The sequence below is a fragment of the Nocardia grenadensis genome (assembly GCF_050942415.1).
In the GTDB taxonomy this organism is placed as follows: domain Bacteria; phylum Actinomycetota; class Actinomycetes; order Mycobacteriales; family Mycobacteriaceae; genus Nocardia; species Nocardia grenadensis.
On record NZ_CP192054.1, the window covers coordinates 1,544,629 to 1,601,153 of the forward strand.

51 protein-coding genes and 1 tRNA gene (1 of these 52 running past the window's edge) are annotated in these 56,525 nt (G+C 68.7%); 21 read left to right on the forward strand and 31 right to left on the reverse strand.

From position 1 onward, the window contains the following. Nucleotides 1-348 carry the 3' portion of a GntR family transcriptional regulator gene (locus ACQPYS_RS06905; protein WP_433492023.1) on the forward strand. The gene continues 309 nt to the left of window position 1, outside the view, so the window shows 348 of its 657 coding nt (coding positions 310-657); its start codon lies off the left edge, out of view; it ends in the stop codon at nt 346-348. Further along, nucleotides 345-1,544, forward strand: coding sequence for an MFS transporter (locus ACQPYS_RS06910; RefSeq protein ID WP_433492024.1), 1,200 nt, complete (start codon nt 345-347; stop codon nt 1,542-1,544). The genes ACQPYS_RS06905 and ACQPYS_RS06910 overlap by 4 nt, the downstream gene beginning before the upstream one ends. Before the next feature lie 195 nt (nt 1,545-1,739). Here the strand turns inward: ACQPYS_RS06910 and ACQPYS_RS06915 are convergent, their stop codons facing one another. From ACQPYS_RS06915 to ACQPYS_RS06925, 3 genes are all read right to left on the reverse strand, one after another. Beyond that, on the reverse strand, nt 1,740-2,948 hold the full coding sequence (locus ACQPYS_RS06915; protein WP_433492025.1) for an NAD(P)/FAD-dependent oxidoreductase: 1,209 nt from the start codon (nt 2,946-2,948) through the stop codon (nt 1,740-1,742). Nucleotides 2,949-3,044: 96 nt separating this feature from the next. Further along, complete coding sequence (locus ACQPYS_RS06920; protein ID WP_433492026.1) at nt 3,045-3,518, reverse strand: RrF2 family transcriptional regulator; 474 nt, start codon at nt 3,516-3,518, stop codon at nt 3,045-3,047. 198 nt (nt 3,519-3,716) lie between these two features. Then, nucleotides 3,717-4,634, reverse strand: a complete 918-nt coding sequence (locus ACQPYS_RS06925) for a LysR substrate-binding domain-containing protein (RefSeq protein WP_433492027.1) — start codon at nt 4,632-4,634, stop codon at nt 3,717-3,719. A gap of 105 nt (nt 4,635-4,739) precedes the next feature. Between ACQPYS_RS06925 and kdgD the strand changes: the two genes are divergently transcribed. Both kdgD and ACQPYS_RS06935 read left to right on the forward strand, forming a co-directional pair. Beyond that, a complete protein-coding gene (gene kdgD, locus ACQPYS_RS06930; protein WP_063037724.1) occupies nt 4,740-5,654 on the forward strand; it encodes a 5-dehydro-4-deoxyglucarate dehydratase in 915 nt (304 codons plus the stop codon). Continuing rightward, nucleotides 5,654-7,249, forward strand: a complete 1,596-nt coding sequence (locus tag ACQPYS_RS06935; RefSeq protein WP_433492028.1) for an aldehyde dehydrogenase (NADP(+)) — start codon at nt 5,654-5,656, stop codon at nt 7,247-7,249. Before kdgD ends, ACQPYS_RS06935 begins: the two co-directional genes overlap by 1 nt. Before the next feature lie 190 nt (nt 7,250-7,439). On the opposite strand, the gene ACQPYS_RS06940 is transcribed toward ACQPYS_RS06935, so the two are convergent. Then, on the reverse strand, nt 7,440-8,636 hold the full coding sequence (locus ACQPYS_RS06940; protein ID WP_433492029.1) for a cytochrome P450: 1,197 nt from the start codon (nt 8,634-8,636) through the stop codon (nt 7,440-7,442). Nucleotides 8,637-9,242: 606 nt separating this feature from the next. Here ACQPYS_RS06940 and ACQPYS_RS06945 point away from each other — a divergent pair. Then, nucleotides 9,243-9,467, forward strand: a complete 225-nt coding sequence (locus ACQPYS_RS06945) for a hypothetical protein (RefSeq protein ID WP_433492030.1) — start codon at nt 9,243-9,245, stop codon at nt 9,465-9,467. 151 nt (nt 9,468-9,618) lie between these two features. Then, on the forward strand, nt 9,619-11,208 hold the full coding sequence (locus ACQPYS_RS06950) for an AMP-binding protein (protein ID WP_433492031.1): 1,590 nt from the start codon (nt 9,619-9,621) through the stop codon (nt 11,206-11,208). Between the two features lie 13 nt (nt 11,209-11,221). Here ACQPYS_RS06950 and ACQPYS_RS06955 read toward each other — a convergent pair whose 3' ends face one another. The 8 genes from ACQPYS_RS06955 to ACQPYS_RS06990 form a co-directional block, all read right to left on the reverse strand. Next, entirely contained in the window at nt 11,222-11,446 is a 225-nt protein-coding gene (locus tag ACQPYS_RS06955) for a type II toxin-antitoxin system RelE family toxin (RefSeq protein WP_433492032.1), read from the reverse strand. Nucleotides 11,447-11,483: 37 nt separating this feature from the next. Beyond that, complete coding sequence (locus ACQPYS_RS06960; protein ID WP_433492033.1) at nt 11,484-11,762, reverse strand: type II toxin-antitoxin system Phd/YefM family antitoxin; 279 nt, start codon at nt 11,760-11,762, stop codon at nt 11,484-11,486. Nucleotides 11,763-11,853: 91 nt separating this feature from the next. Continuing rightward, nucleotides 11,854-12,588 (reverse strand): TetR/AcrR family transcriptional regulator, encoded by a 735-nt coding sequence (locus ACQPYS_RS06965; RefSeq protein WP_433492034.1) that lies wholly within the window; start codon nt 12,586-12,588, stop codon nt 11,854-11,856. Nucleotides 12,589-12,598: 10 nt separating this feature from the next. Next, the gene (locus tag ACQPYS_RS06970; RefSeq protein ID WP_433492035.1) at nt 12,599-13,798 is read right to left on the reverse strand and encodes a thiolase C-terminal domain-containing protein; all 1,200 of its coding nucleotides are present in this window, start codon (nt 13,796-13,798) and stop codon (nt 12,599-12,601) included. Nucleotides 13,799-14,036: 238 nt separating this feature from the next. Further along, nucleotides 14,037-15,191 carry a thiolase domain-containing protein gene (locus ACQPYS_RS06975; RefSeq protein ID WP_431938665.1) on the reverse strand — a complete coding sequence of 385 codons (1,155 nt, stop codon included), beginning with the start codon at nt 15,189-15,191 and terminating at the stop codon, nt 14,037-14,039. Further along, entirely contained in the window at nt 15,188-16,258 is a 1,071-nt protein-coding gene (locus ACQPYS_RS06980) for a lipid-transfer protein (RefSeq protein WP_433492036.1), read from the reverse strand. The genes ACQPYS_RS06975 and ACQPYS_RS06980 overlap by 4 nt, the downstream gene beginning before the upstream one ends. Beyond that, nucleotides 16,251-16,724 carry a Zn-ribbon domain-containing OB-fold protein gene (locus ACQPYS_RS06985; RefSeq protein WP_433492037.1) on the reverse strand — a complete coding sequence of 158 codons (474 nt, stop codon included), beginning with the start codon at nt 16,722-16,724 and terminating at the stop codon, nt 16,251-16,253. The genes ACQPYS_RS06980 and ACQPYS_RS06985 overlap by 8 nt, the downstream gene beginning before the upstream one ends. After that, nucleotides 16,721-17,182, reverse strand: coding sequence for a DNA-binding protein (locus ACQPYS_RS06990; RefSeq protein ID WP_433492038.1), 462 nt, complete (start codon nt 17,180-17,182; stop codon nt 16,721-16,723). Before ACQPYS_RS06990 ends, ACQPYS_RS06985 begins: the two co-directional genes overlap by 4 nt. Before the next feature lie 221 nt (nt 17,183-17,403). Here ACQPYS_RS06990 and ACQPYS_RS06995 point away from each other — a divergent pair, with 221 nt between their 5' ends. After that, nucleotides 17,404-18,939 (forward strand): aldehyde dehydrogenase family protein, encoded by a 1,536-nt coding sequence (locus ACQPYS_RS06995; protein ID WP_433492039.1) that lies wholly within the window; start codon nt 17,404-17,406, stop codon nt 18,937-18,939. Between the two features lie 24 nt (nt 18,940-18,963). Here the strand turns inward: ACQPYS_RS06995 and ACQPYS_RS07000 are convergent, their stop codons facing one another. From ACQPYS_RS07000 to ACQPYS_RS07010, 3 genes are all read right to left on the reverse strand, one after another. After that, entirely contained in the window at nt 18,964-19,710 is a 747-nt protein-coding gene (locus ACQPYS_RS07000) for a VTT domain-containing protein (protein WP_433492040.1), read from the reverse strand. Nucleotides 19,711-19,763: 53 nt separating this feature from the next. After that, nucleotides 19,764-20,273, reverse strand: a complete 510-nt coding sequence (locus ACQPYS_RS07005; protein WP_433492041.1) for a hypothetical protein — start codon at nt 20,271-20,273, stop codon at nt 19,764-19,766. Nucleotides 20,274-20,868: 595 nt separating this feature from the next. After that, the gene (locus tag ACQPYS_RS07010; protein WP_063037696.1) at nt 20,869-21,318 is read right to left on the reverse strand and encodes a nitroreductase family deazaflavin-dependent oxidoreductase; all 450 of its coding nucleotides are present in this window, start codon (nt 21,316-21,318) and stop codon (nt 20,869-20,871) included. A gap of 135 nt (nt 21,319-21,453) precedes the next feature. Between ACQPYS_RS07010 and ACQPYS_RS07015 the strand changes: the two genes are divergently transcribed. After that, nucleotides 21,454-21,527 (forward strand) — tRNA-Ile (locus ACQPYS_RS07015). Between the two features lie 222 nt (nt 21,528-21,749). Here ACQPYS_RS07015 and ACQPYS_RS07020 read toward each other — a convergent pair. Further along, on the reverse strand, nt 21,750-22,940 hold the full coding sequence (locus tag ACQPYS_RS07020) for a helix-turn-helix domain-containing protein (RefSeq protein WP_433492042.1): 1,191 nt from the start codon (nt 22,938-22,940) through the stop codon (nt 21,750-21,752). A gap of 191 nt (nt 22,941-23,131) precedes the next feature. On the opposite strand from ACQPYS_RS07020, the gene ACQPYS_RS07025 reads away from it, so the two are divergent. Continuing rightward, on the forward strand, nt 23,132-23,437 hold the full coding sequence (locus ACQPYS_RS07025; RefSeq protein ID WP_433492043.1) for a hypothetical protein: 306 nt from the start codon (nt 23,132-23,134) through the stop codon (nt 23,435-23,437). Between the two features lie 62 nt (nt 23,438-23,499). Here ACQPYS_RS07025 and ACQPYS_RS07030 read toward each other — a convergent pair whose 3' ends face one another. From ACQPYS_RS07030 to ACQPYS_RS07045, 4 genes are all read right to left on the reverse strand, one after another. Next, nucleotides 23,500-24,114: a hypothetical protein gene (locus ACQPYS_RS07030; RefSeq protein ID WP_433492044.1), complete on the reverse strand. Its 615-nt coding sequence runs from the start codon at nt 24,112-24,114 to the stop codon at nt 23,500-23,502. Nucleotides 24,115-24,191: 77 nt separating this feature from the next. Beyond that, the gene (locus tag ACQPYS_RS07035) at nt 24,192-24,461 is read right to left on the reverse strand and encodes a hypothetical protein (protein ID WP_433492045.1); all 270 of its coding nucleotides are present in this window, start codon (nt 24,459-24,461) and stop codon (nt 24,192-24,194) included. Between the two features lie 432 nt (nt 24,462-24,893). Next, entirely contained in the window at nt 24,894-25,379 is a 486-nt protein-coding gene (locus tag ACQPYS_RS07040) for a GNAT family N-acetyltransferase (protein ID WP_433492046.1), read from the reverse strand. A gap of 91 nt (nt 25,380-25,470) precedes the next feature. Continuing rightward, entirely contained in the window at nt 25,471-26,721 is a 1,251-nt protein-coding gene (locus ACQPYS_RS07045; protein ID WP_433492047.1) for an amidohydrolase, read from the reverse strand. A gap of 405 nt (nt 26,722-27,126) precedes the next feature. Here ACQPYS_RS07045 and ACQPYS_RS07050 point away from each other — a divergent pair, with 405 nt between their 5' ends. Together ACQPYS_RS07050 and ACQPYS_RS07055 are read left to right on the forward strand one after the other, a co-directional pair. Next, complete coding sequence (locus tag ACQPYS_RS07050) at nt 27,127-28,413, forward strand: lipase family protein (protein WP_431938637.1); 1,287 nt, start codon at nt 27,127-27,129, stop codon at nt 28,411-28,413. A 245-nt stretch (nt 28,414-28,658) separates the two neighbouring features. Beyond that, complete coding sequence (locus ACQPYS_RS07055; protein ID WP_433492048.1) at nt 28,659-29,819, forward strand: alkane 1-monooxygenase; 1,161 nt, start codon at nt 28,659-28,661, stop codon at nt 29,817-29,819. 77 nt (nt 29,820-29,896) lie between these two features. On the opposite strand, the gene pip is transcribed toward ACQPYS_RS07055, so the two are convergent. The 3 genes from pip to ACQPYS_RS07070 all read right to left on the reverse strand — a co-directional run bounded on the left by pip (nt 29,897) and on the right by ACQPYS_RS07070 (nt 32,484). Further along, on the reverse strand, nt 29,897-30,868 hold the full coding sequence (gene pip, locus ACQPYS_RS07060) for a prolyl aminopeptidase (RefSeq protein WP_433492049.1): 972 nt from the start codon (nt 30,866-30,868) through the stop codon (nt 29,897-29,899). Nucleotides 30,869-30,960: 92 nt separating this feature from the next. Then, nucleotides 30,961-31,356, reverse strand: a complete 396-nt coding sequence (locus ACQPYS_RS07065; protein WP_431938634.1) for a nitroreductase family deazaflavin-dependent oxidoreductase — start codon at nt 31,354-31,356, stop codon at nt 30,961-30,963. 183 nt (nt 31,357-31,539) lie between these two features. Beyond that, a complete protein-coding gene (locus ACQPYS_RS07070) occupies nt 31,540-32,484 on the reverse strand; it encodes a TIGR03564 family F420-dependent LLM class oxidoreductase (protein WP_433492050.1) in 945 nt (314 codons plus the stop codon). Between the two features lie 620 nt (nt 32,485-33,104). Here ACQPYS_RS07070 and ACQPYS_RS07075 point away from each other — a divergent pair. Next, on the forward strand, nt 33,105-34,430 hold the full coding sequence (locus tag ACQPYS_RS07075) for an NtaA/DmoA family FMN-dependent monooxygenase (protein ID WP_433492051.1): 1,326 nt from the start codon (nt 33,105-33,107) through the stop codon (nt 34,428-34,430). A gap of 27 nt (nt 34,431-34,457) precedes the next feature. Here ACQPYS_RS07075 and ACQPYS_RS07080 read toward each other — a convergent pair whose 3' ends face one another. The 3 genes from ACQPYS_RS07080 to ACQPYS_RS07090 are packed head-to-tail and all read right to left on the reverse strand — an operon-like array spanning nt 34,458 to nt 36,538. Continuing rightward, complete coding sequence (locus ACQPYS_RS07080) at nt 34,458-35,741, reverse strand: SLC13 family permease (RefSeq protein WP_433492052.1); 1,284 nt, start codon at nt 35,739-35,741, stop codon at nt 34,458-34,460. 27 nt (nt 35,742-35,768) lie between these two features. Further along, nucleotides 35,769-36,266, reverse strand: coding sequence for a CBS domain-containing protein (locus ACQPYS_RS07085; protein WP_431938631.1), 498 nt, complete (start codon nt 36,264-36,266; stop codon nt 35,769-35,771). Next, nucleotides 36,263-36,538 carry a hypothetical protein gene (locus ACQPYS_RS07090; RefSeq protein ID WP_063037969.1) on the reverse strand — a complete coding sequence of 92 codons (276 nt, stop codon included), beginning with the start codon at nt 36,536-36,538 and terminating at the stop codon, nt 36,263-36,265. Before ACQPYS_RS07090 ends, ACQPYS_RS07085 begins: the two co-directional genes overlap by 4 nt. Before the next feature lie 175 nt (nt 36,539-36,713). Between ACQPYS_RS07090 and ACQPYS_RS07095 the strand changes: the two genes are divergently transcribed. Together ACQPYS_RS07095 and ACQPYS_RS07100 are read left to right on the forward strand one after the other, a co-directional pair. Then, nucleotides 36,714-37,727 carry a histidine kinase gene (locus ACQPYS_RS07095; protein WP_433492053.1) on the forward strand — a complete coding sequence of 338 codons (1,014 nt, stop codon included), beginning with the start codon at nt 36,714-36,716 and terminating at the stop codon, nt 37,725-37,727. Continuing rightward, nucleotides 37,724-38,383, forward strand: coding sequence for a response regulator (locus ACQPYS_RS07100; protein WP_084481161.1), 660 nt, complete (start codon nt 37,724-37,726; stop codon nt 38,381-38,383). Before ACQPYS_RS07095 ends, ACQPYS_RS07100 begins: the two co-directional genes overlap by 4 nt. Here ACQPYS_RS07100 and ACQPYS_RS07105 read toward each other — a convergent pair. The 5 genes from ACQPYS_RS07105 to ACQPYS_RS07125 form a co-directional block, all read right to left on the reverse strand. After that, complete coding sequence (locus tag ACQPYS_RS07105) at nt 38,324-39,646, reverse strand: MFS transporter (protein ID WP_433492054.1); 1,323 nt, start codon at nt 39,644-39,646, stop codon at nt 38,324-38,326. The two genes, ACQPYS_RS07100 and ACQPYS_RS07105, sit on opposite strands and share 60 nt — an antisense overlap. 45 nt (nt 39,647-39,691) lie before the next feature. Further along, complete coding sequence (locus ACQPYS_RS07110; protein ID WP_433492055.1) at nt 39,692-40,138, reverse strand: SgcJ/EcaC family oxidoreductase; 447 nt, start codon at nt 40,136-40,138, stop codon at nt 39,692-39,694. A 67-nt stretch (nt 40,139-40,205) separates the two neighbouring features. Continuing rightward, nucleotides 40,206-40,748 carry a YaeQ family protein gene (locus ACQPYS_RS07115; RefSeq protein WP_433492056.1) on the reverse strand — a complete coding sequence of 181 codons (543 nt, stop codon included), beginning with the start codon at nt 40,746-40,748 and terminating at the stop codon, nt 40,206-40,208. Nucleotides 40,749-41,089: 341 nt separating this feature from the next. Next, the gene (locus tag ACQPYS_RS07120; RefSeq protein WP_431938627.1) at nt 41,090-41,752 is read right to left on the reverse strand and encodes an MspA family porin; all 663 of its coding nucleotides are present in this window, start codon (nt 41,750-41,752) and stop codon (nt 41,090-41,092) included. A 66-nt stretch (nt 41,753-41,818) separates the two neighbouring features. Next, entirely contained in the window at nt 41,819-42,463 is a 645-nt protein-coding gene (locus ACQPYS_RS07125) for an MspA family porin (RefSeq protein ID WP_063037665.1), read from the reverse strand. Between the two features lie 575 nt (nt 42,464-43,038). Between ACQPYS_RS07125 and ACQPYS_RS07130 the strand changes: the two genes are divergently transcribed. The 7 genes from ACQPYS_RS07130 to ACQPYS_RS07160 all read left to right on the forward strand — a co-directional run bounded on the left by ACQPYS_RS07130 (nt 43,039) and on the right by ACQPYS_RS07160 (nt 56,520). After that, nucleotides 43,039-44,070 (forward strand): iron chelate uptake ABC transporter family permease subunit, encoded by a 1,032-nt coding sequence (locus ACQPYS_RS07130; protein WP_433492057.1) that lies wholly within the window; start codon nt 43,039-43,041, stop codon nt 44,068-44,070. Further along, on the forward strand, nt 44,067-45,146 hold the full coding sequence (locus tag ACQPYS_RS07135; RefSeq protein WP_433492058.1) for a FecCD family ABC transporter permease: 1,080 nt from the start codon (nt 44,067-44,069) through the stop codon (nt 45,144-45,146). The genes ACQPYS_RS07130 and ACQPYS_RS07135 overlap by 4 nt, the downstream gene beginning before the upstream one ends. Before the next feature lie 7 nt (nt 45,147-45,153). Continuing rightward, the gene (locus tag ACQPYS_RS07140) at nt 45,154-45,999 is read left to right on the forward strand and encodes an ABC transporter ATP-binding protein (RefSeq protein ID WP_433492059.1); all 846 of its coding nucleotides are present in this window, start codon (nt 45,154-45,156) and stop codon (nt 45,997-45,999) included. Between the two features lie 152 nt (nt 46,000-46,151). Next, the gene (locus ACQPYS_RS07145) at nt 46,152-53,270 is read left to right on the forward strand and encodes an amino acid adenylation domain-containing protein (protein WP_433492060.1); all 7,119 of its coding nucleotides are present in this window, start codon (nt 46,152-46,154) and stop codon (nt 53,268-53,270) included. Nucleotides 53,271-53,348: 78 nt separating this feature from the next. Continuing rightward, complete coding sequence (locus ACQPYS_RS07150; protein ID WP_433492061.1) at nt 53,349-54,347, forward strand: ABC transporter substrate-binding protein; 999 nt, start codon at nt 53,349-53,351, stop codon at nt 54,345-54,347. Then, nucleotides 54,344-55,681 carry an enterobactin transporter EntS gene (gene entS, locus ACQPYS_RS07155; protein WP_433492062.1) on the forward strand — a complete coding sequence of 446 codons (1,338 nt, stop codon included), beginning with the start codon at nt 54,344-54,346 and terminating at the stop codon, nt 55,679-55,681. The genes ACQPYS_RS07150 and entS overlap by 4 nt, the downstream gene beginning before the upstream one ends. Next, nucleotides 55,681-56,520, forward strand: a complete 840-nt coding sequence (locus ACQPYS_RS07160; RefSeq protein ID WP_433492063.1) for a siderophore-interacting protein — start codon at nt 55,681-55,683, stop codon at nt 56,518-56,520. Before entS ends, ACQPYS_RS07160 begins: the two co-directional genes overlap by 1 nt. Nucleotides 56,521-56,525 lie beyond the last annotated feature (5 nt).

The window sequence follows — 56,525 nt, forward strand, 5'->3', positions numbered from 1 at the left end:
CTCCGCACGCCCGAGCAGGTTCCCGCCGCTGTGGACCGGCTGCGCGCCGCCCTCGAGGTGCAGCGCGGATACGCCGAAGCCGGTGATATCGATGCCTTCGCCGAAGCGGACGAACTCTTCCACCGCGCCCTGGTCGCGGCGGGCGGCAACGCCCTGCTGATCCGCTTCTACACCGGGCTGGCCGACCGGCAGCGCCGGATGAATGTGGCCGCGCTCGGTCCGGTGCCCGATCTCGTCCCCGTCGTGCTGCGGCAGCACGACGAACTGGTCGCCATCATCGAATCCGGTGACGAGGCGGCCTTCGCCACCGCCCTACGCGCGCATCTGGACGGGACCCATCGGCGGTGAGGCGGGGTTCGTGGCATGCGGCGGTGGCGGCGATCTTCGTCTGCGCCTGGGGCGGTAACCAGTTCACGCCCTTGCTGGTGATGTACCGGGACCAGGGTTATTCCGCGCTGCTGGTGAACGCGCTGCTCGGCGCCTACGTGCTCGGGCTGGTGCCGGGCCTGCTGCTCAGCGGCGGTCTCTCCGCGCGGTTCGGGCGGCGCCCGGTGGTGGTCGCGGGAGTCGTGGCCTCCCTGGTGGCGAGTCCGCTTCTGGCGGCCGGGGTGTTCGGCGTCGGCTGGATCGCGATCGGCCGGTTGATCACCGGTTTCGGGGTGGCCGTGGCCATGGCGGTGGGCACCACCTGGACCACCGAACTCGCCGTCCGGGCCGGGCACGGTCCGGCGGCCGGTGCCCGGCGGGCCGCGCTGTGGCTGACGCTGGGTTTCGGCGTCGGCGCGGGCGTCGCGGGAGTGCTCGCCCAGTGGGGCCCGGCACCGATGGTGCTGCCCTATGTCGTGCACGCGCTGCTCGCCGCCGCGGTACTGCCCGCGGTGGTGCGGGCGCCGGAGACACTGCCGGCCGGGACGAGTACGCCCGGGCGGTTCTCCGGTGTGCGGCATCCGCGATTCCGGCGAGTGGTCGTGCCGATGGCGCCGTGGATCTTCGGCTCCGCCGGCGTGGCCTACGCGGTGATGCCGCAGCTCGTCGGCGACCGGGTCGGGCAATGGGGGCTGTTGTACTCGACCACCATCACCGTCGCCACCCTCACGGTCGGCGTCCTGGTCCAGCCGCTCGCCAAACGGCTGGACCGCACCACCAGTGCGCGGGCGGTGGCGGTGGCCATGTCGGTCATGTCGGGCGGACTGATGGTGAGCGCGCTGGCCGCGATCGTCCGCTCGCCGGTCCTGGCCCTGGTCGCCGCGCTCGCCCTGGGGTGCGCGTACGGGATCGCGCTGGTCTCCGGCCTGCTCGAGGTACAGCGGCTGGCCGCGCCGGAGGAACTGGCTGCGCTCACCGGCGCCTACTACGCCCTGGCCTACCTGGGCTTTCTGCTGCCGTCCCTGCTGAGCCTGCTCAGCCCGGCGGCCGACTACCCGGTGCTGCTCGGTGGGCTGGTGCTGGTGGCGCTGTCGGGAACCGCGGTGACCGTCCGGCACTCCCGAGCGCATCTGCCCATTGCGGCGGCCGTCGAGCACGAGCTGGTAACCGCCCGCTGAGCAGGTGCGCTCGGTCCGGTAGCCACAGGATCGGAATCCGGGTCCGCACGGTGCTGTACAGCGCGAACGAGGTGCGGGGCATGGTGGTCGGCCCGGCTCGAACGGCCACCACGACACCGAACAGTGGCGCAACGCTGAATCACGGTGCGCCACTGTGGCGCGGTGCCACAGCGTGGCGCGGTGCGACGGCGCGGATCAGGAGTACGGGGTGGGGATATCGCGGACCGAGAAGCGGTGGTCGGCCTGCCGGAGCAGTTCGCCGGGGTCGTCGGTGGGTGGGTAGATCCACCACTCGTTCACCTTGCGTTTGCGTACCTTGGCGGCCTCGCCCGTCGCGGCCACCTGCCTCTCCCAGCCGTTGGTGAAAACCGCTCCGGCGGATCCGAGGTCCAGGCAGGTGACGTAGGGCGCCGGTGTGAAGGGGACGGCCGGCAGCCCGAACAGCTCCGCGGCGGCATTGTGGCCCGCGAACTTCCCGAGTTGCAGTGCATGCTGGCAACACTGCAGTACCGGGTGTCCCGGCTCGGCCTGTGCCGCCGCGGTATCACCGGCCGCGTACACGCCGGGTACTCCGAGCACCCGGAGCTGCTCGTCCACCGGCAACCGGCCCAGCCCGTCGCGGTCGGCGGGGATATCGGCGGTGAGCCGGCTCGCCCGCACCCCGGCAGTCCAGACCACCGTGCGGGCCGCGATGCGTGTGCCGTCGGACAGGGTGACCCCGTCCGGTTGTACCGCGCCCGGGCTCACACCCAGGCGTTGTTCCACGCCGAGGGTCGTGAGGGCTTGGTGGATCTGCGGCCGGGGCCCGGGTCCGAGCTCGGGCCCGACCGTATCGGCCCGCTCCACCAGAACGACCCGGACCTGTTCGTTCCCGGCGACCGCGCGGAGCCGGTCGACAAGTTCGGTCGCTATCTCGAGCCCGGTGAAGCCCGCCCCGACGACCACGGCGGTGAAGCGACCCGCGCCGGACGGCATTTCCGGGAGCCGGCGCAGATGCGCGTCCAGCGCGGCGGCGGCCGGAAGGGTGTCCACATTGTGGAGCAGTTCGGCACCCGGCAGATCGGGCCGGACGAGCCGGCTGCCGGTCGCGAGAATCAGCCGTTCCCACGGGACCTCATCCGTTTCGCCGTCTCGTCCGACGACGGTCACGGTTCGGTCGGCGGTATGCACCGCGGTCGCGGTGCCCGCGATCCGGCGCACTCCGACCGGTCCGAGGATCCGGTCCAGCGAGACCCGCATGCGATCGGGATCGGCCTGGTAGAGGCGTGGCCGGATCACGAGATCGTCGCCGGGGTCGATCAGGGTGACCGGTAGGTCGCGTCCCGCCGCGCGGGCGAGCCGGACCGCGGCCGCGGCGCTCCACACTCCGGCGAAACCACCGCCCAATACCACGATTCCGGACATGGCATCCTCCTCGGATCGGTAATCGGGATATCAAGTATCTCTATTCAGAAGATGTGGCAGGTCCGATGCCGGGGCGGGACCGGACCTGCCGCGTGATCAGGGGTTCGCGAATCCGCGCCGAGTGCGCTCCGCCGAGGATGCCGGGGCCGCGGCGGCGAGGTCGGCGACGGTCTGGGCGGCGAGTTCCCGCCGCCACGCCAGTTCCGCGCGGCGCATGGCCAGCGAGATTCCGCACGGGCGGGCGAACTCCGCACCCGGGCCGCGCCCGCTGCCGCCGCGCTGCCGGATCTCGGTGCAGCGGAATGGGTCCACTCCGCCCTCGACGGCGGTGACCACATCGAGCAGGGTGATCCGTTCCGGGGGCAGGGCCAGGCCGAAGCCGCCGCGCACGCCCGGGGTGGAGGTGAGGATCCCGGCGCGGACCAGCGCCTGCAGCCGTTTCTTCAGATACTCCACCGGCAGGTCGAACCAGGCGGCCAGCCGGGCGATCGGCACCGGCCACCGGTCGTCCAGCCACGCCAGAGTGACGCAGCAGTGCAGGCTCCACTCCACGCCCTCACCCATCTTCATAATGAGGATGCTAACTATCCCCTTTTGCCGGCCGCAAGCATTCGGCCCGAACACGAGCGGAAGTCGGAGCGCGACGACGGATTCGGTGGCCTGCCGGGTCCGGCACCCTCTCCCTCGGGGGCCGGTGACGCGCCATGCCGCGCCAGGAACTTCCGGATGCTGCCCGAACAGATCGGGCACTGCCGATTCGAACCGCGTTCACCGTGCCCCTGGGCTCGGAAGCCCGGTCTCCCCGCCCGGCACCGTCAATTCCGTCATCAGTCGGGTGAAGGCCGGGTTCTCGTTACCGTGGCGCCATACCAGATCCAGCTCCACCTGGGTCCGCACTCCCTCCAGCGGGCGGTAGACCACCTGGTCGAACCGCATACCGGTGGCCGATTCGGGCACCAGCGCCACGCCCCAGCCCAGGTTCACCAGCGCCAGAATGCTGTGGATCTGGGTCATGTACTGCGTGATCACCGGGATCACGGCCGCCGCGTGCAGCACCGTGGTGATCAGATCGTGGAAATACCGCGCTTCGACCGGTGCGTGCATGACCATATCCGCGCCGTGCAGCGCGGTCACCGGGAGCGGTCCCGTGTCGGTCGCCAGCGCGTGGTCCGCGGGCAGCGCCGCGATCAGCCCCTCGCGGACGAAAGTGCGGGTGGACAGGTCCGGCCGGGTGATCGGCGGGCGCACCATGCCCAGATCGAGCGCTCCCTCCGAGAGCGCCTCCACCTGGTCCATGGTCACCATTTCACGCAGCTCCACATCGACATCGGGTAGTGCCGTCCGGGCCGCGGCGAGTACGCGCGGCAACCCGGAGTGCACGCTCGCTCCGGTGAATCCCAGTCGCAGGACGCCCCCGGTGCCGGCCGAGACCCGGCGTACCGCGAGGGTGGCCCGCTCGGCCTGCTGGAGCAGCCGCCGGGCGTCGAGCAGGAAGGCGCGACCGGCGCGGGTGAGTTTCACGGTGCGGTTGGATCGGTCGAACAGCTCCGCGCCCACCTCCTTCTCGAGGAGCTGGATCTGCCGGCTCAGTGGCGGCTGCGTCATCCGCAGGCGTTCCGCCGCCCGGCCGAAGTGCAACTCCTCGGCCACGGCGACGAAATGGGTGAGCTGGACAAAAGTGAACATCCGATACCGACCTTGTATTGATAGATATGTAATCAGTGTTGGACGTGAATCATAGGGCTTCCTAGGGTGAGGGCAGCAGGTCACCCTCGAACAGGAGCGCACCCCATGACCACAGCCCCTCCCCAGGAAATCGCCCGGAAGCTGGGCTCCGGCCTTCTGTCCTTCCCGGTCACGCACCTGCGCGCCGACGGGTCGTTCGACGAGGCCGCCTACCGGGACAACATCTCCTGGCTCGGCCAGTACGGCGCGTCCGGCTTGTTCGCCGCGGGCGGCACCGGTGAATTCTTCTCCCTCACTCCGGCCGAGGTCGAACAGGTGGTCATCGCCGCCGTGCGGGAGGCGCCGGACGGACTGCCGGTCATCGCCCCCGCCGGTTACGGCACCGCCACCGCGGTCGAGATGGCGCGCGCCGCGGAGCGCGCCGGCGCCGGCGGCGTCCTGCTGCTGCCGCCCTACCTCACCGAGGCGAGCCAGGAGGGCCTGGTCGACCATGTGCGGCAGGTCTGCGCGGCCACCGACCTCGGCGTCGTCATCTACTCGCGCGCCAACGCCGCCTACTCCGAAGCCGCCGTCGCCGAACTCGCCGAGCGCTGCCCCAACCTGATCGGGTTCAAGGACGGCATCGGCAATATCGAACAGATGACCCGGATCTACGCCGGGGTCGGCGACCGCCTCATCTACATCGGCGGCCTGCCCACCGCGGAGATGTTCGCCCTGCCGTACCTGGCGCTGGGTGTGACCACCTATTCCTCGGCGATCTACAACTTCGTCCCGGAATTCGCGCTCGACTTCTATCGCGCCCTGCGCCGCGGCGACGACGCCTTCGTGCTGAACGCGCTGAACGAATTCGTGATTCCGTACTGCGACCTGCGCAATCGCGAACCCGGCTACGCGGTGAGCATTGTCAAGGCGGGTATGAAGGTCATCGGCCGCCCGGCGGGTCCGGTGCGCAGCCCGCTGACCGATCTCGACGAGACCGAACTCGCCGAACTCGCCGACCTCGTGAAGAAGGTGAGCTGATGACCGGCACCGAAACCGAACGCCTCACCGGCGCGAATCTGCTCGGCGGCGCCGAAATCCCCGGCACCACCGGGGCCTTCCGCGCGGTGAACCCGGCGACCGGCGCCCCGCTCGAACCGGAGTTCGGCGAAGCCGACGCGGCCACCGTCGCGCGGGCCGCGACCGCGGCCTGGGCGGCGTTCGCCGAATATCGCGCCACCGACCTCACCCGGCGCGCCGTGTTCCTGGACGGTATCGCCGCCGAGATCGAGAACCTGGGGGAGGCCTTGGCGCAGCGGGCGATCGCCGAATCGGGTCTGCCCGAGGCGCGTATCCGCGGCGAGATCGGTCGCACCACCGGGCAGTTGCGGCTGTTCGCCGAGGTGGTGCGGGAGGGCAGCTGGACCGGTGCCCGGCTCGACCGGCCCGATCCGTCGCGCACGCCGCTGCCGAAACCCGATCTGCGCCAGCGGCGTATCCCGGTGGGTCCGGTGGCGGTATTCGCCGCAAGCAACTTCCCCCTGGCCTTTTCCGTCGCGGGCGGTGACACCGCCTCCGCGCTGGCGGCGGGCGCACCCGTCGTCGTCAAGGCGCATCCGTCGCATCCCGGCACCTCCGAACTGGTGGCGCGCGCGGTGCTCGCGGCGGTCCGGGAGCACGGTCTGCCCGAAGGAACCTTCGCGCTGGTGCACGGTGGCGTGGAAACCGGGCTCGCGCTGGTCCGTGACCCGCATATCCGGGCGGTGGGTTTCACCGGGTCCCGGCAGGGCGGCCTGGCACTGGCCGCGGCCGCCGCGACCCGGCCGGTACCGATCCCGGTGTACGCCGAGATGTCCAGCGTCAACCCGGTCTTCGTGCTGCCGGACGCGCTGGCCGAACGCGGCGCGAGGCTGGGCGCGGAATTCGTCGCCTCGCTGACCACCGGCGTCGGGCAGCTGTGCACCAGCCCGGGTCTGGTCTTCCTGGCCGAGGGGCCCGGCGCCGACGAATTCGTGGCGGCGGCGACCGAGGCGATCGGTGCGACCTCCGGCGCGCCCATGCTGAACAAGGGGATCGCGTCGGCCTTCACCTCCGGTGTCGAGCGGCTGTCCGGCACCGAGGGAGTACGGCTGGCCGCCACCGGGGCCGCGGGCGCCACGAGTTGTTCAGGCGATCCGCATCTGTTCGTCACCACCGCCGCGCGTTTCCGGGCCGACCGCGCACTCCAGGACGAGGTGTTCGGGCCCAGTTCGATTATCGTGCGCGCCGCCGATACCGCCGAATTGCTGGCGCTGGCCGGTGACCTGGAGGGGCAACTCACGGCCACCGTGCACGCCACCGCCGCCGACCGGGAGCTCGCCGGGCCGCTGCTGGGAGAACTGGAGCTGATCGCGGGCCGGGTGCTCTTCGACGGCTGGCCCACCGGTGTCGAGGTCGGGCACGCGGTGGTGCACGGCGGGCCCTTCCCGGCGACCACGGCCCCGGCCACCACCTCGGTGGGCACCCTCGCCATCGAACGTTTCCTGCGTCCGGTGAGCTACCAGAACGTCCCGGAGGAACTGCTCGCCGACGAGATCCGCGCGGAGAACCCGCTCGGCATCTGGCGCCGGGTGGACGGGACGGTCACGCGGGACTGATCCGGCCGGTTGTCATGTGGGGGCCGGCCCTCGTCACCGGATACGGGGCCGGGCCCGTCGGCGAGCTGTCCCGGGGTGGCAGGCCGGCGCGGCGGGGAACACCTGTGCCGGTGCCCGCCGTGCCTCGCCGGTGAGGAGTCACCGAGAATCCGAGGTACACGACGGTCGCGCCGGTGCCGGCGACAGCACTTCATACCCGCATCGGCGGAGTCGGTTCGAACGTCACAGGCAAGCGCGCCAGGGACCGATGGTATGGCCCGGTCCGCCACTGCAAATCCGCGACGGGCACCGCCAATTCCATCTCGGGTAGCGCATCGAGCAGTTGATCTATCGCCGCGCGAGCGATGGTCGAGGACAGATCCTTCGCCGGGCAGACGTGCGGGCCGGCACCCCAGGCGAGATGTGACCGGTTGGCCGTGAAATCTCCGGACTGCACTGCTGGATCGTTATTGCACGCCGACATGCTGATCAGTACGGGCTGATGCGCGGGAAGCCATACACCATCGATGAGGATCGGCTGCCGCGGATAACTGAAGCAGAAGTTCGCCAGCGGCGGATCGGTGAACAGCAACTCTTCCAGCGCATCGCCGGTTGAGAGGCTACCGCTGACCATACCTCCGCCGAACCGATCGTCGGTCAGCATGAGGCGCAACGTATTCAGGATGAGATTGACCGTCGGTTCGATGCCCGCCCCGTATATGACGACCAGTTGGTGAATCACCTCCTCCTCGGTCAGTTTCGCGCTGTGCGCGATCATGCGGGTGGTGATGTCGTCGCCGGGATCGGCGATTCTGCGCATGGTCTGCTCGTACAGTGCCGATTCCAGTGTCACGTTGCCCGCTTCGGCATCGGCGGAGGTGTCGAATACGGCGGCCATTCCCCGCGCCACGCGCGCCCCGATATCGGGCGAGCAGCCGACCAGGGTGTTGAGCACTTCGAAGACCAGGGGGTGTACGAACTGCGCGAGCAGATCGGCATGTCCGGCGCCGCAGAAGCTGTTGATCAGCGGCACCGCGATCTTCTCGACCAGTGCCTGTGCGGCGTGCAGGTCGATTCCGTCGAGAGCGAAAGTGTTCGCCGAGCGCAGCCGGGCGTGGGCGGCTCCGGTGCTGCGCAGTGCGTTCGGCCGCCACTGCAACATCGGCCGAACGGGACAGTCCAGCGGCACATTCGCCTGCCAGGCCCGAGGGTCGGCCGGAAAGTGCTCGGGGTCGTGCAGAATCCGCTTCGCGGTCGCGTAGGTGACCACCAGGGTGGCCGGGACGCCCGGTGCGATCTCCACAGGGGCCAGCGATCCGTAGCGGGCTCTCAGCTCTTGGTAGGCGAGCTGGGGGTTCGTAGCGAATTCTTTGGTGTACAGAGCTACTCGTGGCTCATCATCGATCACTGAACCAGGCGTTATAGGGGGGCCGTCATAAGACAGCGGCGATTCCAGCGGCGGAGGAAGAGACACAGGGCAACTCCAGACAGTTCGACATAGGCAAACGGAGTAGGACGAAGCGGCTGCCGGTCTCGTGACCGACCGGCGCGGGGGACACATCGAGGAAGACGTGTCTCATTGTTCTCTGGTGCTAGGACACAGGCTCGGGGCGCCGACCGCGGGGGATCACCGCGCGGCAGGTTTGTTACTCGACTTCGACCCGCGCTGCCGACTGCCGGCGCGGCATCGTATCCGAGTTTCCCGCTGATGGGTCCCTCGACCGAAGCGATTGAGACCCGACGGCAAGGTTTCGCGATGCTCTTACATTCTCGTCGAGGGACGGTGAACGTCCGGCAAGTGATGCCAGTTGATCGGTTACCATCGGAGCCCTTTGCTTCCAACAACTTTCGGTGCGCGCACGCTACCGTCCGGCAACAGTCCGCGGTTTCCCACGCTCGGCAAGGCCGCGGAACCTGTTCTCGTTCGGTCTGTCCGAGGTGGGGACCGATCTCATCGAACTTTCTGCCGGGTTCACCCCCGAGCGGGTGCGCGGTCCGCAGGAGGATCCCCAACGTGACCACGAGCCTGGCCTACACCGGCCATGCTTCGCATACGGCCCAGCGGACGGATTCACCGATGTGGCGTTCGTCCGGCTGCCACCGGCCGACGCCGACCGGTACGAATGGGTGGTGGCGGCGCGACGATATCCGGCCGCTGGTACGCGGTTATGTGCAGGCGTGCCGGTCCGCTCTCGCCGGGACGGCCGGATCCCGCGGACCCACCCCGGAAATAAAGTAGAACGTGTTATAGTTTTTGCGGTTTGCGAGCCCCGTGGGCGGTTCCCGGGCCGCGGCGCCATGTGGCGGTGCCCGCGGCCCCGGGACCCGCGCCGGAGCACCGGTCGATCTTCGCCGGTCCGCTCGGACGGGCCGGCCCGAAAGGCAGACGAATGAACACTGAACCGCACGTCGACGACACCGCCCAGCTGCACCGTGAGCCGCTGGCGGTGGACCTGCTGGGCAAAGCTCTCGAGCGTTATGCCGACCGCACCGCGGTCCATATCGACGACGCCACCCTGACCTACCGCGACGTGCGCGATCAGATCAGCCGGTTCGCCCAGGCGCTGGCCTCGGCCGGTCTCGGCGTGGGCTCCCCGGTGGCGGTGCTCTCGGCCAACCGGCCGGAGGTGATCTTCGCGCAGGGCGCGAACAATGTGAACGGGTCGCGGGCCATGGCGCTACACCCCATGGGCTCGCTCGACGATCACGCCTACGTCCTCGAGGACGCCGGCGTGGAAACCTTGATCTACGACCCGAGCGGTTTCGACGAACGTGCCGCGCAGTTGCGGGACAAGGTGCCCGGGCTGCGGAACCTGTTCTCGTTCGGTCCGTCCGAGGTGGGGACCGATCTCATCGAACTGGCTGCCGGGTTCACCCCCGAGCAGGTCCGCGGTCCGCAGGTGGATCCCAGCGCGACCATGAGCCTGGCCTACACCGGCGGCACCACCGGTAAGCCCAAGGGTGTGGAGATGAGCTTCCGCGGCAGCACCACCATGCTGCGCATCCAGATGACCGAATGGGAATGGCCCGACGAGGTCCGGTTCCTGGTGTGTACCCCGCTGAGCCACGCGGGCGCCGCCTTCTGGGGCCCCACCGCTCAGCAGGGTGGTTCCATCGTGGTGCTGCCCTACTTCCACCCGGCCAAGGTGCTCGAGGCGATCGAGAAGTACAAGATCACCGCGACCATGCTGGTGCCCACCATGCTCTATGCCCTGCTGGACAGCCCCGACCTCGACAAATACGATCTGTCCAGCCTGCAGACGGTGTTCTACGGCGCCTCCGCGATCTCCCCGACCCGGCTGGCCGAGGCGATCGAGAAGTTCGGTCCCATCTTCTTCCAGTTCTACGGCCAGGCCGAGAGCCCGATGACCATCTCGGTGCTGCGCCGCGGCGACCACGACCTGAACAAACCGGAGCGGCTGGCCAGTTGCGGCCGTCCGGTGCCATGGCTGTCGGTGGCGCTGCTCGACGAGAAGGGCAACGAAGTACCTCGGGGCGAACCGGGCGAGGTGTGTGTCCGCGGCCCACTGGTGATGAACGGGTACCTGAACAAACCCGAGCAGACCGCGGAGGCCACCGAATTCGGCTGGTTGCACACCGGCGATATCGCCCGACAGGACGAAGAGGGATTCCTCTATATCGTCGACCGGAAGAAGGACATGATCGTGTCCGGCGGGTTCAATGTGTACCCGCGTGAGGTCGAGGATGTGCTGTCGGCCCATCCGGCGGTGAGCGCCGCGGCCGTGATCGGGGTGCCGGACGAGAAGTGGGGTGAGGCGGTCAAGGCGGTCGTCGTGCTGCGCGACGGGCAGTCGGTACCTGTGGAGGAACTGCAGGCGCTGGTGAAGGACCGTAAGGGTGCGGTCTACACCCCGAAGACCGTCGATTTCGCCGAGAGCATCCCGGTCAGCCCGCTCGGTAAACCGGACAAGAAAGCGTTGCGGGCGCAGTACTGGGGCGAGGGCCGGCAGGTCAACTGAGGCGGCCGGGTAACTACCGCTCGTATACTTCTCGTCGATGGCGCGCGGAGATCACCAGGATTACCAGCTTCCCTTCGTCGACCTCGTAGACAAGGCGGTAGTTGCCCACCCGTAAGCGGAACCCGGGGCGTCCGGTCAATGCCTTGACGTCGACATCATCTCGTCGGTAGGGGTCGTCACCCAGCGACGTCAGTGCGACCAGCAGGCGCAACGCGTCTTCCCGGGGAATGGATCGCAACGCTCTTCCGCAGCGGCGGTCCAGCGGAATTCGTATTTCATGCCACGGCTTCGTCGCCTGCGGCGAGGACCTCATCCATCATCTGCCCCAGAGTGATCCGTTCGGGCTCGCCCGCTTCGGCAAGAGCCTCGTCCGCCATATGTTCCAGTTGCTCGTCTTCCCACTCTTCGAGCTTGGCGAGCATGAACAGAGGGACGACAGCGGCCGCCGGCTTACCGCCACGGGTGATCACGGTGACGTGTCCGTCTTTATCAGCGGCATTGACCACGGCCGGGAGTTGGGCGCGCGCTTCACGAATGCTCAACCGATCGTCCATGAAAATAGTGTTGTACCACCCAGGCGGGGCGGATAGGCCGCAGGTGCCGAGGTCGAGGCCACTCTCGGTCATACGAGGGACAACGAAGACCTCAACGATCCGGGGGACCTGTGAGTATCGCGGTGACGGTATCGATCAGTTCGGTGAGCAGTTCGTCGGGGGAGAGCCGGGTTCCGCTGAGTGCCAGCATGCCGCGTAGACCGTCCGGGTCGCCGAGCGTCTGGAAGGTCAGGTTCATGGCCTGGGTGAGGCGGAAACGGATGGTCCGGGACGCGACGCCGGGGGCGGTCTGCGCCAGCAGGGCGTTGAACCGCAGGGCCTGGGGGGCGAATCCCTCGGTGAGTTCGGTGAGCGCGGGGTGATTACCGCTCATGATGCCGGCTACCAGGCGGATCCACGGAGTACCGCCCGCGGCGGCGAGTTCGCCGACCGGGCGGACGAAAGCGTCGGCCAGCGCGCGGACCTCGGGTGCGCCTGCCGCCTCGACGGCGTCCAGCAGTTCCGCGCGGCGGGTGTGCAGTTGTTCGCTGCGGCGGCTGATCAGGGCGTCGACCAGGGCATCCTTGGAGCCGAAGTGATAGTGCACGGACGCGACGTTCGCGCCGGCCTCGGCCATTACCGAACGCAGTGAGACCGCGTCGATCCCGCGTTCGGCGAAGAGTCGTTCGGCGGCCAGGATCAGGCGCTGTTCGGTGGGTAGACCGGCTTCGGGGTGCCCGGGGCCGGGTTCCGGGCGGGCCTCGCCGCGGGCCGTGGCCGGACCCCGGCGCGGGGATGCGGCGGGCGAGGACAGCTCCCGCCCGGCCCGCACCCGGCTTCTCGTCATGACCGAAACTCTAGGAGACCGTGCCCGGCGCACCGTACAGGGTCACGACACAGGCTCCGCCGAGGCCGAGATTGTGGGCGAGCCCGAGCCGCGCGTCCGCTACCTGACGTGCGCCGGCCGCACCGCGCACCTGGGTGACCAGTTCCGTGCACTGCGCCAGCCCGGTGGCGCCGAGTGGATGCCCCTTGGAGATGAGCCCACCCGACGGGTTGACCACCCAGCGGCCGCCGTAGGTGGTCGCGCCCGACTCGACCAGCGCGCCGGATTCGCCTTCGCCGCACAAACCCAGCGCCTCGTAGGCGAGCAGTTCGTTGATGGAGAAGCAGTCGTGCAGTTCTAGAACATCGATATCGTCGATACCCACCCCGGCGGTCTCCAGTACCTTCCGGCCGGCGATACGCGCCATGGGCGCACCCACCACGTCGATCATCGATCCCGACTCGAACGAGGCGCCGGTATCGGTCACCAGTTCCTGGGCGAGGATCGGTACCGCCCGATCGAGACCGTGTTCGCGCACGTAGCGTTCGCTCACCAGCACCGCCGCGCCGGCGCCGTCGGACATGGGGGAGCACTGCGAGCGGGTCAGCGGATCGGAGACCAGTTTGTCGCCGAGCACCTGGTCGAGGGTGTAGGCGTCCTGGAATTGGGCCTTGGGGTTGCGGGTGGAGTGTTCGTGGTTCTTCACCGCGACCCGGGCCAGTTGTTCGCGGGTGGTCCCGTACCGCTCCATGTGCTCGACCGCGGCCGCGCCGAAGAATTGGGCGGTCATCGGCGCGTTCCCGAAACCGGCGGCCGCCTTCAGCGCGTCCATGTGCCGGTCCACCGTGGTGACCTTCGGGATGGTGCCGTCGCCCGACATCGCCTGTTTGGTCATCTGCTCGAACCCGACCGCCAGCACGATCTCGGCCAGCCCGGCCTGCACCCATTCCCGGGCGAGTACGAGCGCGGTGGAGCCGGTGGCGCAGTTGTTGTTGACGTTCACCATCGGAATACCGGTCAGACCGATGTCGTAGAGCGCCCGCTGCCCCGCGGTGGAGGGCTGGAAGACGTATCCGACGGCGGCGCGCTGCACCTGGTCGTAACCCACTCCGGCGTCGGTGAGCGCCTGGCCCACCGCCTCGGCGACCATTTCCGGATACGTCCAGTCCCGGGACTGGATCTTCTCGAACTTGGTCATCCCGACACCGGCGACGTATACCCGCTCGGTCATGTTCTCTCCTCGGAAACTGTGGCATGCGGTCCGCGACGGCCGCAGCGAAGGCGGAGGTATCGCATCACGATCTCTCCTCGGTAGCCGATACATGCGACCCGTGGAGACCGAAGCGTCGGCGGAGGTAACGCATCAGTGCTCTCTCCTCGTCTCGTGCGGTCTCGCGGTTCGCGGAAGTGTTGTCGCCCGGGCCGGACCGATACGGTGGGGTCCGGGTCGATCGCGCCGGAACCTCCGGTCAGGAATTCGGTGGTTCGGCGCCGACCACCCAGAGCGCGTGGAACTGCGCTGCCCCGCCCATGGCGTGGCCGATGGCGCGGCGCGCGTCCGGTACCTGGTGCTCGCCGGCGGTACCCCGGACCTGCATGGCCGCCTCGGCGAACCGCAGCAGACCCGTCGCGCCCGTGGGATTTCCGGACAGCACTCCGCCGGACGGATTGATCGGCAGTTCCCCGCCGAACGCGGTGCGGCCGGAATCCACCACCTTCCAGCCCTGGTCGACCGCGGCCAGGCCCACGTTCTCCAGCCAGATCGGCTCGAACCAGCTGTAGGGGATGTAGAGCTCGGCGGTATCGATCTCGCGCGCCGGATCGGTGATCCCGGCCTGCCGGTACGCCTCGGCGGCGCACTGTCGGCCGGCCTCGGGGTTCACTTCGTCGCGCCCGGCGAAGTGGCCGGTTTCGGTGCGCCACGACATGCCGTGGATCCAGGCGGGGGGACGGCGGGTGTGGTGGGCGTCGGCTTCTCCGGTGATCACCACCGCGCACGAACCGTCCGAGGAGGGGCACGATTCCAGGAAACGGATCGGGTCCCAGAGCATCCGGGATTCGCGCACCTGCTCGACGGTGATATCCGGTAGCTGGATATGGGCGTACGGGTTGCGGGTGGCATTGAGTCGGTGGTTGACCGCGATCTGCCAGCCGATGTGCTCGGGGGCTGCCGACCGGCGGATGTACTCCCGGATCACCGGCGCGAAATGCGCCCCGGCGCCCGCGCCGAGTTGGGCGCTGAAGGGCAGCCCGCGCGACAGCGCCCAGGTGAAATCGCCCTCGGATTCCTTGGAATACGCGACCACCAGCACCCGCCGGGCCAGACCCGCCTGCACCAGATGGGCACCGTAGATGGCGGCATGCCCGCCGACGCTGCCGCCGGTGAACACCCGGGTCACCGGCAGCCCGCGGGCTCCCATCGCGTCGGCGAGGTAGAGCTCCGGATTCATCACCCCGTCGAACAGGTCCGGCGTTTTCGACAGCACGACGGCGTCGATATCACCGAATTCCAGTTCGGCGTCGGCCATTGCCTCGTCGACGGCTTCGCGCACCATCGCGCCGATGGTGACCTTGCGCTTCTTGGCCTGTTTGCTCTGTCCGATTCCGACGACCGCGAGTTTCACCGGCCTCCCTCCATAAGGCAGATCATGTTCTGCTGGAGCGCGGGCCCGTTGGTGGCATGTGCCAGCGTGCGGTTCGCGCGACCGGTCAGGATGTGCTGTGCCGCGGCGCCGATCCGGATGAGCCCGGTGGCGGTGGTGGGCCGGGCGACCAGCGGCCCGCCCCCGGGATTGACTGTGGCCCCGGACAGTTCGAGTGTCTGCGCCAGCAGCGGTTCCTGATAGCTGTACTCGGTGTGCAGTTCGGCGATCTGGACCTCGCGGGCCGCGAAACCGGCCTGCTCGGCGGCCTTCGCCGCGGCCACCGTCACCGTGTCGACGCGGGTCAGATCGCGGGTTCCCGGATAGTGGCTGTCCATCCGGTGATCGGCGCCGCGCACCCAGGCCGGGCGCTGTGCCAGCCGCCGCGCGGTGTCACCGGCCGCCAGCACCAGGACCGCCGCGGCATCGCCGATCGGACCCCGGTCGTGCTCGCGCAGCGGCGACGCCAGATACGGCGCGGCCAGCAGTTCGTCCACCGTGAACTCCCCGGACACCTGCGCGCCCGGATTGCCCACCGCGCCCGCCCGCGCGCGGACCACCACTTCGGCCAGTTGTTTCTCGTCCAGCACCCCGGCGGCGATCAGCGCCTGCGCCTGCAGCGCGGCCAGCGCATCCTGATGCGGCCGCAGCGGGGCCAGGAAGTAGGGGTCGAGCTGGGTGGCGGTCACCTGGTCGAGATCGTGGGCCAGCGATCCGCGCCCGACACCGTAGACCACCGCGATCTCGCCCTCGCCGAGCTGCAGCCACGACCACGCCTCGTAGGCGGCCCAGGCGGCATCCATCTCGACATGGGATTCCGAGATCGGCGGCCAGGCGCCCACCGCGTCGAGCGATTCGATATACGCGAAGGTCCGGCCCTCGTGGAAATCGTGGCTGCCCGACGCCCAGAAATCGACCTCCGTGCGGTCGATGCCGGCCGAGTCGAGCGCCTCGCGCATTACAGGCAGCAGGATCTCGGCCATATCGTCGTGCCGGTCGGCGGATGTTCCCGGCGATTGCGCGAATGCGACCACCGCGATATCACGCATCGGAACCTCCTGCGACCGGTCGGTAGTAGCGGATGCTGTTCATGGATGTGTCGAGGTCCTCCTCGGCGCACCACACCGGTTCCACGCGCATTCCGATGTGCACATCGGCGAGTTCGACGTCCCGGATCAGATGCATGAGCGTGGTGTCCGCACCGTCGACCTGTATATAGGCCACCAGGTACGGCGGATCGATCACCTGGCCGGGGAACGGGAAGTTCACCACGCAGAACGTTTTCACCACGCCGGCGCCGTCCAATTCGAACGGTGCCGAGAGTTCGGCCAGGCAGCGCGAGCAGAATTCGGGGAAGGGCAGGTATACGCGTTCGCAGGACGGGCAGCGGCGGGCCAGTAGCCGGCGTTCCTTCAGCCCGCGTAGGAAGGCCGAACGCCCGGTTCCGGCGACGAAGGTGTAGTCCACCTGGTGCGGGCTGGTGAACGATTCCACCGGCGTGGGCAGGGTGCTCATCGCGACTCCACGGGTTCGAAGCAGACGATATCGCGGATACTGCCCACCCGGTCGGTGCGCCAGCGGGGTGCCACCCGCAGGCCGGCGACGAGGCGGGACGGGTCGCCGCCGGTATCGACGGCGTGGAACAGCCCGCCCTCGGTGCCGTCGATGGTGATCAGGGCCCAGGCGAAATGGTCGGCCTCGATCTCGTCGCCGGGCCGGGTGGGTACCCAGGTCCAGTTCGTGACGGTGCCGACGGGGGCCAGGTGGACCAGCTCACCAGTGGGGGCCGCGGTGACGGGGTCGAACTCCAGAGCCGGGCAGAGTACCGCGCCGGATGCGGTGCGCACCCCGTACAGCTCGCCGTCGCGCAGACCGCCGAGAAACGTGCCGATCTTCTCGCCGACCGTCCGGTTGTACGGGAATTCGATGCTGTAGGGCGCGGTGAGACTCGCGTCCGGGGACTCGGCTGTCATCGGTCTCCTGCCGATCGGGGGCGCGGTCCGGCACTGGACCGCGTGTCGATGGTGTCCCGCGCGACGGCCCTGTGTCAATCACTTGATTGAATCGGTTGATAGCGGCATCGTGGGTAGTCCGGACTCGTTCGGGCGATCCCCGGTGCGTCACCCGCGTGCATGACGTAAGCTCCGAATTCAAGTAGAACCTGTTCCAATTCCTCCGGTGAGGAGAGATCACCATGGCCATCGTTGAACAGCTGGAGCCGACCGCCGACGGACGCCGGCGGCTCGAGCTGCGCAGCCCCGCTACCCGCGAACGCGTCGGCGAGATCGAGGTGAGCACGGCCGACGATGTGGCCGCGGCCCTGGCCACGGCGCGCGCCGCGCAGCCCGGCTGGGCCGCCCGGCCGGTCGCGGAACGTGCCGCGATCATCCGCAACGCGGTCTCGGTGCTACTGGCCCGGCGCGACGAGATCGTCGAAACGGTGATGCAGGAGACCGGTAAACCTCGGGTCGAGGCGCTGGCCGTGGAAATGGTGCCCGCCTGCGACTTCCTGAACTACTGGAGCGGCCGCGCCACCAAGGATCTGGCCGACGAGAAGCGCCGCCTGCACGGCTACATGCTGCCGTTGAAGAAACTCGTCATCAACTATCGGCCGCTCGGCGTGGTCGGCGTGATCACGCCCTGGAACGGTCCGTTCATCCTCTCGCTGAACCCGATCGCCCAGGCTCTGCTGGCCGGCAACTCGGTGGTGCTCAAACCATCCGAGGTCACCCCGCACTCGGGGGAGTGGGCGGTCAAGGTGCTGCATGAGGCCGGTGTGCCCGAGGATGTGCTGCAGGTCGTACACGGTGACGGGGAGACCGGCGCGGCCCTGGTGAACGGCGATATCGACAAGATCTCGTTCACCGGCAGCGTCGGCACCGGCAAGAAGATCGCCGCGGCCTGCGCGGGCCGGCTGATCCCGGTCACCCTCGAACTCGGCGGCAAGGACGCGATGATCGTCTGCGCCGACGCCGACCTGGACCGCGCCTCGCTCGGCGCGGTGTACCTGTCGATGTTCAACACCGGTCAGGTCTGCGTCGGGGTCGAGCGAATCTACGTGGTGGACAGCATCGCCGATCGATTCATCGAGGAGGTGCGTAAACGCGCCGCCGAGGTGACCTACGGCGCCGTGGGCAAGGATGTCGGCCCGCTGTTCTGGGACCGGCAGCTCGAGATCGTGGAGAAGCACGTCGAGGACGCCAAGGCCAAGGGCGCCACCGTCCTGCTCGGCGGGGAATCCGATACCGCCGAGGGGGTGTTCTTCAAGCCGACGGTGGTCGTGGACGTCACCCACGATATGGACATCATGCAGGAGGAGACCTTCGGCCCGATCGTCGCGATCATGCGCGTCCGGGATGAGGAAGAGGCCGTGAGAATGGCCAACGACTGCCAGTACGGCCTGAGCGGCAGTGTGTTCACCAAGGACAAGGCCAAGGTTGTGCGGCTGGCCAAACAGCTCGAGACCGGGTCGGTGGTGCAGAACGACGCGTCGGTGATCTACGGCGTCGCCGAGGCGCCCTTCGGCGGCCGCAAGGACAGTGGCCTCGGTCTGGTCAACGGTCGGGACGCGCTGCGCGGCTTCGCGCACCCGCAGCCGGTGCTGCTGGACCGGTGGGGCCTGAAGAAGGAGAACATCTGGTACCCCTACAGCGAGGCCACCGCCGCCACGCTGGAGAAGACCATCGGCACCCTGTTCGGCAACAAACTGCTGCGCCGCCTGGTGCGCTGACCGGTGGCCCGGCCGCCGGTGTGATCAGGCGGCCGGGTGATCGGCGGGTGCGTCCGCGTCGGCCGTGGCGGTCTTCCCGCGGCCGGAGCGATAGCGTTTGACGACCTCCCAGGCGATCGGGAGCACCGAGACTGCCACGATGAGCAGGAAGATCAGGTCCACATTGTCGCGCACGATCGCGATCTGGCCGAGCAGGTAGCCGAGCATGGTGACCCCCGCACCCCACAGCACGCCGCCGACCACGTTGTAGGTGAGGAACACCGAGTACTTCATCCTGGCGGCCCCGGCGACCAGTGGTGCGTAGGTGCGCACGATCGGGACGAACCGGGCCAACACAATGGTGATCGGCCCGTGCTTCTCGAAGAACGCGTGCGATTCGTCGATATAGGACTTCTTGAGGATCTTCGCGTCGTCGCTCTTGAACAGCGCGGTCCCGCCCTTGGTGCCGATCAGGTAGCCCACCTGGTCGCCGGCGATCGCCGCGATCGGGATCAGCACGAGGAGTAGCCAGATCGGCGCGAAGGGTTCGATCTCCGCCGATTTGGAGGCCGCGATGAGACCTGCGGTGAACAGCAGCGAATCACCGGGCAGTAGCGGGAACAGTAGGCCCGACTCGATGAACACCACGACGAGTAGTCCGAGTAGTACCCAGGTGCCGAACGAGTTGAGTAGATTCACCGGGTCCAGAAAACCCGGCATCAGGGCAAGTTCGGTGGTGGCCGCTACGACGGCTGAGTAACTCACCCCGCCGAAGATACCGCAGTTCGGCATGTCGGCTTAATCCGGATTGCCCGATTGGTGAGGTTTTAGCGAAATGGTAGCCCTCAGCGGGCCCGGGCCTGCCGCAGTGCTTCCACTATCCCCGCGACCCGATCCGCCGGAACGCCCCAGGGGTGTTCCACCCCCACCCGCCGGTCCAGATCCCACAGTACGCATTCCTCGCCGGGCCGGGCGACCAGCGACCACGCCACCACGGTCCGGCCCAACCGGCTCGCCATATCCACCGGCTCCCCGGCCGGGCCCGCGCCGTCCGGGTAGTGATGCAGGAACCGTCCGTAGGCGCGATCGCAGAAATCCGCGTACCGCTCGGTGCACAGGATCAGGCCGTGCCACGCCTCGTCCACCGCATGCGACGGCATCCCGATCACCTGACGGTCGGCCAGTGCCGGTCCGCAGCAGCGCAGCCACTGGCGCAGGCCGGTATCGATGAGCGTCCGCGGTTGCCACGGGCAGGTCTTGAACACGGCGTCGGGAAGTTCCAGTTCGCCGACCGCGCGGGCCGCGGTGTCCGGATCGATGCCGCGGCGGCGCCGGGATACGGCACAGGTGAACATCGCGTCATTATCGCCCGGCATGGGCTCCGGCGGGTGGCCACCGCGATTCCGATCGGCCCGGCTCGTCGGGTCGGCGAAACAGCGGGTACGGCGGAATCGCCTCGTACCGATCGGTTCTCGTGCGACTTTTGATGTAACATGAAGTCTCATTTAATATTTCGCGCGAAGTGGCGTAAAGCCGTTGTGGGACCGTACAGAATATGTGTCTGCGATTGGGACTTTCCGGCACTTCATCCCAGGCGTGGGAATCGCCCGGTGTGTTGCGCCCATACCGATTCGGTATCGGTGGAACTGTGCAATTTCACACCCCGCCAGTGTCTTTCGAGCCGAATCCAAAATTGTCCGGCCGGGTGCCGGGTAATGTGTAAAACCGTCATATCCGGCGAAACGGTCTCCGGTTGGCCGAACTCGGCCGCCCACCATAGAGCGTTCTCGGGTGTCACGGCACCTCGGGAATCGTTACTGTGCCTGCCGTGGTTACCGCATTGGTAGTGCTCGCAATCCTGATACTCGTTGCCTCCGTAGTCCATCTCGCCAGCCGCCCCCCGGAGGACCTGCGCCCCCGGAGAGCGCGGGCGCGGGTCGGCTCGGAGAGCTACTCCGACTGACCCGCACCACTCGCGGGCGATAGCACGACCACGGCAATCGGACGCTTCGTCAACTTCTGGTACTCGCTGTACCGGCCCTGATTCACAGCGTCCACCAACTCCCAGCGGCGCGCGTACTCCGTATCATCGGGCAGAGTGACCCGGGCCCGAACCGGAAACGCGCGCCGCCCGACTTGGATCTCACACTCCGGCCGCGACCGCAGATTCGCCAGCCACCCCGGCGGCCGCGGCGACCCGCCGTTCGAAGCGGTGACCAGATAATCCGCCCCGTCCCTGGCATAGGTCAGCGCCGACGTCCGCTCCAGCCCCGTCTTCCGCCCCACGGTCCGCAGCAGCAGGGTCGGATTCCCGAACAGCAACCGATGCCCTACCAGCCCGCCACTCTTCTCGTACAGCCACTGATGCGCCCGCAACGCCCGCACGAACAGCTCGGTCACGCGCCCTCCTCCGCTCCGACAACGCCCCCAGCCTAGCCAGGCCCCGGCACTCCGCGGCCTTCCCCGACCCGATCAACTGGCCCCCGCCACGCCGACCGGGTACCATCCCACACTTGCGACCTCAGGTTGCTGCCAGGGGCGGTAGCTCAGTCGGTTAGAGCCGTGGACTCATAATCCATTGGTCGTGGGTTCGAGCCCCACCCGCCCCACAGAGAAGGTCTAGGTCAGAGCCGGTGGTTTGACCGGGACGGGGAAGCGAAACACCTGTGGGATAGCAGTAGCCGAACGGCTATCCCACAGGCCGTTTTCGGGCCGCTTCCGTGACCGGGCCGGGACATATCGGCCGACCCCCGTTCGGGCACAACGACAACCGCCCTCCTCGCTCGGCGTGGGTAGGGCGGTCGGTGTCGATATCGTCGGCGCCGGTCCGGTCAGTAGGGCACGCCGACAAAGTCGGCAAGCTCGCGCATTTCCGGGGTGAGGGTGCGCCGCTTGTCCACCATCGTGCCCATGATGTCGCGGGCGTACCGCTGTTTGGTCAGCCACTCGGGCAGGTCCGTGCGTATCTGCTGAAGTATCCGCACCGCGTCGGCCGGGCGGCCGGTGGCGGCGTGTGCGGCGGCCACGTCGAGCCGGTGCCGGTTCCATACCCAGGGGAGCGGGTAGGCGGTGTTCTCCAGCCGCTCACCGATCACCAGGGCCACGTCCGGCCGGTCGACCACCATGGCGTTCTCGGCCTCGAGCATGGCGACCGTGAGCGGGCCGAAACTGTGGAGCAATCCGTCTTTGCTGTCGTGCTCGCCGTAGCGGATGCCCGTTGCGGCCATCTTGGCGAAGGTCAGCGCGTCGTCGGCTTCCCGGGGCCTGTTGTCGCGTACAGCGGTCGTGCTCACCCGTTGGAGCATCAAACCCCACCCGGCGAGTTCGTCACGGGACGCGCGCGAGATACGGCGCGGTTCCAGTTCATCGGCCCAGCGGGTCGCGGTCTCCCGTGCTTTCGCGAGGTCGCCTTGCCGGATGTAGCGCCAGCACTCCGCGTCCATCAACGGCACAGCGGCCCGCACGTCGGGCGCGTCGTCCAGTGCCAGCCGGAGCGCGGTGTCGGCGGCGTCGAACTGCCAGGACAGGACCATGGTCCACCCGACCATCTGGCGGATACGGCTACGCAGCGACCGGGCGGCGGTGTCCCCGCTGTCTGCCGCGCTCACCAGGTAATCGGCGTCGCGCAGCAACGGGACCAGCGTCGGGGCGAGTTGGGATAGCTTCCCGTGCCGGAACACCGGTTTTGCCTCGGCGAACGTGGCGGCCACCCCGGCGACGGTCGGCGGTTCCGGGGAATCGTCGGCCGCGTAGGTGCCTTCCAGCGCGCGGCGCACCTCGGCCCATAGTTCGATGTCCGAGGCGGCCGGTTCGGCGGCGTCCGGCGTGACGATGAGCGCGGACGTTTCCACGCGCAGCGCCACGGCCAACCGCCGCGCGGTCTCCGTCCGCACCCGCTCTTGTGTGCCTTGCTCTACTGCCCGGACGGTCGCGACGGACACACCCGAACGGTCTGCAAGCTCTACCTGTGTCAGGCCGCGCCGCTTACGAATGTTGCGCAGCCGATCCCCGAGTTCAGCCATATATCCAAGCTACGGCGAGCGGGGCGATAACGCAGGCTTTCTAGTAGTTGTGATTTCCCTACCCCTGAACTGCCATTGAGCACCGATACGGCCCGGTGTGACGCTTCCAGCGTGCCCCGCCGCCGGGCGTCGAGTCCTCGGCGGCGGGCGCAAGTCAGCGACCGCAGGGGACACAGGGACAGGGGCACCCGATGCGCAACCGGCCGACCGCACTCGGATACGTAGACCCGGACATCAGCACGTCTATGGCATGGGACCGGGCGCAGGTCCAACGTCTGGCGCGCCACCTCGGCTACCTGGTGATCTGGCCCGACGTGGCGTCGGTGCTTCCGCTGTTCGACCAGGTGCGCGCGGCCGACGTGGACGCGGTCGTCATGCCCGGGCCGCATCACCTCGGCCCGCTGGAGTTGAACCGAGTAATGGACGTCGCCGACGTGGAAACGGTGCTACCCCGCCTGTCCTTCGCGCGCTGGTCAGTACTGGTGGGCGGGCGTTGATCGCGCTCGGCCTGGTCGTGGCGGCCGGTATCCCGCTGGCCGTGCTGGTACTGGCCGTGGTCCTACCCGTACCCGGCGAGCGGCCCGCCGAGCGAGATAGGCACGGCGGCAACGACAGCCGCTAACGCCGGGCCCGTACCGCAAGGACCGTCGGCGGGCGGCGTCGAAGTGGGATGGCTTTGACCATCCCACTTTACGAACAACTCGCTCGGAACTGGCCCGGGGCGTCCACCGCCCTGCCACAACTGGAACTCGACACTCGCGTTGGGCAATACCGTTGCATCGTCCGGTAAGCGCCGGTGCGAGCACGCGATTCGAGAACCGTCAATCTCGAATTTCTCCGCTGTGCTCGTCCCCTGGTTGCGGAGCTGGTATGTGGACCCGGCCACCGGCTCGGTCTCCCAGTCGACCGCCGGGGGCTCGGACAGTTCCAGGGTTCGCGCCGCGATCCGGTTCGACTCCTCGGCGGCGTCCGCGCTCCGCTTGGCTTCCTGCGCGGCGATATCGGCGGCGTCGGCCGACTTCTCGCCTGCGGTCGCGGACCGGCTCGATTCGGTGAGTGCCTTGTCCGCGATTTCGGCTTGCTTGCGGGCGTATTTCAGTGCCCAGGCCGATATGCAAACGCTTCCGAATGCCGTTACGGCGGCAACAACGGCGATGATGTCCGAGGTTTCCATAGTGTGGACAGTAGGCATTCGTGTCGGCCGAGTGCCCCGGTTCCCAAATATAGAATGGAGAACCGGGGAGCGGGGGGTCAGCGCGGTGGTGTGCGCTGTCGGATGACGTGCCAGGTAACCATGTCGTCGGGCGCGTAAGTCCGCTCGCCGTGCGCGCCGAACGCGACGACTACCTTGCCGGATTCGAATTCCTGCCGGTACTGGGTTGCTTTGACGGCGCGCTTGCCCTTGGCCCGCTGGTATTCGACGTCGTCGATATCGACGAATACGCCGTTGCGGCCCAACTTGGTCCGGCCGACCGTTGCAAGGTCGGTCGCGGTGGTGGTGAACGTGTCAATGGAGTTCATGGGCAAAGTATGCGTACGAGACCCGACACAGTGCGCTAGGTCCGCTATACAGGGGTTTTAGCCGTAGGACCCGAACCGCCCGCGCGACAGCATCACCTCGGCCCGGTCCGCCCGCGTCGGGTAGTAGTCCGCGAGTTCCGCGCTGCCGCCGGTGAGGTCGGCGGACCCGGTGTGGTCGGCGTTCTCGCCTGCGCGGCCTACCCGGCCGAGCGCGTCGGTGTGGTGGTTCGGCCCGGTCGCCGGGCCGCTGTGTGCCCGCTCGGGGCGATATCGGCCCGGCGGTGGTACGGGTGCCGCTGGGCGGCCTGTGAGGCGTGGCGCGCCAACGACGCGGCGGTCCACTCGTCCGGTGAACGACTTCCAGCCGATGGGTATGAGACCGGTGCGGATCCGTAGGGTCCCGGAAAGTTCCGGTCTTCGACGTTTCCTGCGTTATTCGAGGTCGACGGCTGCCCTCACGGTGCCGTCCTCGTCTACCGGTGTCCCTGTCGGCAGCAGTCGTCGCGCGGCCGCGTTGTCGCCGGTGGTGACGGCGACGATCCGCCGGGCACCCGCCGCCGCGGCGGCGATGCGTAGTTCTCCGGCCACCGCTCGCCCGACTCCTCGACCGCGATGGGAGCGGCCGATCCAGACCCCTGCCTCGAACGAGTCGCCTCGGTACTCCAGTCGCGCCGCACCGACGGCCCGGCCGTCGACCATGATGACGTAGGTGAGTTCCACCGGCTGCTCGACGCGGAGCGCGCGGCCACGGTGGAAGTCCAGGAAAGCCTGCTTGCGCTGAGCGGTCCATCCCGGTTCCCCGGCCACCGGGGGCATGACCTCCGACGGATCGGCATCGGCCACGGCCGTCGCCAGCAGCGCTCCGAGATTGTGCTCGGTCAGCGGCTCCAGTTCGATCGACGTCGGGTTCTCGCGCACACCGGGAGGTTGCTGGTCGGGCACCGGACGTGTCAACGGAATTCCGGACGGGCCGTGGATCGAGCGGGATCCGAACCACCTGCTTCGAGGGTCAGTGGGCGGCCGGTAACCAGGTCCGGGCCGCGGTCACCAATGCACCGACGCCGATCGGCAGCGTCGGATCGATAACGGGGGCGTACCGGGGCGAGTGGTTGGAGGGGACGGTGAGCAGGGCGGGATCGGTCATATCGCCCGTGGTGAAAAGGGCCGGGTCCGCGCCGCCGAGCAGCCAGTAGGACAGCGGTGCGCCGGACCCGGTGGCGAAGATGCCGACGTCCTCGCTCCCGGCACCGGCTCCCGGATCGAGGATATTGTCCGGTCCCAGCCAGGACGCGAAGGCATCGAGGGTGCGGTGCAATGCGGCCGGGTCGTTGGTGACGACCGGGAAGCGTTCTATCTCGGTGATAGTGGGTTCCTCCGGCGCGCCGGCGGTGGCCGCTTCACCGCGCACGATGCGTTCGACGCTGTCCAGGATGCGCCGGCGTACGGCAGGGTCGTAACTGCGAATGTTCAATTGGATCTCGGCGTGACCGGGGATCACGTTCGCGGCGTCGCCGGCGTGGCTCGAGCCGACGGTGAGCACCGCGGTCGCGGTGCTCGGGATCTCCCGGGAAACGATGGTCTGCAGGCGCAGTACTGTCGCGGCGGCCAGCACGACGGGATCGACCGAGGCCTCCGGCATGGATCCGTGTGCGCCCCGGCCGATGATCCGCACCCGCAGCGAATCCGAACCCGCGTACGAGGGGCCCGGATGCCCGGCGATCTTGCCGGCCGGTAGCGGTGCCACATGCTGGCCGAGTACAACATCCGGCATCGGAAATCGGTCGAAGAAACTGTCGTCGACCATGGCCTGGGCGCCGGCGCCCAGCTCCTCGGCGGGCTGGAACACGAGCAGCAGGGTGCCGAGCCAACCGGAGCTGTCGGCGGCGAGTGCCTGGGCCGCACCCAGCAGGCAGGTGGTGTGCAGGTCGTGACCGCAGGCGTGGGCCACCGGGACGGTGCGGCCGTCCTCGTCGGTGACCGTGACGGTGCTGGCGTAGTCGAGGCCGGTGTCCTCTCGCACGGGGAGCGCGTCCATATCGGCTCGCAGCAGGGCGGTCGGCCCCGTGCCGTTCTTCAGGACGCCGACCACTCCGGTCCGTCCGACACCGGTGGTGACGTCGAACCCGGCGCCGCGCAGCCGGTCGGCCACGAGCGCGGCGGTGCGGTGTTCGCGGAACCCGAGTTCAGGATGCCGGTGGATATCCTTGTACAGATCCACGAGCGCCCGATCGGTGATAATGCCGCCGCCTGATGTGGTCACGGTAGTCCTCCGATGTTGTCTTCTGCTGGGCAGATGACCCGACCGACAAGGTCGTCCATGGAGCCGATACGCACGCGGAGCGATCTGCGCGTCCGTCCATTGTCCCATGCCCGACTGCCGGTGTTGATCGGATAGCGATCGACTCGTGCCGAATCGAGGCGGTGGCTTCCGGGCGTGTGCCCACCGCATGGCATAAGCTGTGGCCTCGGTAATACGAAATGCCCGTGTTCCTGCTTCCTCGCTCGAACAGGGATATCCGCATCATTCGATCCGATCTGCTGGATCGAAGCGTCACCGTTTTCCTGCTAATGGTCCGCTGACCAGCAGCGTCGTGCTGTGTCGGCGGTGATCGTATCTTTCGACTCGATAACTGCCCTGCATGAATCACACGCATGAAGGATCGGTATGAAGAGCGAAAAGCGTGCCTGGGTCGCAGTGTTGACAGGAACCCTCATCGTTGCCGGTGGCGGGGCGGTCGCCGCACCATCGGCATGGTCGGAACCGGCGTCGTTACAGTCGCAGGGCGCCGGGGGCGACATTCTCCGTGCCGAAGCGTCGCAAGTGGTGGTGTCCGCCCCCGGGATACCCGGCACGGTGCCGGCGAGGTCGACACGCCTCACCTATGCCAGCAGCGATCCCCATGACGCACCCACCACGGTGGTGGGAACGTATCTGGAGCCACTTGCGCCGTGGACCGGCCCGGGCGAACGCCCGCTGGTGGCGTATGCGGGCGGCACTCAGGGGCAGGGTGCCGAATGCGCGCCTTCGGCGATGTTGTCGCAGGTGGTCCGGTTCCAGCCGCCCGCGGATATTATCTTCGAATACGACGTCATCGCGATCTACCAACTGCTCGCGCGCGGTATGGGGGTGGTGATAACCGACTATCACGATCTCAACGCGCCGGGCATCCACAACTTCCTCAACCGCAAGACCCAGGGCTACGCGGTACTGGACTCCGCGCGTGCCGCGTTGCGTTTGCCCGAAACCGGGCTCGGCCCGACTTCGCCGGTCCTGCTCTACGGATACTCCCAGGGCGGAATGGCTTCCGCGGCGGCCGCCGAGCTGCAACCGAAATATGCCCCCGACCTGAATGTGCGTGGCGCCTACGTGGGCGGGCCCCTGGTGAGCCCCCAGGACTACATCGCGCACTTCGACGGCCGCCCCGGTGTCGGGACGGCCATAGCCTGGATCGTCAACGGTATCGCCGCCGACTATCCGGACACCCGTCCGGTGCTCGACGCCGCGCTCAACGACACCGGTAAGGCGATCATGAACGCCGCGATCGGCAAATGCGGCGGCCTGTCCAGCAGTTTCACGCAACCGCAGAATACAACGCAGTGGACCACCAGCGGATTACCGCTCACAGCCGTGATCGACGGTTCCCCGGAGCTGAAGAAAGCGTTCGATGAGCAGCGGCTCGGCGGGCTGGCCCCCGCGGTACCGGTCCGGATCTACTCGGCCCTGCACGATGAGGGAGCTCCGTACGCGGCCGTGCACGGTCTGGCCGCGAGTTGGTGCGGTGCCGGTGCGACCGTTCATCTGGACTCCGACGGTGGACTGCCCCCGATATCCGCCGGATTGCTGGGCACCCACGATGTGGCTTTCTTGCCGTCGCTGGCGACCTCACAGCAGTGGGTGACCGACCGTCTTGCCAACGTGCCGGCCCCCGTGAACTGCGCGGCCCTCCCATAGTTCGGCGGAGGCACCACCGCCTCCGGCACCCCGATACCCCGATCGGGCAGTAGACCTGCCGCGATCACGCATTCTCGGCTGAACACGTCCGCGTGTCTCGCTACCGTGCCCGGCGACGCTCGGTTCAGGGATTGTCTCTACCCGAACCGATCGACCGGACGTATCGAGATAGGCGGCGTTTCAGCGTTACCCCGTCTTCAGCTGTCGTACTCAATCGAGTTGCCGTGCGAGAGAGCGAAACGGATATGACACCTCTCAGACGCGAGAACGCGCGCGATCACAAACGCTATCTCTGGATTCTGAGCACCGTGGCACCCGGCTGCGCGCTACTACCGTCGCAACTGGTGCACCTCACCGGGCTCGCGCTCTTCTGGTGGATCGGTCCGATCCTCGTATTCGTGATCATTCCGGTGCTGGACATCGCCGTCGGCTGCGACGGAGTCAGTCCACGCGACGAAGACTACGAGGCCTTGTCCAACGACCGTTATTACCGCTGGTGCACGTTTCTCTTCCTGCCTATGCAGCTCATCGGTCTGGCCATTGCGGGATACATGTGGTCGGGCTCCGAACTGACGCTGGTCGACAAACTGGGGCTGACCGTAACTCTGGGTATTGTATCCGGTATCGGCATCAATGCCGCGCATGAACTCGGCCATCGGGTCGAACATTCCGAACGCTGGCTGGCGAAGATCGCGCTGGCGCAATCCGGGTACGGCCATTTCTTCGTGGAGCACAACCGCGGCCATCACGTCCGCGTCGCCACACCCGAAGACCCGGCGAGTGCCCGCTTCGGTGAACCACTCTGGGCGTTCATACCGCGCAGCGCGGTGGGCGGCTTCCGCTCGGCACTCGTCCTGGAACGGGAACGCCTGGCCCGCAAGGGAACGAAGTGGTTCAGCCGGCACAACCAGCTGCTGCAGGCGTGGTCGCTGAGCGTGGTGGTGCTCGGTTCGATGATTCTCGCCTTCGGGCCCGTCGTCATCCCCTATCTGGCGCTGCAGGCTGTGATCGGCATCGGGTTGCTGGAGACCGTGAACTATCTCGAGCACTACGGTTTGCTCCGGGCCCGCCGCGCCGACGGCCGGTACGAGCGGTGCGCACCACGCCACAGCTGGAACAGTGACCGTCTGGTCACCAATGTCTTCCTGCTCCACCTCCAGCGCCACAGCGACCACCACGCGAACCCCGGCCGCCGCTACCAGACGCTGCGCAGTTCCGACGAGGCTCCACAGCTGCCGTTCGGTTACGCCACCATGGTCCTGCTCGCCACTGTCCCGCCGCTGTGGCGTGCGGTCATGGATCCCCGGCTTCTCGCGCATTACAGCGGCGACACCACGCTCGTCAACCGAAAACCGCGAAAGTCCCGGAGCGGATCGTCGGGAAAGTCCGGAGACATACTGGTGTGACGGTCAACGGCTTCCGGGGCCTCGGTGAGCAGGTGGTAATCGGACAGCGCGTTCGGCGGGACTTCGGCCGGGAGGAATCAGTGCGCGAAGCGGGCGATCGCGTCGAGTACCGCGGTGCGCAGGGCGGGGCTGCCGGTGTGCCCGGAATCGTCGATGATCCGCAGTTCGGCGCCGGGCCAGGCACGGGCGAGTTCCCAGGCCGTGCGCAGGGGTGCGGACAGGTCGAGCCGGCCGTGGACGAGCACACCGGGGATGCCCGCGAGCCGGTGGGCGTCGCGCAGTAGGCTGCCATCCTCGAGCCAGGCGGCGTGGGCGAAATAGTGGGTGCAGATCCGGACGAAGGCCAACCGTGCCGCATCGGGTTTCGCGCTGTACTGGCCCGGTGTGCCGAGATTCTCGTGCGCGATCACCGCGTCCTCCCAGGCGCACCACCGCTGGGCCGCCGCCGCACGGGCCTCGGGATCCGGATCTTCCATCAGTTGCCGATACGCCTCGACCAGTTCGTCGTCCCGGACGCCGGCCGGGGCGCCGGCGCGGAACTGCTCCCATTCGACCGGCAGCAGCAGTCGCAGGCCGTGGTAGAGCCAGTCGATCTCCTGCGGCCGGGTCGTCGTCACCCCGACCAGCACGATCCCGGTGACCCGCTCCGGATGCCGTTCGGCGTAGGCGAGGATCAGCGTCGAACCCCACGAGCCGCCGTAGAGCAGCCACCGGTCGATACCCAGGTGTTCGCGTAGCGCCTCCATATCCGCGAGCAGATGCTCGGTGGTGTTGTGCCGCATATCGACCGCCGGATCCGCGGCGTGCGGGCGGCTCTCACCGCAGCCGCGCTGATCGAACAGCACGATCCGGAAGACCTCCGGGTCGAACCCGGTGCGCGTGCCGCGCCGACCACCGCTGCCGGGACCGCCGTGGACCATCAGCGCGGGACGGCCTGCCGGGTTACCGCTGGTCTCCCAGTAGATCCGGTTGCCGTCGCCCACGTCGAGCAGGCCCGAATCGTAGGGTTCGATCGCGGAGAAGGGTTGTGGAGATGCGGAAGCGGTCACGGAGCGCCACAGTAATGGTCGGCGAGCCGTGGCCACACGACGGAAACAAGGATTCGGAGGTATCCGCTGCTGTGAGTTGTGGAAGCGGAGGGTCAGCCGATCTCGAATACGATGAGCCCGGCTATCCGGTTGCCCGAGCGCGCGATGCGTGAGACCTCCGAGGTGGCGGCGCGGGGCGGGATCACGTGTGGCGCACGCAGGATGAGCGTGCCGGCGCGGCAGCGCAGCCGGGCATGACCCGCGGCCACCGTGTTCTTCACCCAGTTGGTCTCGCCGTGGAGAAGCACCACCGCGACCGTTGCCCCGCTGCGGAAGATACAGATCGGGGTCTCGTAGCGAATCCCGGTTGTCCGGCCGACGTGTTCGATCACGGCGCAGCCCGGGAGGGACGGGGCGATACGCCGCATCCACGGATTCACGAACTGTGTACCGAACCGGTCGATCCATTCGGGAAAGAAGCGCGGCAGGGAACTATCGGTGCCCGTCATCTCGTCGAGCATAGGTGCGGGTGAACCGGTGATCATCCTTCCGTAGGCGAGTCGCGCCGCTCCGCGGAATTCACGGCGGGCCGCGGACCGGACCTCGGCTCGCCGCCTGTTCGTCGGTGGTCTTGTCGCCGCGCACCGGCGATCCGACGCTGTAGACGCGCTGTTTCGCCGCGGAGGCCGGAATCAGACCGGGATGCCGCCGAGCGCGCCGAGGAAGCGCCAGGTCGCCAGTTCGTCCTCGGGGCCGCCGAGATCGGTCTGGGTGACCAGCAGTTCGGTCGCGCCCGCTTCCACATAGCGGCGCAGTTCTGCTTCGACCTCCGCTTCGGTGCCGATGACGGCCAGCTCGGCGGCGGTGGCGACACCTTCGCGGTCCAGGACCCTGCGGTAGGACGGGATGCGCTCGTAGAAGGCCATCTGTTCGGCGGCCCGGGCCCGGACCCGCTCGGGACGGTCGGTGACCACCACCGCGACCCCGGCGATCACCCGAGGCCGGGGCCGGCCCCCGGCCCGGGCGGCGACCTCGGCCCGCGGCACGATATCGCCGCCCAGCGTACGCGGCCCGGCGAGGAACGGCACGATCCCGTCGGCGAGTTCGCCCGCGGCGGCCACCGCCTGCGGACCCATGGCCGCAACGACGATATCGGGCCCGTCCCCGCCCGCCACCGCCGCCGGGAGCGGCGGTGCCGCGGTGACCGTCTGCCCGGTGAAATCGACCGTCCCCGTGGTGAGTACCGAGCGCAGGACGGTGAGGTACTCGCGCAACCGGCGGATCGGCCGCTCGGTGCGGATCCCGAACGCGGGACCTTCCAGGGCGGGCGCACCGAGGCCGAGACCGAGGGTGAAGCGGCGGTGGCCGGCGGCATGGGCGGTCTGCGCCTGGCTCGCGACCACGAGTGGATGGCGCGGGTTGATCGGGACCACCGAGGTACCGACGTGCAGGCCCGGAACCGCAGAGCCGACAACGGCCGCCAGCGACAGCGAATCGAAGTCGAAACGCTGTCCGAACCAGACGCGGTCGATACCGCTGCGCTGGAGCAGACGGGCTCGTTCGAGCACATCGTCGACGGCATTGGTGGCGGCGGGGCGGGGAGCGAGGGCGATTCCGATCGGTGCGCTGAGTGCCATAGTCGGCGCCAACACCCCGGCCGGTCGAACGTATTCCGTTTCGCTCACTCCGGACGGGAACGGCGACAGGGGCCGGGGGTACCGGTACGGTGACACCCGCGCCGCCGCGGTGGTCTATCGCGAGATGGTGACGGCGGCCGTCCCGGCCTTCCGGCCGCCCCTCAACCACAGTGCCGCACCGGGTTTACCTGCCTCGCGCCGGATCTGCCAGAGGGTGCCCTGCAGCTCGTGGACATGTGCGTCCCACAGTCCGGGACGTTCCCTGCAGATCGGCGTGCGCCGTGAACAGTGCGCTCACCTCGTACCCGGTCGCGGCCACCAAACCCCCTGCCGTGCAAGAACTCATCGCCGATCGTACAAAATCCCGGCGAAGGTGCCGGGTGGACGCCAGTTGATTTGGGAGGTACCGCGAACGCTGCGCGACAACGGCCCTCGAACGGGCCCGGCGATGGTTCGTCGGCGACCGTGCCATGGGCAGGACGGCATGGATGTGCCCGGTAGCCGGGCCGCTCCGTGATCCGAAGGGGGGATTACGGAGCGGCCCGCGGGCGCGGTGCGCGATCATCCGAATCACGGTGAGCGCAAGGCTGCCGATGCCCCGGCCGGCGCCATATCGTCGCATGGTGATATCGCGCAACAGGTCTCGACGGCATCTCAAGACGGTCACCGGGGTCAGCGGCGGTACCGATATCTACGCGGCGGCGGTGGACCCGGGCCGGTCGACGCTCGACACCGCGATCGCCGTCGCGAAGATCGCCGAGGAGCACAGGTTCGATGCCCTCTTCGCGGCCGATCTGCTCGGTTTCGGCGCACAGGGGGCCATCGGCGCGCAGGAGCCGCTGATCTACCTCTCGGCATTGAGTTCGGTGACCACGCATATCGGCCTGATCGCCACGGTCACCACCACCTTCCACCACCCGTACAACCTGGCCCGGTTGTTCGGCACCCTCGATCATGTGAGCAACGGCCGGTCCGCCTGGAACGCCGTCACCTCGTCGCTGGGCGAGGAGAACTACAGCGATCAGGAGTTGCCCGGGCCGGAACAGCGTTATGCGCGCGCGGCGGAATCGCTGGAAGTGGTACACGCCCTGTTCGATTCGTGGGGTCCGGGTGCCCTCACCTCGGACGGTCGCGGTGGCGCCGTACTCGATCCGGCCCGGGTGCGCCCGATCGATCACCGGGGTGAGCATTTCACCGTGCGCGGTCCGCTGAACATTCCGCCGCTGCCGCAGCGGCGCCCGGTACAGTTCCAGGCCGGCCAGTCGGCGGGCGGGATCGAACTCGGCGCCCGTTTCGCCGAGGCGGTGTTCACCTCGCTCACCACTCTCGACGACGCCCACGCGTACACGGACAGGATCCGGGCCCGCGCCCGGGAACTGGGGCGGCCGGCCGGATTGCCCTATATCTTCAGTTCCTTCCACGCCACCTATGGCGCCACCGAAGCGGAGGTCGCGCGGCTGCTCCGCGAACAGGAGGAGTCCTTCGACTTCGAAGCCGGTCGCCGGCTGCTCGCGGATATGCTCGGCGGCGGGGTCGATCTCTCAGATCTACCGCTGGACCGGCCGCTTCCGGAAACTTCGCTGCCCGCGGTCGATTCGGTGCACCGCAGACGCGGGCGGGTAGAGATCTTCGCGCGTCTCGCCGGGTCCGGGCGCACGTTGCGCGAGCTGATCCTGGAAGCACGGCACACCGGTCACTGGTCGGCGGCCGGTACGCCGGAGCAGTTGGCCGATGCCATCGAGGAGCGGTACCGCGCCGGAGTTCTCGACATCATCTCGCTGGGTGGCCTGGACGATCCCCGCACCCGGGATTTCGTGACGGGCGGTCTGCTGCCCGAACTACGCCGCCGCGATATCGTCGGTTCCGACTATCTCGGCGCCACCTTCCGGGAGAATCTGGAGCTGCCGCCGCTACCGGAGGCCGATACCGAGCGCCTGGCGGGATAGAGTGCGCGGGAGCGGGTGGACGGCCGCTCAGAAATAGCGGACCGCGACATACGCCCAGGCCAGTACACAGCTGAGCGCGGTGACGACGATGCCGTACCTGGTGAACTGCCAGAAGGTGATCCGGTGCCCGGCCCGGCGCGCGATATCGAGGGCCACCACATTGGCGCTCGCGGCGACGGCGGTGCCGTTCCCGCTGAAGTCCGCGCCGAAGGCGAACGCCCACCACAGCGCGCGCCCCTGGCCGTGGTCGGAAGTCTGTTCGACCAGGCCCTCGACCACCGGGGCCATGGTGGTCGTATAGGGGATGTTGTCGATGAACGCGGCCACGACGGCGGAACCGAAAACCAGCACCGCCGAGGCGAACAGCGGATTGTCACCGAACGCGGCGACGGCGGCATCGCCGAGGAGCTCGATCACACCGGTGTGCACGAGACCGGCGACCATCACGAACAGGCCCATGAAGAAGACCAGGGTGCCCCATTCCACCTCACGCAGGATGTCACCGATATCGAGCCGGGAGATCAGCACCATGGCGCCCGCGCCGAGCAGCGCGATGATCGACGGCGCCACGTGCAGCATCGAATGCAGGCCGAAACCCACCACAACCCCGGCCAGTACGAGCAGTGCGCGGGTCAGCAGGCGCGGGTCGGTGATGGCCCGCCTCTCCTGTAGTGCCGCCACCGTCTCGATGTGCTCGGAGCGCATCCGCAGATGTTTGCGGAACAGCCAGCGGGTGAACAGCACGAACAGTGCGAAGATCACGGCCACGGCCGGGGCCATGTGCAGCAGGAAATCATTGAAGGTCAGGCCGGCCCGGCTGCCGATGATGATGTTGGGCGGATCGCCGACCAGGGTGGCCGCGCCACCGATATTGGCGGCGAGCACCTCGGCGATGAGGAACGGTTGCGCGGCGAAACCCAGCCGCCCGCACACCACGATGGTGACCGGCGCGACGAGCATGATGATGGTGACATTGTCGAGCAGCGGCGAGGCGACGGCGGTGATGATCATCAACATCACCATCAGCCGGAACGGGTTGCCGCGGGACCGTTTCGCGGCCCAGATGGCGAGGAAGTCGAACAGGCCGGTCTGCTTGATGACGCCGACGATGATCATCATGCCCAGCAGCAGGAAGATCACATTCCAGTCGATACCGACATGCGCGTTGTAGAAGACCTGCTCGCCCGGCACCAGACCGAGGACGGTCATCAACCCGGCCGCGACCAGTACGACCTTCACCTTGTCCGCGCGTTCGGTGGCGATGAACCAGAACGCCCCGACGAATACGACGACCGCCAGGATCTGGTTCATCGGCGCACCTCCCCTCGGCCCGGCGGCTCAGTCGTCGGGCCCGGCGACGGCCAGGCTGATCAGTAGTCGTTCGAGGGTGATGCCGCCGACGAGGGTGCGCGTGCGGTCCACCACCGCGACCAGGGGGCTGTGCCGCTGCGCCATGAGGGCCGCGATCTCCAACAGGGTGGCGTCCCGGTGCACGACCGCCGGGCGCGGCGCGTGTTCGGGCAGGCAGTCGCCCACGGTCAGATCGCCCAATTCGCGCCAGAACAGTTCGGCGTGCAGTTCGTCGATGGTGCGTGCCAGCGCGGGATCGTCCTGGTAGGAGCTGGGGATGGCCAGCCGCAGCACCTGGGTGCCGGGCAGGACCGCTACGGGCCGGCCGGCCGCGTCGACGACGATGAGGCCGGGCAGCCGGTTCACCACCATCAATCGCATGGCCTTGGCGACGGGGTCGCCGGTGCGAACGGTCGGTAGCTGGACCGCGATCTCGTGTGCTTGCATCGGATGGTCCCGTCGCGCGTGCGGGGAGAGAGTTGTCATGACCGGTTCCTGTCGCCGGTGAACTGGTCCATCAGCCGTTCCAGCCGGGCCACCCGGTCGGGCAGCGGGCTGCTGTGCAGCAGTTCGGCGAGCTGATCGGCTTCGTCCGGGCCCAGCGCGATGGAGTGGACGGGTTCGTCGCGCGCGGTGTGGTAGACGTGGATATGTTTCGCACCGTCGGTACCGGACACCAGCGCGAACCGGTCACCGCTGCGGGTCAGCAGGTGGTGCACGGTGCCCTGGCCCGGTATGGTGCCGCGGTCGATGTCCACGTCGAACGCTCCTCCCGCAGCCGGTTTTCTCGGCTCCCAGTTTCGGCGCCCGGCGGTATCACCGGCCATCGGTGCCGCCACCCATCTCCGGTGACCGGGGTTGTGTAGGGGCCGGCGTGAAAGATGGGTGTCACGCCCCATGGACAGCCCGCACACCGGCGTTCACACTGAGGTCATGGACCGTCCGGATACTGGATACGGCCTGTTCCGGCGGCATACCCGGACCCCGGCCGATGCGCTGTTCCGGCGGATCTTCCTCATCAACGGTCTCGTGTTCACGCTCGGCACCCTGGTGCTGGCGGTCTCACCGGCGACCGTGTCGTCCCGGGTGCGGCTCACCGAGATACCGGTGCTGGCGGTCGGGCTGGCGGTGATCCTCGCGGCCAACGCCTTCCTGCTGCGGTCCAGTCTGGCTCCGCTGGATCAGCTCATCGTCTCCATGCGGCGGGTGGATCCGCTGCGGCGCAGCGGCCGGCTCGACGAACGCGGCAACGGTGATCTCGCCCGGGTGATCGACTCGTTCAACGCCATGGTCGACCGGCTCGAATCCGAACGCGCGGCGGCCAGTGCGTCCGCGCTGGCCGCGCAGGAGGGCGAGCGTCGGCGGATCGCGCGGGAACTGCACGACGAGATCGGCCAGAGCCTGACCGTGGCGCTGCTGTCGATGAAGCGGGCCGCCGACCGCGCCCCCGCCGATGTCGTCGACGTCCTGCACGGTGCCCAGGAGACCGTACGCGCCTGCCTGGACGAAGTGCGGGGAATCGCGCGGCGGTTGCGGCCCGATGTGCTCGACGATCTCGGTCTGTCCAGCGCCCTGAGCGCGCTGTGCAGCGAATTCAGCTCGACGGCCGGTATCAGTGTGACCCGCGATGTGGACCGGAAACTGCCGCGGCTGGACCCCGATATCGAACTCGTCTGCTACCGGGTGGCCCAGGAGAGCCTGACCAATATCGCCCGGCACGCGGGCGCCCACCGGGTCGGGCTGAGCCTGCGGGTGCACGGCGATTCGCTAGTGCTGCGGGTCGGCGACGACGGTGGCGGCGGAGTGGCCGAGGACGGGGCCGGTATCCGGGGAATGCGCGAACGCGCACTGCTGGTGAATGCCACCCTGACCATCGAGTCGCCGCCGGGGCGCGGCACCGAGGTCTGCCTGTGTATCCCGCATCGAGGCGAAAGGAGTACGCCGTGACGAACCCGGCTGTGGCCCGCGTCCTGCTCGCCGACGATCACGCACTCGTCCGGTCCGGGTTGCGGTTGATCCTGGACGCCGAACCCGATCTCACGGTCGTCGCCGAGGCCGCCAACGGTTACGAGGCGGTGCAGCAGATCGGACACGTGCCCGTCGACCTCGCGATCCTCGATATCGCCATGCCGCGGATGACCGGGATCCAGGCCGCACGCGAGATCCACCGCGCCGCCCCGCAGGTGCGGATCCTCATGCTGTCGATGTACGACAACGAACAGTATTTCTTCGAATCGCTACGGGTCGGCGCCTCCGGCTATGTACTGAAATCCGTGGCCGACCGCGATTTGCTCGAAGCCTGCCGGGCGACCCTGCGCGGCGAGTCCTATCTGTATCCCGGCGCGGTGAACTCCCTGATCCGCGACTGGTTGCAGCACGCCGACCGCGACGAGCCCCTGCCGCACAGTCTGCTCACGCCGCGCGAGGAGGAGATCGTCAAACTGGTCGCGGAGGGCTATTCGTCGCGCGAGATCGCCGGTGACCTGGTCATCAGTGTGAAGACCGTGGACCGGCATCGGGCCAATATCCTGCAGAAGCTGGGTTTACGTGATCGGCTGGCGCTGACCCGCTATGCCATCCGCGCGGGGCTCATCGAGCCGTGAACGTTCCCCGGCCGCGCGCGGCCCCCACGGCAGCAGGGCGGCACTGGCCGGTAGCGCCAGCGCCGCCACGCCGATTGCCGCGCGTACGCCGATCGCGGTCGCGAGCACACCGCCGAGGGCGATGAACGCCGGCTGGACGCATCTGGCGCTGATGGACCAGGCGGTGCCGACGCGCACCATATGGTCATCGGCGGTGTGGTTCGTGCGGTAGGCGGCGAACACCGGGTTGAACACGCCGGCGCAGAAGAGCAGCAGTGTTTCGGCGACCAGGATGACGGTGAGCCCGAGCGGCCCGGGTCCGGCGAGCACGAGCAGGCCGGGCCAGCAAGTGCGCAGCGTGCCGGATCCGAGCAGGACAGTGTGTGTACCGAACCGGGCGACGAGCCGCGGGGCGCACCAGGATCCCAGTAGTCCGCCGAGCCCCGGCACCCCGAGGGCCAGCCCGTACTGCCATGGCGGGAAACCCAGTTCGCGCAGCATGAACAGCGCCAGCAGGGGCGAGATGAGCACCAGCGAACCGCCGAAGAGCATGGCATTCCAGAACAGCCGGTGCAGGGTGGGATGTGCGAAGAGATAGGCCCAGCCGGCGCTGATCCCGGCCGGGGTGCGACGGCTGCCTTCCCGTCGCGCGGATGAGGTTTCGGGGGAGCGGATCCGGCGGATACCGAGCGCTGACACCAGATGCCCGAACGAATCGACGATCAGGGTGGTGGTCGTCCCGAATGCCGTGACGAGCAGTCCGCCGATCGGCCCGCCCAGCGTGGTCGCGGTCCAGAAGGTGGTCTCCAGCCGGCTGCCGGCTCGAACTCGTTGCCGTTGCGGGACGAGGGTTTTGAGGTGCGCGTCGCGCGCGGCGTTGAAGACGACGGCGCACAGGGTCTGTACCGCCGCGGTCACGCACAGGTGCGCGTAGGTGAGTGCGCCGAACCAGGTGGCGATCGGCACCGAGATCAGCGCGGCGCACGCGGTGATGCCCGCACCCGTCATGATGGAGCGTTTGCGCCGGAACTCGAGGAACGGGCCGAGCGGGAGCGCGATGGCGGCCGCGGCGACTCCGGCACCCGCGGCCATCAGGGAGACCTGGAGATCGGAGGCACCGACCAGCAGGATCGCCGCCAGCGGAAGCGCACCCGCGCCGATGGCACTTCCCGTCTGACCGGCGGCGAACGCGCTCCAGAGCCGGTAGAAATCGGGCGGGAGCCGCCCGGCGGTATCCGGCCGGGGATTGGCGGGTCCCTCGGGCCGACGGGCACCGGTTCGCATCGTCCGATGGTGCCGTACCGTAGGGCGCGGTGGGAATTCCGCGAATCATCGTGTCTCGGCGGCGGTCGGCTCCGGGGAGAAATCGTCCAATCCGTTCGTCCGGGTGTTGTGCGCGGCCCGGATACGCCACTCACCGTAGTGCCGGACCAGGACGAGGGTGATGAATCCCTGCCGGTCCTCGGCGGTCGCCGTGCCGGGCAGCACGTGGCCCGGCCAGCTCCAGCGGGTGTGGACGAGCGCGACGCCCGGTGCGAGTTCGTCGATCGCCACGATCTCCTGGGTGTAATCGCGCTTCTGCGCGACAACGGACTCCGGTACGTCCAGATGGCACCGGATGTTCGCCTCACGTGTCCGCCACCAGATCCCGCGGTGGGTGATGAAATCCGAGTCCTCGGTGAAATACTCTCCCCACTGCCGCATTTCGTGGCGCACCCACAGTTCGGTATGGGCGGTCAGGGTGGCTCTGATACTGCGCTCGTCTTCCGCATGCATACCGACACTCTGGAACCTCAACGTTTGTTGAAGTCAAGACCGCGGTTCGGGATCCGGGCCGCAGGGCTCATATGAGTCGCTGTTCGGCGATCGGCGTACTCAGCGAAGTGTCGTTGATCTCGAGATAGAGCTGGCGCTCGGTCACCGACACGGTGACCGTGTTACGGCGTTCGAAGGCCGCCGCCGCGGCCTCGACGAAGGGCCGGTCGAAAGAGACGAGCGGGATGTCGGTGGCGTGATGGATCCGTTTGCCGGACAACTGAGCCAGCACCTTGACCGGGTCGCGATGGGTGTACACCGCGACCCGCTCGGCGCGTTTGCTGCCGCGATGCACGCGGTCGGCATCGGGGGCCCCGACCTCTATCCACCCGGTGATCCGGCCGGTGAGATCGCGGACCAGTACCGCGGGTTCGTCGGTGGACGAGACGCCGCCGTCGCTGAAGGTGATGCCGTCGGTGTATTCGAGGCAGTAGGCCAGCAGCCGGGTGATCAGGAATTCCGTGGTCTCCGAGGGATGCCGAGCCATCCGCAACTCCAGTTCCTGGTACACACCCCGGTCGATATCGGACAGGTGCAGGGTGACGGTGTGCAGAGTCGCGCCGGTAGCCATAGGACGATCAGCCTAACGAACGCGGGGTCGGGCGAAGGCCCTGCCCGGTTTTGCACTCGGCCAAAGCCGAAGGGAGGTGCGTAGGGGAGCGCGGCCGCGCGAAGCCGGCGGTGTGGGTGCAGACACCGGGAATGCTCCCGTCGATCCGAGTGTTCTTGTGCAGTGTCACAAATACGCCGGAACTCGAACGTCTCGTGAATCAGCGGCGTCGCGGCCCGGGCGGTGTCGAACCGGATGGCCGGAGAGGTTATGTCTTGCGGGTACGGCCGGTTGCGCAGGCGGCGGTAGCCCCGGCCACCGGGCCGGGGCTACCGCCGTCGTGCGGATCCGCTGGGCCGGACTCAGCCGATGCTGAAGGGCTGACCCCAGACGCGGAACTCGGAGATACCCTGCTCGGTGGTCGTCTCGACCCGTACGAAGGCGCGGGCCTGGGCGTAACCGGCGCAACCGTTGAGACCGATGGTGGAATCGGTCCAGGTCACCGAGCCGTTGGGGCCGGTGAACTTGTTGGCGAAGAGATGGCCCTCGTCGCCGTAGGCGTCCGGCTTCTCGATATCGAGCAGCAGGAACGAGGTGGCCTGGCCCGGGCCGAGGGTCAGGTTGGCACCGGAGCTGAGGTTGCCGCTGAGGTTCTCACCGGACTGGGTCAGACCGGCTCCGCCGTTGCCGGCGCCACCGCTGATATCGACCTGGCAGCCCACGACATATCCCGGGGTGATCTTGGTGCCCTTGTGCGGACCGTGCACCTCGACCTGCGCGCTACCGGAGACCCAGGCGTTGCGGTGCAGCGGGGTCGAACCCATCGACGGGTTGATCAGCGCCGACTCGTTGGCGATCCGGGCGGTGATGCTCAGGCCGTTGGGCAGGGTGTGGTTCAGCTCGGCACCCGGCAGCGGCACGAAGGTATCGGCATTGGCCGCGCCGGTGGAGAACAGGCCGACCGCGGCGACGGTCGCGGCCGTCACACTCGCGGCCCGTACGACGCTTTTCTTGATGACAGACATGACAGTTTCCCTCTCGGAAAAGAATTCCGTTCAGCGACGGATTTGATCGACCAGATACGACGTGCGTCAGCCGATGCTGAACGGAGCTCCGTACAGGGTGGTCTTCGAATAATGGTCGCCGATGATCTCGACGACGGCGTACGACCGGGCCTGCGCGTAACCGGCGCAGCCCTCGATATTGATTTCGACATCTTTGTAGTCGACCCAGTACACGCCGGGCTTCGGAATATCGACGCCTTCGACGTTGATGAATTTGACCTGGCCCGGGCCGAGTTTGATGCCGAGCGAGCCGCTGGCACCCAGGCTGGAGGTGCTCACGCTGGCCGAGACGCCGGCCGAGATGGCATCGTCGGCGATGCTGACCTGGCAGCCGACGATGTACCCGGCGCTGACCCGGGAGGTGCCGTGGGTGGAGGAGTTGTTGGTGCCGGGGGCGTTCGTGGGGCCCTTCCAGGGACCCGGGGTGCCCTCCGGGGTCTGGCTGACGTCGGCGAAGACCCGTCCGCTCAGCCAGGCGACCCGGCCGGCGCCGTTGGCCGACAGCGATGGAGAGATGAGCGCGCTCTCGTCGACACGGCTCAGTTTCACGCCGGGTCCGAGTTTTTCGCCGCCGGGGAGCGGCACGAAGGTATCGGCATTCGCCACGCCTCCGGCGACGCCCAGTACCGCCGCCGTCATCGCCGCGGTGGCAGCAATCGACTTGATGTTCATGGTGGTTCCCTCATGGTTTTGCGAATTGTCGCCCTATTTCGGCCGGACGATGCCGTCCGGCGAAAAACGGCAGCAGTGATCCCCGGGCCTGTACGCGCACGCGCGTAGGCCGCGGTTCGGGGGGTATTACTGCGCAATCGCAGGTGAAATCCGGGGGTTACGAAAAACCCACCGGTGGTGTCGGATCGTCTTCCTGGGCGATCAGGTGACGAATGGCTGCGTCATCTATCCCTCATCCCTGTCTATCTTCTTACAACCCGGCCGGGTTCGGCCGGAAACTCTGCGGCGAGGGGGAAGGCAGGCGCACGGGCGTCAGCAGCGTCGGAGTCCACATCCCTCACACCTCTCGCTCGTGCGTCGTTGCGCCGGACGGATGCTCACCCCGTTCGGGGTGGGCACCGTTCGCGGACACCGTGGGTGCGATGTCGGCGCAGTCTGTTGCCAGCCCGTCTGTAGTTAGGTTAGCCTTCGCTCACTATAAAGCCTCGTCAACGTTTTTTGTGAGCGATGACAGTGGCCTACATCACACGGACCGGAAGGGACGATTCGATGCACAGAGGTTGTGACACCGCCTCATGACTGCCGGTTCGTCCTATGAATACCACACACAGGTGGGTGTCCGCAGGTGGTCTGGATGGTTGCTGGGGGCAATATTCCTGGTAATCGCCTGCTTACTGAGTCTCGGGGTCGGGGTGGCGCATATTCCGATCACGGAAATCATTAGTGCCCTGTGGGAGCCCGATGGATCGCCGGATCACCTGGTCATCAGCGAATACCGCCTGCCCCGTACGCTGCTCGGATTGCTCGCCGGTAGCGCGCTGGGAGTCGCGGGCTGCCTGATGCAGGGCTTGACCCGCAACCCGCTCGCCGATCCGGGCCTGCTCGGAATCAATGCGGGCGCCGCCTTCGCCATCGCGGTGGCCGTCGCCTATCTGGGCGCCGACGGGATCGCCTCCTATGTCTGGTTCGGGTTCGCGGGCGCCGCGGTAGTGTCGGTGGCGGTGTATCGGCTGGGGACCGTCGGGCGCGGTGGGACCGATCCGATCCGGCTCACCCTGGCCGGTGTCGCGGTGACCGCCGTACTCACCGGTGTCACCAAGGGTCTGATCCTGCTGAACTCGACCGCCTTCGACAAGATGCGGCAGTGGGACGCCGGGGCGCTGACCGGCCGCGGCTACGACGTCCTCGCCGGCGCCACGCCTTTCATCGTGGCCGGGATGATCCTGGCCCTCGTCGCCGCCCGCTCGCTCAATGCCGTGGCGCTGGGCGACGATCTGGCCCGTGCCCTGGGCGTGCACGTGACCCGCACCCGGGCCTGTACTGCGCTCGCCCTGATCCTGCTCTGTGGTACCGCGACCGCGGCGGTCGGCCCGATCACCTTCGTGGGCCTGGCGGTGCCGCATATCGCGCGCTGGATCGTCGGCCCCGACCACCGCTGGATCGTGGCCTATTCCTTGGTCCTGGCGCCCGCGCTGGTGCTCTTCGCGGATGTGGTGGGCCGGATCGCCATCCCGCCCGACGAACTGTCCGCCGGTGTGGTGACCGCGTTCCTGGGGGCGCCGGTGCTGATCTGGCTGGCCCGCCGCTCGGAGCTGAGGCAGTCGTGACCACCGTGCGTAAACCGCCGCGCCTCGGTACTCCCTCGACCATCGATTTCGGCCGGTCGGTCCGGGTGTTGCGCCTGCGCGGTGCCACCACGCGTTTCGGGCTGCGCGGCCTCGTGGTCACGGTCGTACTGCTGGCCGCTGCTGTGGTGGTGGCGCTGCTGGCGCTGGGCACCGGTGATTTCGCGATTCCACCGGACCGGGTGGTACGGGCGCTGTTCGGCAACGGGGTGGGCGGTGACGAACTGGTCGTGCGGGAATGGCGGATGCCCCGGGTGCTCATGGCCCTGGTGCTCGGCGCGGCGCTCGGGATCAGCGGCGCGATCCTGCAGTCGGTCACCCGGAACCCGCTGGGCAGCCCGGATATCGTCGGGTTCAATTCGGGCGCCTACACCGGCGCGCTGCTGGTGCTGCTGTCCGGTGGCGGCTACTACGCCACCGCGGCCGGTGCGCTGGGCGGTGGGCTGCTCACCGCGCTCGCGATCTTCCTGCTGGCCTTCCGGCGGAACGTCAAGGGTTTCCGGCTGATCATCGTCGGGATCGGGGTCGGCGCGATGCTGGCCGCGGTCAACACCTGGCTCATCTTGCGCGCCGACCTCGACGAGGCGATGTCGGCCGCCGCCTGGGGTGTCGGGACGCTGGACGGGCTCACCTGGGACGAAATCGTGCCCGCCCTGGTGGTGCTGGCGATCCTGGCCGTTGTAGTGGTGCCCGCCGCCTACCGGTTGCAGGTGCTGGAACTGGGGGACGACGCGGCGCGGGCGCTCGGGATCCGGGTGGGGCGGGCGCGGCTGGTGCTGACCGTGCTCAGTGTCGCGTTCACCGCGGTCGGTACCGCGGTGGCGGGACCGATCGCGTTCGTCGCGCTGGCCGCGCCGCAGTTGGGCCGGCGCCTGGCGCGTACCCCAACGACCGCGCTCCTGCCGGCCGCGGCGATGGGCGCGCTGCTGCTGGTGGTCTGTGACTGGATCTCGCGCCGGGCGTTCGCGCCCACCACCCTGCCCGTCGGGGTGGTGACCGCGTCGATCGGTGGCGCGTATCTGGCCTATCTGCTGGTGGCCGAGGCTCGACGGAACTGAGGGAATCATGGTGGACGAAAAACTCGGGCACAACGCCGCCGACGAGACCGCCGGGACGGCCAGGTTGCGCGCCGACCGGTTGCGTCTGGGCTACCGCAGCCGGGTCATCAGCGACGAACTGACCGTCGATATCCCCGACGGCACCTTCACGGTCATCATCGGTCCGAACGCCTGTGGTAAATCCACGCTGCTGCGGGCACTGTCACGGCTGCTGGCGCCCGAATCCGGTGCGGTACTGCTCGACGGGAAGCAGATCGGCAGCTATCCGGCCAAGGAGGTCGCCCGGCGGATCGGGCTGCTGCCGCAGACCTCGACCGCGCCGGAGGGGATCCGGGTCGCCGATCTGGTGGCGCGGGGCCGGTATCCGCATCAGTCGCTGATCCGGCAGTGGTCGCGGCGCGACGAGGAGGCCGTCGCCGCGGCCATGGCCGCGACCGGGGTGGCCGAACTGTCCGGGCGGCTGGTGGACGAACTGTCCGGTGGGCAGCGGCAGCGGGTGTGGATCGCGATGGTGCTCGCACAGGAGACGCCCATCGTGCTGCTCGACGAGCCGACGACCTTCCTCGATATCGCCCACCAGATCCAGCTGCTGGATCTGTGCCGCCGGTTGAATTGGGAGACCGGGCGGACGGTGGTCGCGGTCCTGCACGATCTGAATCACGCGTTCCGCTATGCCGATCATCTGATCGCCATGCGGGACGGGGCGGTGATCGCGGCCGGAGCGCCACGCGAGATCGTCACCGCCGAACTCGTGGAGAAGGTGTTCGACCTGGGCTGCCGGGTGATCGACGATCCCGAAACCGGGGCCCCGTTGGTGGTTCCGCTGGCCGAGAACGCGGTGCATACGGGCTGAATGCGACAAACCGGACCGGAACTCTCGCCGGATAGATATTTTACTTTAGTAAAGGTTAGGCTAACCTCAACTGTGGTTGTGTGTGGGTGCCGGTCGATAGCGGGACGGTATCGGCACCGCACCGAATGTGGTTCACAGCGAAGGGAGTTGCCGTGCCGGCGGCAGAGCAGGATGCCTCGAAGGCCAGCGATCCCGGATTACCGCTCACCGGCCCTCAGCTGGGAATATGGAACGCGCAGCTGTTCGACCCGGAATCCGGGCGCTATCTGGTCGGTGAGGTCCTCGAGATCTCCGGCGACACCCCGATCGACGTCGAGGCCCTGGCCGAGGCGATCCGCCGCACGGTGACGGAGGCGGAGAACATGCGGCTGCGGTTCCGCGATACCGCGGCCGGCCCACGGCAATACGTCTGCGACGAACCCGCCGTCCTGCAACCGATGATCGATTTGCGCGGTGCGGCCGAACCGCACGCGCTCGCCCACGAGGCGGTGGCGCTGGAACGTCATCAGGCGGCGCAGCGGTGCCGCGGCATGGTGGACCGGCGGTTGTACAACTACACGCTGATCCGGCTCACCGACTCCGAGGTCTGGTGTGTGCAGCTGTACCACCACCTGATCGTCGACGGTTACAGCGCGGCCCTGCTGTCGCGCCGGGTCGCCGCGCACTACACCGCGCTGCGCCGGCACACGGAACCGCCCCGGGCGACCTTCGGTACCATCGCCGAACTGGTCGCCGACGAGCAGAACTATCGCGACAGTGAGCAGTTCGCCGAGGACCAGCGCTACTGGCGCGAACAGCTCAGCCCCGCACCCCCGCTCGACGGGCGTGGGACCGCACTCGGTGGTGCGGTCGAGCGCACCATCCGGGCCGAGGCGATCCTGCCGGTGGAAACACTGGAGCGGCTGCGCAATTGCACCGAGCGCTACCGGATCACCTGGGCCGACGGCCTGATCGCCTGCTACGCCGCCTATGTGCAGCGGCTGCTGGGCAATTCCGATGTCGTGCTCTCGATGCTGATGATGGGCCGGGTCGGCCGGGTCGCGCTGAGCACCCCGGCGATGGCGGTCAATGTGCTGCCGCTGCGGCTGACCGTGCACGCCCACGACACCGTCGGCGAACTCGGCGTGCGGGTCGCCGAGACGCTGCGGGAAATGCGCAGGCATCAGCGCTACAGCGGTGCCGACCTCGCCCGCGACCTCAGCGGTTTCGGGGCGGGGGAATTGCTGCACGGCATCGGCATGAACCTCAAGGTTTTCGATTTCGCCCTCGACTTCGACGGTGCCGAGGGTGTGCTGCGGAACGTCGCCGGCGGTCCGCCGGAGGATCTCGGGCTGGTGGTGACCCCGCTCCCCGACAAATCGGTGCTGCTCGGCTTCGAATGCGATGCCCGGACCAACGATCCGGAGACCGCCTATCACCGGGTGGCGGGTCTCGTGCGGGTGATCGAGGCGTTCACCGAACTGGACAAGGTGGCCGTCGGGGCCCTGGAACTGATCGATCGCGCGGACCGCGACGGCCTGCTGGCCGCGCGCTCCGGCCCGCCGGCCGCCGGTACCGCCGAATATATGCCTGCCGCGCTGGACCGGATGGTCGCGGCGTACGCCGACGCCACGGTCCTGGTCGGCGGCACCCAGCGCTATACGGCCGGGGAACTGGGCGACCGGGTGTACCGGCTGGCCCGGTACCTGCGGGACCGGGGTGTGACACCGGGCGCGCTCGTCGGTGTCGCGCTACCGCGGACCGCGGAGCTGGTCGTCGCGCTGCTGGCCGTCTGGCGCGCGGGCGGCACGTATCTGCCGCTGGACCCCGAACATCCGGTGCCCCGGCTCCAGATCATGATCGACGACGCCGCCCCACTCCTGGTGCTCACCGACAGCGCCCTGACCGGTGCCCTCGAAGGGCCGGCGGTGGTACTCGACAGCGACCCGGTGCGTGAGGCGCTGCGTGGTTACCCGGGCACACCGCCGACCGCTGCCGAGATCGCGACCGTCCGGGGTGATCACCCCGCCTATGTGCTGTACACCTCCGGCTCCACCGGTACGCCGAAAGGTGTGGTGATAGACCATGCCGCGCTGGCGCAGCTGGTGGCCGGGCACCGGTCCGGGATCTACGCCGAAACCGTCGAACGGGCCGGCGGCCGGCGGCTCGCGGTCGCGCATACGACGTCTTTCGCCTTCGACGCCGCGCTCGATCCGCTGCTGTGGTTGCTCGACGGCCATCGGGTCCACCTGTACGACAGCGAGATCCGGCGCGACCCCGCAGTGCTGGTCGCGGCATTGCGCGCCGACGGTATCGAAGTGGTGGACGGGACCCCGACGCTGGCCGCCGCGCTCTTCGGGCACGGGCTGGCCGAGCTCGCGCCGCGGCTGCTCGTCCTGGGCGGGGAAGCCTGCCCGCCCGATCTGTGGCAGCGGGTGCAGCGCGCCGGGATCACGGCGGTCAATCTGTACGGCCCGACCGAGGCCACCGTCGACGCCATCGGCGCGCCGGTGCGCGGCGCGGAGCCGCATATCGGTGTCCCGCTGCCCGGGGTGCGGGCCTATCTCCTGGACAACGGACTCCAGGCGGTGGCCGACGGACAACCCGGCGAACTGTATCTGGCGGGCGCGGGTATCGCGCAGGGTTATCTGGGCGCACCCGGAAGCACCGCTGCGCGCTTCGTAGCCGATCCTTTCGGCCCGCCGGGGGCACGGATGTACCGCAGCGGCGATCTGGCCCGCTGGGAGCCCGGTAGCGGTTATTTCTATGCCGGTCGCGCCGACGCCCAGGTGAAGATTCGCGGGCACCGGATCGAGATCGGTGAGGTGGAGGCCGCGCTGAGCGGGCTCCCGGAGATCGCGACGGCGGCCGCCGATATCCGGGATATCGCAGGGCGGGCGAGTCTCATCGGCTACGTCGTCCCGGTGCGGGAAGCGCCGGGCGGCCACGGCGGACCGGGCGATCTCGGTGCCCGGATACGCAACCGGTTGGCCGAATCGCTCCCCGACCCGATGGTCCCGGCCCGGATCGTGGTGCTCGACGAACTGCCGTGGACGGTGAACGGCAAAGTCGACCGGGCCGCCCTGCCCGACCCGGCCGAACCGGCCGGCGGGCGTGCGCCGGCCACCGCGGCCGAGCGCGCGGTGGCCGAGGTGGTCGCCGAACTGCTCGGCGGCGTGACTATCGATATCGACGACGACTTCTTCGGCGCCGGGGGTGACAGCATCACCGCGATCGGGGTCTGCACCCGGCTCCGGGAACGGGGCCTAATCCTGGCCCCGCAGGACATGCTGACCCGCCGCAGTCTCTCCGATCTGGCCGCGGCGGCCCAAAGCGCCGATCCCACGGCGGTTTCGGAGGCGGAGCGGCCGCCGAACGCGGCCGCCGTCTCGATAGCGCTACCGCCGGACGACGCCGCCGAATCGACCGCCGCGTACGGGCCGATCGCCGATGTACTGCCGCTCTCCCCGTTGCAGGAGGGGTTGCTCTTCCACGCCCTGCGCGACGGCGCCGCCGATGTCTACACACTGACCGCCCGTTTCGAACTGGCCGGACCGCTGGACCCGGACCGGCTGGGTGTGGCGTTCGCGACGGTGCTGGGACGGCATCCCAACCTGGCCGCGGCCTTCCGCTACGAGCGATTCGACCGCCCGGTGCAGGTGATCCCGCGGACACCGCGGGTGGCGTGGCAGGTCGCGGATCTGCGCGACCGGGCACCGGCCGCGGCCGCGGCGGGCGCGCTGGAACTGGAGGAGCGGGCCGGGGCGCGGACCTTCGATATCGCCGAACCTCCGCTGCTGCGGGCACTGCTCATCCGGCTGTCCGATACCGCGCACCGGCTGGTGCTGACCGCCCACCATCTGCTGGCCGACGGCTGGTCGGTGCCGATCGTGCTGCGCGAGATGCTCGCGCTCTACCACGGCGAGCGGTTGCCCGAACCCGGCTACTACGGCACCTACCTGGCCTGGCTCGCCGCCCGCGACAGTGACGCGGACGTCCGCCGCTGGGCCGAATACCTGGGCGGGCTCTCCGCGCCGAGCCTGATCGGCGGGCCCGGCCCGCGCTCGGCCGCGGTGGGGCTCGAGGTGCCGCTGGCCGGCGAGACCGCGGCCGCGCTCGAATCGTTCGGCCGGGCCAACGGACTGACCATGAACACCCTGCTACAGGGTGCCTGGGGGATGGTCCTGGCCGAACAACTCGGTCGCGACGATGTGGTCTTCGGTGCGGTGGTGTCGGGCCGGCCGAGCGAGCTGCCGGGTGTGGCGGGGATGGTCGGGTTGTTCAGCAACACCGTCCCGGTCCGGCTGACCCTGGATTCCGCGCGGCCCGCAGCCGTTCAGTTCGCCGAATTCCAGCGGATCACACTCGAGCTGCAGAACCACGGGTACCTGGGCCTGGCCACGGTCGAACGGGCGGCCGGAATCGGGCGGCTCTTCGACACCCTGGTGGTCTACGAGAATTTCCCGAGAACCGGTGTACAGGGCAATGACGCGTGCGAGGTGGGAGTGGCCGGTGTGACGGTGCACAGCCGCACCCACTACCCGGTGACGGTGACGGCCCTGCCCGGCGACCGGTTCCGCCTGATGCTGCACCACGACCCCGGCGCGGTGGACGCCGCGTCCGCCACGCGGATGGCGGCCCGGCTCGGTGCGGTACTCACCGCCCTGGTCGACGCCCCCGACGCCACCGCCGGTGCGGTGCTGGCCGCCACCCGTCACCCGGATACCCGCGGCCGCACCATGGCCGACTGGGGTCCGCACACCGCGCTCGATCCGGCGGCGCCCGCGATCACGGTCGACGGCGAGACGATCACCTATCGCGAATTCGAGACGCGCGCCAACCGGCTCGCCCGCCGGCTGGTCGCCCGGGGCATCGGTCCCGAGACCGTGGTGACGGTGGCCATGCGGCGCGGCGCCGATCAGGTGATCGCGGCGCACGCCGTCTGCCGGGCCGGCGGGGTGTATCTGCCGGTGGATCCGGGGCAGCCCGCCGAACGCGTGGACACCATCCTCGCGGCCGCCGCCACACCGCTGGTGCTGACCACGGCCGCCGACGCCTTCGAAACCGGCCGGGCACCAGTCGTTTCGGTCGATACGCTCGACACCGCGGATTTCGCGGACACCGCGCTCACCGACGCCGACCGGCTCGCGCCGTTGCGGCCGGACAATGCGGCCTACCTGCTGTTCACCTCCGGCTCCACCGGTGTACCCAAGGGCGTGACGGTCCCGCACGCGGCCATCGTGAACACCTTCGCCTGGTTGCAGGAGCAGCACGGATTCGGCATCGGTGACACCGTGCTGTACCGGACCCCGGCGACCTTCGACGCCTCGCTGCTGGAGATCTTCCTGCCGCTGTTGGTGGGCGCCCGGATCGTGGTGGCCCGGCCCGACGGCCATCGCGACCCCTACTATCAGGCGCGGTTGATGGCCGAGGAACAGGTCACCGCGATCCAGATGACCTCGTCCATGCTCACCACCACGGCCGAGGAAAGTGATCTGTCCGGGTGCGGCGCGCTGCGCTGCGTGTTCACCGGCGGCGAACCGCTACCACCCGCGACGGCACAGCGGTTCCGGACCGCGACCGGGGCCCGGGTGAACAACCTGTACGGCCCCACCGAGGCCGCGGTCTGCATCACCTATCACGCGACCGACGACGCCGACACCGTGACGGTCCCGATCGGCCGCCCGCCGGGCGGCGCGGGGGTGCGGGTGCTCGACGACAGATTGCTGCCGGTGCCGTCGGGGGTGGTAGGGGAGCTGTATCTGACCGGGGTCCAGCTCGCCCGCGGCTACCTGCACCGCCCGGAGCAGACCGCGCGGACCTTCGTCGCCGACCCCGCCGGGAACGGTGAACGGATGTACCGCACCGGCGATCTGGTCCGCTGGGGCGCCGACGGCGAACTCGAGTACGTGGGCCGCACCGACAGCCAGATCAAACTGCGCGGCCAGCGGATTGAACTCGGCGATATCGAGTCGGCGATCCTGCGCCGCCCCGAGATCGCGCAGGCGGCGGTGATCCTGCGCGAGGACAACCCCGGCGATCAGCGCCTGGTGGCCTATCTGCGGACGCGGACCGGCGCCGCCCTGGACATCGACGCGGTGCGAGGCACGGTCCGCGACGCCCTGCCGGAGTACATGATTCCGGCGGCCTTCGTGGAACTCGACGAGATCCCGATGACGAGCAGTGACAAACTCGACCGCAAGGCGCTGCCGGTTCCCGACTATCCCGTGGAAACCCCCGCTGTCGCCGTCACCGCGGCCGCGGACCCGACGCTGTCCGCGGCCGCCGGGCCGGTGCTCGCGGCCATGGCCGCGGTGCTCGGTGTGGCGGCCATCGGCCCGGACGACGATTTCTTCGCGGCGGGTGGTCATTCGCTCACCGCGGTCCGGTTGGTCGGCCGCTTGCGCCGGGCGGGTCACGAGGTGGTGGTCGACGATATCTTCGAGGCGCCCACCGCGCGGGCGCTGGCGGCCCGGATCGACGGTGCCACCCCGGTGGCGGCGCCGCAGGTGGTGTCGATTCGGGAGACGGATATCGCCGCGCCCTCCGAGGAGATCGCCATGCTGGGCCGGCGCCTCGACCATGTGCTCGAACTGCGTCCCCGTGGGTCGGCCGAACCACTCTTCTGTGTGCACCCGGTGGGCGGTACCGCCTGGCAGTTCACCCCGCTGGCGCGGCGGCTGCGTGCCGACCGGCCGCTGATCGGATTGCAGTCGCCCGCGTTGCGGAGTGTGGAATCGGGCGCCACGACCATCGACGAACTCGCCGCGCGATATCTGGCGACCATCCGCGAGATCCAGCCCGCGGGGTCCTACCACCTGCTCGGGTACTCACTCGGCGGCAATATCGTGCACGCGATCGCCGCGGCCCTCGCCGAGCGCGGTGCGGAGGTCGCGTTCGCGGGCCTGGTCGATTCGCATCCGCTGGCGAATCTGACCGGTCAGGCCACCGCGGCCCTGGCGGATCCGGAGCGCCTGGCGGCCCTGCTGCCCGAACTCCCCGACGACGCCCCGGATCTCGCGGCGCTCATCCGGGGCGCGGCCGGTGAACTGTTGCGCATGGTCACCGTCTCCGAGACACCGAGTTATGCCGGGCCGATGGCGCTGTATGCGGCCGATCCCGGTGGCGAGGACGATGCCGCGCGGATCGCCGCCCAGCTGGCCGGCTGGCGCACCGCCGGCGCGCGGATCACCGCGCGCCGCCTGCCCTACTCCCATTTCGGGATCGTTTCCGAGGACGGCTGGTCGGAGGTCGCGGCGCTGCTGGATACCGAAGCGGCCCTGCGGACCTGACCGTGCGCCCCGGTCCCCGAGATCTCGCCGCGGCACCATCCGGTACCCCGGCGATTCGAGAAAGAAAGTAGAACACCTATGTCGCTGTTATCCCACAGCCGCTTCGCGGCCCGGCTACGCCTCGTAGTCGGTCTGTTCGTCGCGGTGGTCGCGGTCGCGGGCTGTAGCTCCGATGCCGAACCCGCCGCCGCCTCCGGGGCCCGCCCGGTCCAGACCGAGAAGGGCGCCATCGAGGTGCCCGCGGATCCGCAGCGGGTGGTGGTGCTCAACGGCGCACTGGCCGGCTACCTCTACGACCTCGACGTCCCGGTGGCCGCGGCGGACCCGCGGGTGCTCGGGGTCAGTGGCCGTAATGCCGACTTCCCGCAGACCTGGGCCGACGCCGCGAAAGAACAAGGCACCCGGATGGTGCCGGTGGGGCAGGCCGTGAACGTGGAGTTCGTCGCCTCCCTCCAGCCCGACCTGATCATCGGTGGCGGCCAGGGCTTCCCGGCCAAACAGTCGGTGGACGCCTACGACCGGCTCAGTGCCATCGCGCCGACGGTACTGCTGCCCGGCAATATCACCGGCTGGCAGGACCAGCTGACGCAGATCGCCGATGTGGTCAACCGCGCCGACAAGGTCGCCGATCTCATCTCGGCCTACGACGACAAGGTGAAAGAGGTCTCCGCGGCGATCAAGGTCCCCGAACAGCAGGTCGGCTACTTCCAGTCCGCCGCCGACGGCCGGCCGAAGATGATCCTGCCGAACGCCGCGCTGCCGACGCTGCTCGCCGAGCTGGGTTTCCAGGCCGACGACCAGGTACTGGCCAAGGCCGGTGATCCGGAGCTGAATCCCTCGGCCGACTGGTTCGGTTTCAGCCCCGAACTGCTGACGAAGGTCGTGGACGCGCCCGTGGTCTTCGTCGTGCCGCTCAGCGGCGCCAAGAGCGCGGCCGATCTCGCGAAGGATCCGCTGTACGCGCAGCTGCCCGCGTTCAAGGACAAGAAGGTCTACGAACTGCCGGCCACCAGCTACCGGCCGGATTACCGCGGCGTCATGGACACCCTCGATCTGATCCAGGAGCAGTTCAATTGAAAGCCCCCGCCGGCCTCCTCATCGATATCTCTCCGTTACGGGAGAGTCGGCGGTTCCGCGCTGCCTTCGGTGCGCGACTGGTCTCTGTTCTCGGTATCGGCCTGCTGATGGTGGCCCTGCCGGTACAGGTCTACGAGCTCACCGGATCGAGTCTGCACGTCGCCGGGGTGTCCACGGCGATGGCGGTGGCGTTGTTCGTGGGCAGTCTCGGCGGCGGCGTGATCGCCGACCGCTACGACCGGCGCACCGTGATCTCGCTGTCCCGCTCGGCGGCGGGCCTGGGCTTCCTCGCGCTGGGCGTGAACGCGTTGCTGCCCGATCCGTTCCTCGCGGTGATCTACGCCGCGGCCGTGGTCGACGGCCTGGCCGGGGGGATCAGCGGTTCGGCGATGATGGCGCTGGTGCCCATGCTGGTGCCCCGGGAGAAGGTCCCGGCCGCCGGTGCGCTGACGACGCTGACCTCCGATCTTGGCACCATGATCACCCCGGCGATCGCCGGCGTGCTCATCGCGCAGATCGGGGTGTCCTTCGCGTTCTTCGCCGCCGCGGCGGCCACCGTGGCCACGGTATCGCTGATCCGGGCCATCGGGTCGGCCCCGCCACCGGCCCGCGAGATCCGCAATCCGCTCGTGGAACTGGGGCACGGTATGGCGTTCGCCGCGCGGCACGACGTGCTTCGTGCGGTACTGGCGAGTGGCCTGCTCGCCATGCTGGTCAGCGGGCCCCTGGTACTGCTCCCGGCATTCGCCGACCGGGCTCTGGACGCGGGCCCGGCCACCCTGGGCCTGCTCTACGCCGCGCCCGGCGCGGGTGCCGTCCTGGGATCGCTGACCAGCGGCTGGATCGGCCGTACGCGGCGCAACGGGCTGGTGCTGCTGGGCTCGCTGGCGCTCATGCCGCTCGGCCTGATCCTGGCAGGTGTCTGGCCGCAGGCCGCGTGGAGTTTCCTCGGGCTGGCCGCGTTCGGCGTCGCCCGGGCGGTCAACGGCATCCTGCGCTACGCGGTACTGCAGCAGAACGCGCCCGAGGATATGCGCGGGCGGATGTCGGGACTGCTCATGGTGCAGTCGGTGGCCGGTACCGCGGTCGGCTCCATGGCGGCCGGGGTTATCGGCAATCTGGTCGAACCCGGTACCGCACTGGTCGTCTACGGCGCGGCGGTACTGGTGCTGTTCGTCTTCGCACTGGTGCTGGTGTGGCCACTGTACGGCCTCACCGCGCCCGCGGGCGGCCCGCCGCAACCACCGCCGCCGGCGCAGGTTCCGGTAGGCGGCACCGTAGTCGAAGAGAAGTCCGCCGGGACCGTGGCCGAGGAGAAGAAGGACGGAGTGTGATGGTGGATCGCGGAGCCTACCGTGAGCGGATCGCCGAGGTACTCGCCGGCACGCACGGCGCGAAGGTCGGTTATCCGATCGGATTGCGGGAACTGGAGGTGATCCGCACCGCCCCGGTGGGTTCGGGGCTGATCCGGATCACCTTCGGCGGTCCCGAACTCGACGGGTTCCACAGTTACGTGCCCGACGAGCACGTGCGACTGGTGTTCCCGGATACCGACGGCACGCTGCGGCTGCCGATCCCCGACGGCCTGTCGCTGGATTGGCCCGCACCGCGGCCGATCTCCCGGGAGTACACGGTGCGCCGCTACGACGCGGCGGCCGGTGAACTCGATATCGATTTCGCCCTGCATCCCGGCGGTCTCGCCTCGGATTGGGCGCTGGCCGTGCGGCCGGGCGCCCGCATCCATATCGCGGGCCCGCCCGGTGGCGTGGTGGTGCCCACCAGTTATGACAACTATCTGTTCGCCGGCGATATCACCGCGCTGCCCGCCATCGCCCGCTGGTTGGAATGGCTACCGCGCGAGAAGACCGGCTGGGCGTTCGTCGAAGTGGTCGACGAGAGCCAGGAGATCGAACTCGCGGCCCCGGCCGGGGTGGAGGTCCGCTGGCTGCACCGGGGTGACGCGCGGGTCGGTACCGGCGACCTGCTGGAGAAGGCGATCCGCACGGTCACCGTCCCGGAGGGCCAGAACGTCTACGCGTGGGTAGCCGGGGAAGCCGGCCAGTTGCGGCCGATCCGCAAATGGGTGCGCGGCGAACTCGGTGTGCCGGCGAAGGACTGCCTGATCGCGGGCTATTGGAAGCACGGAGTCGCGGATTTCGACCGCGAGGAATAAGGAGA

What these genes read in the sequence shown, in the direction of transcription:
- ACQPYS_RS07085 (WP_431938631.1), bottom strand. Translation starts at nt 36,266, where the DNA reads ATGACAACTCTCTCCCCGCACGCGCGACGGGACCATCCGATGCAAGCA.
- ACQPYS_RS07000 (WP_433492040.1), bottom strand. Translation starts at nt 19,710, where the DNA reads ATGCCGAACTGCGGTATCTTCGGCGGGGTGAGTTACTCAGCCGTCGTA.
- ACQPYS_RS07005 (WP_433492041.1), bottom strand. Translation starts at nt 20,273, where the DNA reads ATGTTCACCTGTGCCGTATCCCGGCGCCGCCGCGGCATCGATCCGGAC.
- ACQPYS_RS06935 (WP_433492028.1), top strand. Translation starts at nt 5,654, where the DNA reads ATGACCGGCACCGAAACCGAACGCCTCACCGGCGCGAATCTGCTCGGC.
- ACQPYS_RS07080 (WP_433492052.1), bottom strand. Translation starts at nt 35,741, where the DNA reads ATGAACCAGATCCTGGCGGTCGTCGTATTCGTCGGGGCGTTCTGGTTC.
- ACQPYS_RS07020 (WP_433492042.1), bottom strand. Translation starts at nt 22,940, where the DNA reads ATGGCTGAACTCGGGGATCGGCTGCGCAACATTCGTAAGCGGCGCGGC.
- ACQPYS_RS07105 (WP_433492054.1), bottom strand. Translation starts at nt 39,646, where the DNA reads ATGCGAACCGGTGCCCGTCGGCCCGAGGGACCCGCCAATCCCCGGCCG.
- ACQPYS_RS06970 (WP_433492035.1), bottom strand. Translation starts at nt 13,798, where the DNA reads ATGACCGAGCGGGTATACGTCGCCGGTGTCGGGATGACCAAGTTCGAG.
- ACQPYS_RS06995 (WP_433492039.1), top strand. Translation starts at nt 17,404, where the DNA reads ATGGCCATCGTTGAACAGCTGGAGCCGACCGCCGACGGACGCCGGCGG.
- ACQPYS_RS07125 (WP_063037665.1), bottom strand. Translation starts at nt 42,463, where the DNA reads ATGAACATCAAGTCGATTGCTGCCACCGCGGCGATGACGGCGGCGGTA.
- ACQPYS_RS07095 (WP_433492053.1), top strand. Translation starts at nt 36,714, where the DNA reads ATGGACCGTCCGGATACTGGATACGGCCTGTTCCGGCGGCATACCCGG.
- ACQPYS_RS06985 (WP_433492037.1), bottom strand. Translation starts at nt 16,724, where the DNA reads ATGAGCACCCTGCCCACGCCGGTGGAATCGTTCACCAGCCCGCACCAG.
- ACQPYS_RS06990 (WP_433492038.1), bottom strand. Translation starts at nt 17,182, where the DNA reads ATGACAGCCGAGTCCCCGGACGCGAGTCTCACCGCGCCCTACAGCATC.
- ACQPYS_RS06925 (WP_433492027.1), bottom strand. Translation starts at nt 4,634, where the DNA reads ATGTTCACTTTTGTCCAGCTCACCCATTTCGTCGCCGTGGCCGAGGAG.
- ACQPYS_RS07110 (WP_433492055.1), bottom strand. Translation starts at nt 40,138, where the DNA reads ATGCATGCGGAAGACGAGCGCAGTATCAGAGCCACCCTGACCGCCCAT.
- ACQPYS_RS07150 (WP_433492061.1), top strand. Translation starts at nt 53,349, where the DNA reads ATGTCGCTGTTATCCCACAGCCGCTTCGCGGCCCGGCTACGCCTCGTA.
- ACQPYS_RS07065 (WP_431938634.1), bottom strand. Translation starts at nt 31,356, where the DNA reads ATGACGGGCACCGATAGTTCCCTGCCGCGCTTCTTTCCCGAATGGATC.
- ACQPYS_RS07075 (WP_433492051.1), top strand. Translation starts at nt 33,105, where the DNA reads ATGGTGATATCGCGCAACAGGTCTCGACGGCATCTCAAGACGGTCACC.
- ACQPYS_RS07130 (WP_433492057.1), top strand. Translation starts at nt 43,039, where the DNA reads ATGACTGCCGGTTCGTCCTATGAATACCACACACAGGTGGGTGTCCGC.
- ACQPYS_RS06915 (WP_433492025.1), bottom strand. Translation starts at nt 2,948, where the DNA reads ATGTCCGGAATCGTGGTATTGGGCGGTGGTTTCGCCGGAGTGTGGAGC.
- ACQPYS_RS06950 (WP_433492031.1), top strand. Translation starts at nt 9,619, where the DNA reads ATGAACACTGAACCGCACGTCGACGACACCGCCCAGCTGCACCGTGAG.
- ACQPYS_RS06980 (WP_433492036.1), bottom strand. Translation starts at nt 16,258, where the DNA reads ATGCGTGATATCGCGGTGGTCGCATTCGCGCAATCGCCGGGAACATCC.
- ACQPYS_RS06920 (WP_433492026.1), bottom strand. Translation starts at nt 3,518, where the DNA reads ATGAAGATGGGTGAGGGCGTGGAGTGGAGCCTGCACTGCTGCGTCACT.
- kdgD (WP_063037724.1), top strand. Translation starts at nt 4,740, where the DNA reads ATGACCACAGCCCCTCCCCAGGAAATCGCCCGGAAGCTGGGCTCCGGC.
- ACQPYS_RS06965 (WP_433492034.1), bottom strand. Translation starts at nt 12,588, where the DNA reads ATGACGAGAAGCCGGGTGCGGGCCGGGCGGGAGCTGTCCTCGCCCGCC.
- ACQPYS_RS07025 (WP_433492043.1), top strand. Translation starts at nt 23,132, where the DNA reads ATGCGCAACCGGCCGACCGCACTCGGATACGTAGACCCGGACATCAGC.
- ACQPYS_RS07160 (WP_433492063.1), top strand. Translation starts at nt 55,681, where the DNA reads ATGGTGGATCGCGGAGCCTACCGTGAGCGGATCGCCGAGGTACTCGCC.
- ACQPYS_RS07055 (WP_433492048.1), top strand. Translation starts at nt 28,659, where the DNA reads ATGACACCTCTCAGACGCGAGAACGCGCGCGATCACAAACGCTATCTC.
- ACQPYS_RS07050 (WP_431938637.1), top strand. Translation starts at nt 27,127, where the DNA reads ATGAAGAGCGAAAAGCGTGCCTGGGTCGCAGTGTTGACAGGAACCCTC.
- ACQPYS_RS07030 (WP_433492044.1), bottom strand. Translation starts at nt 24,114, where the DNA reads ATGGAAACCTCGGACATCATCGCCGTTGTTGCCGCCGTAACGGCATTC.
- ACQPYS_RS07140 (WP_433492059.1), top strand. Translation starts at nt 45,154, where the DNA reads ATGGTGGACGAAAAACTCGGGCACAACGCCGCCGACGAGACCGCCGGG.
- ACQPYS_RS07115 (WP_433492056.1), bottom strand. Translation starts at nt 40,748, where the DNA reads ATGGCTACCGGCGCGACTCTGCACACCGTCACCCTGCACCTGTCCGAT.
- ACQPYS_RS07120 (WP_431938627.1), bottom strand. Translation starts at nt 41,752, where the DNA reads ATGTCTGTCATCAAGAAAAGCGTCGTACGGGCCGCGAGTGTGACGGCC.
- ACQPYS_RS07035 (WP_433492045.1), bottom strand. Translation starts at nt 24,461, where the DNA reads ATGAACTCCATTGACACGTTCACCACCACCGCGACCGACCTTGCAACG.
- ACQPYS_RS06960 (WP_433492033.1), bottom strand. Translation starts at nt 11,762, where the DNA reads ATGGACGATCGGTTGAGCATTCGTGAAGCGCGCGCCCAACTCCCGGCC.
- ACQPYS_RS07070 (WP_433492050.1), bottom strand. Translation starts at nt 32,484, where the DNA reads ATGGCACTCAGCGCACCGATCGGAATCGCCCTCGCTCCCCGCCCCGCC.